Here is a 54,041-nt window from a genome sequence, read left to right as displayed (position 1 = left end):
GATACCAAGCTGACGCGCCATTTGGCTAAACCCTGCGGCGGGGTAGACGACGCCGGAGGTGCCGATGGAGACGAACAGGTCACTGTCTTCCAAAGCCGCCTGGATCGTGTCCATATGATAGGGAATTTCGCCGAACCAGACGATGTCTGGCCGGGTTGTGGGCGCGCCGCAGGCGGGGCAGGGGTCTTTCACCTCCATCACCATCGGCGCGGGCCAGCTGTGGCCGCATGAGGCACAAAGCGCGTCTTTCAGGGCGCCATGCATATGGATCACGTCGCGCGCACCTCCTCGTTCCAGAAGGTCGTCGACATTCTGCGTGATGAGGTAAACCGGCGCATTATGCTCGGCCTGAAGCCGAGCCAGCGCCTGATGGGCCGCATTGGGGTCCGCCTCGGCTGCCTGAGCGCGGCGCATGTTGTAGAAGGTCTGCACAAGTTCGGGATCGCGGGCAAAGGCCTCAGGGGTTGCGACATCCTCGACCCGGTGATCCTCCCAGAGCCCGTCCTCGGCGCGAAAGGTTTTGAGGCCGCTTTCTGCCGACAATCCGGCGCCCGAGAGAATGAAAATTCCGCCTGTCATCTAAGGTCTCCTTTTAACCACCCTGCCTTGTGCCCGACACGCGGGCAAGGGTAGCGTATCGTCAAACAGGAGCCCCCATGCATAAAATCCTTTTCGTCTGCCTCGGCAATATTTGTCGCTCTCCCTCCGCTGAGGCGGTGTTTGCCACCAAGGCAAAACACGCGCGTCTCTCTGTCATCGTGGACAGCGCGGGCACCGGGGATTGGCATGTCGGCGAGGCGCCTTATGGCCCGATGCAGGCGGCGGCGAAGCTTCGGGCGTATGACCTCTCCCCCTTGCGCGCGCGTCAGTTCACGGTGGAGGATTTCAGCGGATTCGATCTGATCGTAGCGATGGATGAGGCCAATCTGCGCGACATCGAGCGGCTAAGACCTACAGGCAATGACACGCCCGTCAAGCTGATGATGAGCTATGCGCCGCAGACGAGGGTGACGGCGGTGCCCGACCCCTATTATACCCGCGATTTCGATGAGGCGCTCGATCTGATCGAGGTGGCCTCCGATGGACTCTTGGCAGAATTACAAGCGTAGCCAACGAAAGGCGCGTTTCAGCTCTTCCGTGCCGTTCTCAGAATACCAGCGCCCGTGGCTGAGGATCACCTTGTCCGGGGCCCAGCCAATCACTTCGCGGATCACCGCGCGGGCTTTCTTTTTGGATTTGAACGAGGCGCGCATGTCGGCGGGCGCCTTGCCGTCCGGGTCGAGAATACCGGCCATCCGCATCAGAAAAGCTTTCACTTTTCCAACCTTTTCTGCCTCAAAATTCTCGATCAGATCGGTCAAAATGAGAGTTTTCGAACTTTCGTGGAAAAACACCACCTCGTGCAGAAAGCGATGCCCTTTGACCACGCGCTGGCGGATCGCGCTGGCATAGCCTTCGGGCGCCTCATCGGTCAAAACCTCATGCGGGGGGACAGGGATATTGAACTTCCTAGCGCGCTCTTTGACGCCCGGAGCCGCCAAAACTTGTGCCGCCGGAAAGCGTTTGTGCCAAGCGTTCAGCGATACGTAATGGATCGGATTGGGCGCGATCAGCCAGCCGATGGGGCCGAGGGCGGCCATCTCGTCCAAGAGGCCTTCGTCGAGCGCGATGGGCGAATGCACCCACAACTTGCCATCGACACGCACCACCGTCATCCGGGTCGGAAATTTGATCCCGTAAAACGGCACAGGCGGCCCATCGGCAAGCCAGATGTCTGTATCTACATCTGGGCCGACAGGTTTGAGCGTGTTGAGCGGCGGGTAGAGGTTTTCGGGCTTAGCCACAGTATTGCGCGGCGGTTTCCCCAAACGTTTTGTAGCGACGCCAGAAGGCCTCGTGGCTGGAGTTGTCCGACTGGCGAATGTCCTGCGCTTTTTGCGGGTTCTTGAAGAACTTCGCGGCCTGACGTTGGTCGCTGTTGGACAGGGTCAGATCGGCGGCTTGCTGAATGCAGCCACAGAGCGCGCGGTTGTTCGCGGCCCGGTCCGACGACATACAGGCGCGCTCGATGGCACCAGCGGAGGCGCTCATGGGAGAGAGCGACGCGGTGAAACCGGCGGCGATCAGGGTCAATACGGTCAATGATTTTTTCATGTCTCTGCCTCTCGTAGTGCCAAGACGAGGCCCCGTCTTTTCGATGTTTTCACATCCGCAGGGTCCACCGTTTTGGTGAAGATGCGGTTAAAATGCCTGAGTCTGCGGTTTGACGCAATTGCGGAGTTTGTCGCGGGTGGGAGATGGGCGGAGGGGTGCCGAGATGTTACCCGCCCAACAATCGCAAGATGATCCCGACCAGCGTGTGCAGCGTCAAGCTGATCGTGAGTGCTTTATAGCCTCCGCTGCCATCAAGCGCTTTCGCAATGTTCGATGACTTCGTCAGCAAGCTCATTTTGGCCACACGATTGCCGATCCTGTGTGTGGCGTCGGCTCCGGGCAGTTTGGGCGCAGTGTTTGGCACCGGCACCGCCGACGAATTCAACACTTGTCCGAAATCAAGCTCGAACTCTTCGGCGAGCTTGTCGTCAGAGATCGCTTTCAAAACGGGAAGCGCATCGGCAAGCGCTTCTTTCTGTTCCGGTGTCGCTTCATGGAGCGCAGTCTGTGCCCGTTTGTCGCGCGCCTCTTTGACCGCCGGATGGGTCGCGCGAATGTCCAGAGCCGCTTGGAAAAGCGTGTCTGCTAAGCCGTTGATTTCCGGGCTCTCGGGGTATTCATGGCATTCCACCTGCCGCTTTAGGCTCCCCGCCACCTGCATGAAATTCATTTCGACCGTCTGCGGATCGTCACGGCAGGTTTTGAATGTGTGACCGAGAATTTTGGCTTCGTAACAGGTCGCGTTCAACCCGTTGCCACTGATGGCGAGGGAATAGGCGAATTCGGAGCGCTCGAGTGAGACACGAAAGAGATCGGGTGTGTCGATCTCTATGGGAATGGTTTTGAAGGTCCTTTGGTTTTGGTCGAAGACCATCTCTTCTGCGAGAGCTGCGCGTTTGGCGAGGAGATTGGCTTGGATTTCTTTGATGGCTTCTGCGACCGCTTCGGGACCGTTTTCCCAATGTTCTTCATCAATTGCGGCTATTGCATTCCAGAGTTCCCAGTTAGGCTCAATCCCGTTTAAAATGCTCTCATACCAATCAGCCCAGAAATCAAATGCTGAATTTGTTTCCTCTGAAAGCTTTTTGAGGGCCAATACTAGTAGTTTGGTGCCGTTGTTATACTTGGCGTTTTTCCAGAGAGGTGTTGAATACAGTTTTCGAACTCGCAGATCGGCTTCTGCTTTTTTGAAGAGAGTAATGCCTTGCGCGATTTCTTGGATTTCATGCCAGAAAGTGTTTAGGGAGACAGATGGAATTTCATGATTTGAAAATCCACGTGTTGGGAAGCCTAAGGTCCAATGAATATCTTCGCTATTCTGCCATCCATTAATTTCAAGAGCGGCATATTCTGATTTTCGAGTGCGAATTTTGAATGAGCCTGGGCGGCCATGGGGAGAGTATGGGGCGTCTAAGTAGCGTTTTCCAAATTCTCTGTCATTTCCCAGAGAAATTGCTAGCCTAAAGATACTAAGTAAGGAAATGGCGCGATCTGCCCGGTTCAGATCTTTTAGGTATTCGGAATAGATTACTGGAGTCTGGCGCAACAGGTACCGAGACAATAAAGCTTGCCGAGCATAACTTGATAGCCAACCAAGTCTTTTTAAATGTTGATAGCTAGACCGCATTTTATAGCCGAAAATTGATACAGAAAATTTGTGCTATAGATGTGACAGAGTTTCAACCCTAGACATTCCCCCCCTTTCCCCGCATAGAACTCAGCCAAACCTTCACGCGCTAAAGGCCTGTCATGACCGAGCTGAAAAACATCCGGAACTTCTCCATCGTGGCCCATATCGACCACGGCAAATCGACGCTTGCCGACCGGTTGATCCAGCTCACAGGCACGGTGGCCGAGCGCGATATGCAGGCGCAGATGTTGGACTCGATGGACATCGAACGCGAGCGTGGGATCACGATCAAGGCGAACTCGGTGCGGATCGAATATCCGGCCAAGGACGGCGAGACCTATATCCTGAACCTGATCGACACCCCCGGCCACGTCGACTTTGCCTATGAGGTGAGCCGCTCGATGCAGGCCGTCGAGGGCTCTCTTTTGGTGGTGGACGCCACCCAAGGCGTCGAGGCGCAGACGCTCGCGAACGTCTACCAAGCCATTGATGCCGACCACGAGATTGTCCCGGTGCTGAACAAGATCGACCTTCCGGCCGCCGAGCCGGAGCGTGTGTGCGAGCAGATCGAGGATGTCATCGGCATCGACGCCTCGAATGCCATCGAAATTTCCGCCAAGACCGGCATCGGTATTCCCGATGTCTTGGAGGCCATTGTCACGCGCTTGCCTGCGCCGAAAGGCGATCGCGACGCGCCGCTCAAGGCCATGTTGGTTGACAGTTGGTACGACCCTTACCTTGGCGTTGTCGTCATGATCCGCGTCATCGACGGCGTGGTCAAAAAGGGCGACCAAATCCGCATGATGCAGACCAAGGCGACCTATAAGATCGACAAGCTCTCCGTGCTGAAGCCGAAGATGGTCGACATCGCCGAGCTTGGCCCGGGCGAGATCGGCATTTTCACCGCCTCGATCAAACAGGTGCGCGACACCAAGGTAGGCGACACGATCACCCATGAGAAAAAGCAATGCGAGAAGCCGCTGCCGGGCTTTAAACCCTCGATCCCCGTGGTGTTCTGTGGCCTCTTCCCGGTCGATGCCAACGACTTCGAAGACCTGCGCACCGCGATTGAGAAACTGCAACTGAACGACGCGTCGTTCAGTTCCGAAATGGAGACCTCTGCTGCTCTGGGCTTTGGCTTCCGCTGTGGCTTCCTGGGTCTGTTGCACCTTGAAGTGATCCGCGACCGTTTGGAGCGCGAATACGATCTCGACCTGATCACCACCGCCCCCTCTGTGGTCTATAAAATCTACATGAAGGACGGCACGGTCGAGGACCTGCACAACCCCGCCGACATGCCCGATATGACCTATGTCGATCACATCGAAGAGCCGCGCATCAAGGCGACGATCATGGTGCCAGACGAATATCTGGGCGATGTTCTCAAACTCTGTCAGGACCGCCGCGGCATCCAGATGGACCTGACCTACGCCGGCACCCGTGCGATGGTTGTCTATGACCTCCCGCTCAACGAAGTGGTGTTCGATTTCTACGATAGGCTCAAATCCATTACCAAAGGGTATGCGTCCTTTGACTATCAATTCACCGAGTATCGCGAGGACAACCTTGTGAAGATGCAGGTGTTGGTAAACGACGAACCTGTGGATGCGCTCTCGATGATGGTCCACCGCGACCGTGCCGAGTCCCGTGGCCGTGCGATGTGTGAAAAGCTCAAGGAGCTGATCCCCCGCCACATGTTCAAAATCCCGATCCAGGCCGCGATTGGCGGCAAGGTGATCGCGCGCGAAACCCTGTCCGCGCTGCGCAAGGACGTGACCGCCAAATGTTACGGCGGCGACGCGACCCGGAAGAAGAAACTTCTGGAAAAGCAGAAGGCGGGTAAGAAGAAGATGCGCCAGTTCGGGAAAGTGGAAATCCCGCAGGAAGCGTTTATTAACGCGCTGAAAATGGACAGTTAAAAAGAGCTGCCCTTTGGGGCGGCTTTTTTACAGTTTCAATTGTGTGAGGCCGCAAGGTGCGTTTCCACCAGATTGTGGTCATACCCAAATGCGTTTAGCGCGCGATTTAAATTGGCGATTGTGTGGGGCCATGCTTTCTCCCCATTGGTTTCAATCTCTTCTTCGGCCATAATTCTAAACAATGCCAGCCAGTTTTCGAGAAAGCCGCTGCAATGAACCTTCAACTTCCTCGCGTCTATTTCGCCGGAATGTGCCAAGTTTCCCAACAATTCGAGCATGGAAAGCACTGAACGTAGTGCATCTATGGCGTCCTGATCCCGTTTGTTCCATAAATCTGAATAGAAGACTTCTGATAGAGAGTATCTGACCTGCTCATAGGGGCGGCCGTTCTCTTTAATGATCTGATAACTGGTTAGAAAAGCGGTTGCTTGCCGTCTGGTTTTGATAAAGCTGGGGGAACTGATTTCCTTTATCAGAGAAACAGTTGAGCTGTTTCGTTCCTTTTGGTTCTGGATCCAAGTGAGAGCAGTAAACGCGCCTAATGCGCCGTAAGAGGCGCCCATAACACTTTGTATAAAGGCGCTGTTAGCACCAGAACTAAAGTCGTTGTAAATCCTGTGAGACAGATCACTGCAAGTATTTGGGTGAGTGAGACATCCAAAGATTGTGCCAACGACAATCAAGCAAGCGGCCATAAATATCGGAGTGAGAAGTGCGAGAACTACATTTATTCTCAGATTGAGACGGTTGTCTCTTTCAACTTTGTTGATCGTCATCTTTCGACCTCACGGATAGACAATCACGATGCGCTCACAGGTAGACTAGCAAAATTAGCGTCCATCAAGAAGACGAAGGATTTCAGTTTGCGACGCAAGCCAGCATTCAGAACGAGGCAGATGTGAAGTTATTCGGACCGATGGAAAAATGAGCGTGACAGGATTTGCGCTTGTTTCGCTTCTGTGGTCATAAAAAAACGCCCACCCAACCGGGCAGGCGCTTCCTTTCAATTCCCGAGCGGCAACCCCACTCACATCTCACTCTGAACTTCTCGGCTTTCCTGAGAAATCGCGGACCCGGCTTTGGAAATATCCTGACCGGCCCCCTCAACAGTCTCACACGCGGCGAGGGACAAAAGCACAGCGCCCAAAATCATCACACGTTTCATGGCAAACTCCTCTTTCATGTTTCGCCAATTCAACGCGTCAGCCCCTCATAGGGTTCCCGTCGTCATGTTCGACGTCATATTCTGTGCCAGACCGCAATTTGACGCCGATCAAAGCGACATCGCGGAATCACCTTAAAGTCACATGCGCGCGATCGAATATGATGGAGAGACCCATGAACCGACTTGCCGGCATTCTGTTTTCGTTGATTTCTACCACCTTGATGGGCACCGCCGTCGTCGTGGCGCTGACCATGGGCAAGGACACGCTTCAGCCCATTCTGATCGCGGCGGCCATCGGCTTTGTCGTGTCGATCCCGGTGACCTGGTTCGTGACCAAGAAAATCCTGGAAGAGTTTTCCTAAGTTTTCGCGTCGACCGCCGTCATCCAAGCGCGCATCGCGGCCTCGAATTCGCGGGGTTTCTCGGCATGAAGCCAATGGCCCGTGCCGGGGATGGAGGCGAATTTGGCCGCCGGGAAGAGCGCTTTGGTGCGCTCGCGGTGATCGCGCTCGACATAGGTGCTTTCGCCGCCTGAGAGGAAGAACGTGGGGCCGTCGTATTGCCCGGAGACCTCGGGGAAGGCGGTGATCTTCGGCATTTCGGCTTCCAGAACGTCGAGGTTCAAAAGCCAACGTTTCTCTTTCACCACAAGGCTTTGCAGCAAAAACGCCCGCACGCCCGTGTCCAAGACGTCGCGGGCGAGTTGTTTGTCGGCGTCCGAACGTTTCTCTACGATGGACAGGTCAATCCGGCGCATCGCCTCAATCAAAGGCGTGTTGTCGTGGCTGTAGGTGACGGGCGAAATATCGGCGACGACCAGAGATTTGATCAGCTCGGGGCGTTCGAGCGCCAGCACCATCACCGCCTTGCCGCCCATGGAATGCCCCATGACGTGGCAGGGTCCGTGTTCGGCCACCAGAGGCTCCAAGACCTCGGCCAGATCAGCCGCCATATCGGGGTAGCTTTGCGTCGGGAACCGCGGGCTTTCGCCGTGGTTGCGCTGGTCGACGGCGACGACGAGGCGTTCGTCGGACAGGCGTTTCGAGATCACGCCCCAGTTGCGGGCGGAGCCGAAGAGGCCGTGGACGATCAAAAGGGGCGAGGCGTCGGTCGGCTGACCGTTCAAATCTATGTGCAGCATGGTTGAGAGATAGCGCCTTGGCGCCCTGCGGCAAACCCCCTAAAAGAGGCGCATGGACCATTCCGTGACGCACAGATCAGACGAGCTTGCCGTGCTTTTGCGCGACCATCTGGGCGTGCGCATGGGCGAAGGGTTCGAGGCCAAGGTGAAACACGCCGGACGCCGTTTGCCGCGCTGGGCGCGTCGGAAATCGGCGGTGATCATCGAGGCGCTTGCACTTGAGGCGCATCCGAAATTGGCGCAGCAGGTCCCGCATAAAAAGGTCGATAAGGCCTTTAAAGAATTGCGTTATTTCCTCGAACGTCAGGATGTGAAGACCCGGCGAAAGAACCGTTTTCTGGACCTGATCGCGACGATCGGCTTTGTGATCTTTGCCACCATCGCGCTGGGGCTCGCCGTCATGGTCTGGCGCGGTCTGGTGTAAAAGCGCGTGGGCACAGCGCGTCACGCTGCACCAAGGTGACTGTGACAAAGCTGACGTAAAGCAGCAGATACCACGACCCCATTTTCGAAAAGCTGACCATCTCGCCGGAGACTTGTCCGTTGTAGAGCCAAATCCGTGTCGCCGTGCCGATATTCTCGGCGATCCAGAGGAAAAAGGCGGAGAGCACGGCGGCCAGGGGCAGCGGCATCCAGTGCCAGTGGCCGATGCGATACCAGACACGGGTGCGGGCAAAGAGGATCAGCGAGGCGATGAACAGCCCGATGCGGATGTCCGGTCCGAAGTGATGGGTGAAGAAATTGAGATAGATCGCGAGCGCAAACAGGAGCGAGGCCCAATAGGGCGGGTAGGGGGCGAACCGCATGTCGAAAAGGCGGATGGCGCGGGCCATGAAACTGCCGACGGAGGCATACATGAAGCCCGAAAACAGCGGCACGCCGCCGATTTTGATCACGCCAGCGCCGGGGTAATCCCAACTGCCCATGTGGAGTTTGAAAATCTCCATCACGGTGCCGGTGATATGGAACAAGAGGATGACCTTGGCCTCAGTGAAGGTTTCCAGCCGAAAGATCAGAAATAGGATTTGCAGACCGAGCGCGTAGAGCAGCAATGCGTCATAGCGCGCGATGGTCCAGTCGTCTTGCCAGACCGCATGGGTCGCCAGCATGGCGATCAACAAAAGCCCGCCAAAGAGCGAGGCCCAGCCCATTTTGACCGTGAACATGACAAACTCAGTGACGACATGCGGCAGGCGGGCGCGGAGCCAGTCGCCGAGGTGGCGTTCTAGGGAAGTTGGCTGAGACATCGGGCAACATCGCAATTGTGAAAGAAAAAGGGGCCCGAAGGCCCCTTAACCTGTCTCGAATGTTCGAAACTTACAAGTTCGGATAGAGGGGGAATTTCTCGCAAAGCGCCTCGACCTCGGCTTTCACCTTGGCTTCGACCTCTGCATTGCCCTCTTCGCCATTGGCGGCAAGCCCATCGACCACTTCGACGATCCAGTCGGCGATCTGACGGAATTCGGCCTCACCGAAGCCACGCGTGGTGCCCGCAGGGGTGCCGAGACGGACGCCGGAGGTGACCATCGGCGGCTGCGGGTCGAACGGAATGCCGTTTTTGTTGCAGGTGATATGCGCACGTTCGAGCGCCTTTTCCGTGTCCTTGCCGGTCACATCTTTGGGACGCAGGTCGACGAGCAGCACGTGGGTGTCAGTGCCACCGGTGACGATGTCCAGACCGCCCTTCATCAGCTGATCGGCCAGCGCCTGAGCGTTGACGATCACTTGCTTGGCGTATTCTTTGAACTCGGGACGCAGAGCCTCGCCAAAGGCCACGGCTTTCGCGGCGATGACATGCATCAGCGGGCCGCCCTGAATGCCGGGGAAGATGGCGGAGTTCACCTTTTTGGCGATCTCGACATCATTGGTGAGGATCATGCCGCCACGCGGACCGCGCAGCGTCTTGTGCGTCGTGGTGGTTGCCACGTCGGCATAGGGGAAGGGCGAGGGGTGCGCCCCACCGGCGACGAGACCGGCGAAGTGGGCCATGTCGACCATCAGGATCGCGCCAACTTCATCGGCGATCTCACGGAATTTCGCAAAGTCGATCTGGCGCGGAATGGCGGAGCCACCGGCGATGATCAGCTTGGGTTTGTTCTCGCGGGCCAGCTCGGCGACGGCATCGTAGTCGATGCGCTGATCTTGTTGACGCACACCGTATTGCACGGCCTTGAACCATTTGCCGGACTGGTTCACGGTCGCACCGTGGGTCAGGTGCCCACCGGACGCGAGGTTCATGCCGAGGATCGTGTCGCCCGGTTGCAGAAGTGCGTTGAACACGCCCTGGTTCGCCTGAGAGCCGGAGTTCGGTTGAACGTTCACGTACTGACAGCCGAACAGCTCTTTCGCACGATCACGGGCGAGGTTCTCGGTCACGTCAACAAACTGACAGCCGCCATAATAGCGACGGCCCGGATAGCCCTCGGCGTATTTGTTGGTGAGGACGGTGCCTTGAGCCTCCATCACGGCGGCGGAGACGATGTTCTCAGAGGCGATCAATTCGATCTCGTGGCGCTGACGGCCAAGCTCTTTGGTGATGCTGTCGAACAGCTCGGGGTCGCGGGAGGCGAGCGCCTCGGTGAAGAAACCGGAATCGCGGACATTGGCCGTCATGATATGCTCCTTGGCAGGCTGGGAGTGTCGCGGCTGTCTTAGCCATTCTGTCACATTTGGAAAACCCTTTGTCGGCGCATAATGATCATGAATCCGATCCCGCGTAGGCCTTTTGTGGAGACGAAAGTTTCCGATCCGCGCCCGCGCGTCCGTTTGGGGGCACAATTTCGACGACAGGAGGATTGCGCAACCCCGCAGGAATTCAGGTGAAATCCCCAATCAGCTTTGATACTGAGAACCAAACACCGGGTCTGAAAGGGACACATCATGGTCAAAATCGCTTTTGCCGCCAGCGATGCCCAGATCGCGCAGCGCGCGTTTGAGCGGCTGTCTGCGCAATATAAGGCGGTGCCGATGGAAGAAGCGGAGGTGATCGTGGCCTTGGGCGGCGATGGCTTCATGCTTCAGACCCTGCACGGGACCATGCATCTCGACACGCCGGTTTACGGCATGAATTGCGGCACCATCGGCTTTTTGATGAACGAGTTTCGTGAGGACGATCTGATCGAACGTCTGCGCGAGGCCGAGGAAGAGGTGATCAACCCGCTCTCCATGGTGGCCTGTGGCGAGGACGGGCGCGAACATAAGGCGCTGGCGATCAACGAGGTGTCTTTGCTGCGCGCGGGTCCGCAAGCGGCCAAGCTGCGCGTCTCGATCGACGGCAAAATCCGCATGGAAGAGCTGATTTGCGACGGGGTTCTGGTGGCGACGCCCGCCGGGTCCACGGCCTATAACTACTCCGCGCGCGGGCCGATCCTGCCCATCGGCTCCGATGTTCTGGCGCTCACCGCGATGGCCGCGTTCCGGCCCCGGCGTTGGCGCGGGGCCTTGTTGCCCAGTGCCGCCAAGGTGCGGTTCGATGTGCTTGAACCGGAAAAACGCCCGGTCATGGCCGATGCCGACAGCCGCCACACGGATAAGGTGCTCTGGGTCGAGATCGCCTCGGAACCCAAGGTCAAACACCGTATTCTCTTCGATCCGGGGCATGGGCTCGAAGAGCGGCTGTTGCGCGAACAATTCGTCTGATATCAGGCGCTTGCCTTAGCTTTTGCGGGCGCCGCGCACGGGTTTGCCCCAGGTTTCAAGCTTGCGATAGAGCGTTGAGGGCGAGACATCGAGCACCCGTGCCGCCGCCGGGATCGACCCGTCCGTCGCCTGGATTGCGGCCTCAATCGCCTGTTTTTCGATCTCCGCCAAAGTCCGCCCCTGAAAGGGATCGGCGCGTCCGGGAAACCGCGGCGGCGCGCTCTCGGCGCCCTGTGCCGGAGAGGTGCCGATGCCGCGCAGATAGGGCGGCAGGTCGGAGATTTCCACGACAGGCCCATCGTTCAACAGCGCGACATTCCAGATCACATTCATCAACTCGCGAATATTGCCGGGCCAGTTGTGATCAAGAAAGATCGCCTTGACCCCGGTCGAGAGCGTCCGGAAATTCCGCCCCTCCTGCGCACAGAGGCGATCCAGCTCGGTCTCTGCAATCTCTACCACTTCCAACCCGCGTTCGCGCAGCGGCGGGAGATGGATCGGCACAACGTTCAACCGATAGAACAAATCCGCACGAAAACGGCCATGGGCCACCTCTTCGGTCGGGTCGGGCGTGGAGGAACAAATCAGGCGGAAGGAGACGGGCAGGGGCGTGTCGCCACCGAGGGGGGGGATCTCGCCCGTTTGGAGAATGTTCAAAAGCCGCGCCTGCATCGCCGGGGACAGGGCACAGACCTCATCGAGCAAAAGGGTGCCGCCATTGGCGCGCTCGACAGCGCCGGGCTTGGCGGGACTGTCCGCTGTTGCGACATGTCCGAGAAGCTCTTCTTCGATCCGGTCCGGGTCGGCGGTGGAACAGTCGAGTTTGACAAAAGCGCCGGTGTTGAACCCGGATTGCGCATGGATGGTGGCGGCGGCCTTGACCTTGCCGGTGCCGCTTTCGCCGGTGATGAACACCGAGGCGGCCGATCCCGCCACGGCGCGGATGGTCGCATAAACGTCTTTCATCGGCTTCGAGGAGTTGATCGCGCCTTCCAAACCATCGCCGTGCCCGATCGCTTCGCCGGGCAAAGTCCCGATGCTGCGTCCGGCAAGCGCATTGTTGATCGCGGAGATCAATTGATCAGGGGTCAGCGGTTTGACCAGAAAATCGGCGGCGCCGTTGCGCATCGCGGCCACCGCGCGGTCGACTGTCGCAAAGGCGGTCACGGCAATGGCCTTGAGCTCCGGGCAGCGGGAGGTCAAGGCCTCGATCAATTCCGCTCCGTCGCCATCCGGCAGCACGAGATCGACCAAGGCAATCCGTGGCGCATGATTTTGCGCCAGTTCAAGCGCTTCTTGTTTGCTGCGGGCGGTGAGGACGACATGTCCCTCGGCTTCTAAAGTGGCAGAAAAGAGGGTTAAATGGGTAGCGACGTCATCGACGATTAAAATGGGTGGGTGGCACATCTGTGTCCATCTCGCGCGTTAAGATCGAATGAATTGCAGTTTGAATATTTGAGGCATATTGCCGGAGTTGCCTGAGAATTTCAATGATGTCAGATGGCGACAGCTGATCTGAACGCTCAGACAGGACACGCGAGTCCCGCTGGGCCGTCTTCATATTGACTGTGGCAAAGAGCGCCGACAGAGAATGGCAGGCCCGCGACACCTGGGCGTGCCGTTCTGGGCCATCCTGGCCTTGCATCGCGCCGGTTGCCTCATCGAGATAACGATCCAGATCTTCAGACATCTGGGCCAGTACCTCGCGCGCTGTCGGGCAGGGCAGGTGGGCGATCAGCCTGTTCAGACAGTCTGCCAGGACATCTTGGGGCAAGGCGAAACGCGCAGGCGGGGCGTAGAACCTGGGCTGTGCGGGCGAGAGCGGGTGATCCAGCTCAAGCGCGGTGGCGATGGCCTCGAGAATATCGCGCTGGGCGCTGACGGGTTTTCTGAGCACCGTCTTGACGCCATGCGACAGGATGGTCTGACGGTTCACCATGAACACATGCGAAGTGATGGCCACGGTGGGTGGAACGCTTTGGTCCTGTGCACGGAGCCGTGACAACACCTGAAGCCCCGACAGCAGGGGCAATTCGATGTCGAGAAACACGATGTCGATGTGGGTCTTTTGGTCGGTGAGGCGTTCGAGCGCTTCGATGCCGTCATGCGCCTCGATCACCGTCAGGCCAAGCGCCTCAAGATCGTGACGCAGCCCAAGCCGCAAAGCGGCGCTGTCTTCGACCAAAAGCGCCACGAGCCCCTCGGGCAGGTGCTGCGACTGTGCGATGGTGTCGGTGTTGGCCGTGTTGGGACGTGGAAAGGGCAGCGTCAAACAGGCTTCCGCGCCGCCGTCTGGCGGGTTCTGAAGTTTCAGTTTGCCATTCAAGCGACGGGTCGCGTCAAAGGCCACATGCAGGCCGAACCCCGATCCCGGCTCCCCCGCGCCGATGGGCGTGGGCGCCTGCGCCACGGACCCCAAAACAGAGGGCGGGTAGCCCGGCCCGGCGTCGCGAATGCGGAACACAAGTTCTTCATGCGCGCCCTGACCAGAGCGCGCAATGTCGATGGAGATCGGCCCGGGACCGGCATGATGGAGCGCGTTGGACACGAGATTCGAGAGCACCTGTTCCAGCGCCAGCATATCGAGATCCGCAATGTCAGGCAGGTGATCCGTACCACTGAGCAAAAGTTCGGAGCCGAGTTTTTCGGTGATCCTCTGCCAGCGTTGCACAAGCCCTGTCAGGACCAGTCGCGGCGCGCTGCTGAGAACGGGCGGGGGGCGTTTCTGATGGTCGTGAAAGATCGCCTCGGAGACCTCATCGAGCAAGCGACCCAGATGCGCGCCGGTATGGCTCAACCGCGACAGCTCATTCTGGAGGCGCTGAGGAAGATGCACGTCCTGCGCCAACATCTTCAGTGCGCTTTGCAATTCCCCATACGTCGAACGAATATCATGTGACAACAGGGAGATACGCCCTGCATCCTCGATCTGAAGCGTGTGGCTTTGTTCGTTCCCCTGAGTCAAATTATCCCCTTACGTCCCACCAGACGCTCAACCTATGCAACTTTTGCCGATCACATTGTCGGGCAAGAAAAAACGCGGCCAAATCGGGCCGCGTCGATCCCCGGCGAATTGGTTTACAAAGTCTTAACCAACCTTGCGCCGGGGAACAGAGATTTTTGGTTAAAATTTACTCTTTTGCGTAACCAAGCCCCTGAAGTGCCACTTTGATCTCGTCCAGAATGGCCGGATCGTCGATGGTCGCGGGCATTTTGAACGGCTGGCTGTCAGCGATTTTCACCATCGTGCCGCGCAGGATTTTACCCGACCGGGTTTTCGGCAAACGGTCCACGACACAGGCCATCTTGAACGCCGCGACAGGGCCGATGTCCTTGCGGACCGAGGCGACCACCTCTTTGACGATCGTCGCATGATCGCGGTCGCACCCGGCGTTGAGGCACAAGAAGCCCAGCGGCGATTGCCCCTTGAGTTGATCCGCCACCCCGATCACGGCGCATTCGGCCACGTCCGGGTGGTTCGCCAGAACCTCTTCCATCGCGCCCGTCGACAGGCGGTGCCCCGCGACGTTGATCACGTCATCGGTGCGGGCCATGATGTAGACATAGCCGTCCTCATCCTTGATCCCCGCGTCGCCTGTTTCGTAGTAACCCGGGAAGGTGGTGAGGTAGCTCTTTTTGTAGCGATCTTCCGCATTCCAAAGCGTCTGCAACGTGCCCGGCGGCAGCGGCAGTTTGATTGCGATGGCGCCCAGTTCTCCGTCGGCGACCGGATGACCGGCCTCGTCGAGAATGTCGATGTCATAGCCCGGCATCGCCACCGAAGGGCTGCCGATCTTGACCGGCAATTCCTCGATGCCCAGCGGGTTCGCGGCGATGGCCCAGCCGGTTTCCGTCTGCCACCAGTGGTCAATGACGGGCACGCCGAATTTCTCCTGCGCCCATTTGATCGTGTCGGGGTCCGCGCGTTCACCAGCGAGGAAAATCGCCTGAAGCTCATGTGCCTTATAGCGTTTGATCCATTCGCCATTCGGGTCCTCGCGCTTGATCGCGCGCAGCGCCGTCGGCGCCGTAAAGAAGGACTTCACCCGCTGGTTCTGGATGATCCGCCAGAACACACCGGCGTGCGGCGTGCCGACCGGCTTGCCCTCGAACACGATGGTCTGCGCGCCTTTGATCAGCGGGCCGTAGCAGATGTAGCTGTGGCCCACGACCCAGCCCACATCGGAGGCCGCCCAGAACCGGTCGCCTGCCTCGATGTTGTAGATGTTCTTCATCGTCCAGTTGAGCGCCACAAGGTGCCCGCCGGTGGAGCGCACCACGCCTTTCGGCGCGCCAGTGGTGCCGGAAGTGTAGAGAATATAGGCTGGATGATTGCCCTCGACCGGCACGCATTCTGCCGGTTTGACGCCGTATTGGAAACCGTGCCAAGAGAAGTCACGCCCCTCGATCAGCTTGGCAACCTCTTGTTCGCGTTGGAAAATCACGCAGAATTCGGGCTTGTGCCCGGCCTGCTCAATGGCTTCGTCCAAAAGCGGTTTGTAATGCACCACGCGGTTGGGCTCGAGTCCGCAGGACGACGCGATGATCGCTTTCGGCGTACAATCGTCGATCCGAACCGCCAGTTCATGCGCCGCAAAGCCGCCGAAGACCACCGAATGCACTGCGCCGATCCGGGCACAGGCCAGCATCGCCTCAAGCGCCTCGGGCACCATCGGCATATAGATGATGACGCGGTCGCCTTTCTCGACGCCGCGCATTTTGAGCGCGCCCGCCAGGGACGACACGCGGGCCTGCAATTCCTTGTAGGTGATGCCCTTGGTCGCATGGGTGATCGGGCTCTCGTGCATGATCGCGATCTCGTCGCCGCGACCGGCTTCGACATGGCGGTCCACCGCGTTGTAACAGGTGTTGGTCAACCCGTCCGAGAACCACTCATAAATCGGGGCTTTGTCGTCAAACAGCGCCTTCGTGGGCTTTTTGAACCAATGAACTTCTTCTGCGGCCTCCATCCAGAATGCTTCCGGATCGGATTTCCAGGCCTCGTAAACGTCTTTATATGCCACTCTTCGCGTCCTCCTCGCTGACTTGGCGTGATTGGCTCAGTCAGTGATTCCCTGCGGGGCTACGTAGGAATATCACGCGCAACAATCACGGGGGCCGCTGGTGATTGGCCCCGCTCCGGCAATGTTGTTACCAGAGCGCGCTAGAAAAGTTTATATAAAATTCGCAAACATCCCGACAAATGTAGTTTGCAAACTCTTCTCCAAGGTGTTGATGTTGCAAATAGAAACGCCCCCGCGACGAGGCGGAGGCGTTGCAAATCTGTTCTGTCGTCTGGACTTAGCCGTAATGCGCGACCGGGGTCCCTGCGATGGCGGACATGTTCAAAAGCCCGCGCGAGGTGATCGAGGGCGTGACGATATGCGCCTTGTTCGCCATCCCCATCAGGATCGGACCGACTTCCAGCCCGCCGCCTTTGGTCTTTAGGATGTTGCGCACGCCGGAGGACGCATCGGCAATCGCAAAGACCAGCGCATTGGCCGGGCCTTCAAGCCGCGAATGCGGGAAGTTGCGTTCGCGCAAATCCGGGGTCAGGGCGCTGTCGATGTGCATCTCGCCCTCGTATTTGAAATCCCGGGGTTCGGCGTCGAGAATCTCCATCGCTTCGCGCATGTGGCGCCCCGTCATGCAATTGAGGTTGCCGAACTCCGAATGCGAACACAGCGCAATGTTCGGCTCGATCCCGAAGCGGCGCACATGGCGCGCCGTGGCGATCACGGTTTCGGCGATCTGCTGCGGCGTCGGCTCGGTATGCACATGTGTGTCGGCGATGAACAACGGGCCGTCTTCTTGAATCATCAAGGAAAGCGCGCCGACCGGCTGGCGCTCCTTGGTGCCGAGAATTTGTGTCACATAGTTGAGGTGCCACAGATATTGACCGAAGGTGCCGCAGATCATGCTGTCGGCGTGGTCCTGTTGCACCATAATGGCGCCAATCGCCGTGGTGTTGGTGCGCAGGATCGCTTTTGCCAGATCCGGCGTTACACCTTTGCGGGCCATCAGGTCATGATAGGCCTGCCAATATTGTTTGTAGCGGCTGTCGTTTTCCGGGTTCACCACCTCGAAATCAATGCCGGGGCGGATTTTCACGCCAGCGCGCTCGGCCCGCATGGCGATCACCTCCGGACGACCGATCAGGATAGGTTTGTCGGTGGTTTCCTCGATCATGCCTTGGGCGGCGCGCAGCACGCGTTCGTCTTCGCCTTCGGCAAAGGCGATGCGGCGTTCGGCATGGCTTGCGGCGGCAAAGACCGGGCGCATGATCAGCGCGGATTTGAACACCGAACCGTCGAGCGCGTCCTTATAGGCCTTCATGTCGCGGACAGGTTTCGTCGCCACGCCGCTCTCCATCGCGGCTTTGGCAACGGCCGAGGCCACGACCCCCATGAGGCGCGGGTCGAACGGTTTCGGGATCAGATAATCCGGGCCGAATTCCATCCGCTCGTCCTGATAGGCAGCAGCGGCTTCGGCGCTGGTGGTGGCCCGCGCAAGGGCCGCGATCCCCTCGATACAACCGAGCTGCATCTCATCGTTGATCTCGGTGGCCCCCACATCCAGCGCACCGCGGAAGATGAAAGGGAAACATAGCACGTTGTTGACTTGGTTGGGGTAATCCGACCGGCCCGTGGCGATGATCGCGTCAGGTGCGACCCTTTTGACCTCGTCCGGCATGATCTCCGGCGTCGGGTTGGCGAGCGCGAAAATGATCGGCTGTTTGGTCATCTTCTTGACCATCTCGGGCTTCAGGACCCCCGGACCGGAGAGGCCGAGGAACATATCCGCGCCCTCAATCGCCTCGTCGAGCGTCCGTAGGTCGGTCTTTTGCGCAAAGGCCGCCTTTTGCGCCGTCATCTCTTCTTCGCGGCCCTCATAGACCAGCCCGGCGATGTCGCAGAGCCAGACGTTTTCGCGTTTGAGGCCCAATTTCAACAGCATGTTGAGACAGGCAATCCCTGCCGCCCCGCCGCCGGTGGACACCACTTTAATGTCTTCGATCTTCTTGCCCGACACGCGCAAAGCGTTGGTTGCGGCGGCGCCGACAACGATGGCGGTGCCATGTTGGTCGTCGTGGAAGACGGGGATGTTCATCTTCTCGCGGCAGAGTTGTTCAACAATAAAACAATCCGGCGCCTTGATGTCTTCGAGGTTGATTGCGCCAAAGGTCGGCTCCAGCGCACAGACGATCTCGGCCAGTTTTTCCGGGTCGCTTTCGTTCACTTCGATGTCGAAACAGTCGATGTTGGCGAATTTCTTGAAGAGCACCGCCTTGCCCTCCATCACCGGTTTCGAGGCGGCGGCACCAATGTTGCCAAGGCCCAAAACGGCCGTGCCATTGGTCACGACGGCGACGAGGTTGCCGCGCGCGGTGTAGCGGCTCGAGGTGGTCGGGTCGGCCTTGATCTCCAGACAGGCTTCGGCGACGCCGGGGCTATAGGCCCGCGCGAGGTCGCGGCCGTTGGCCATCGGTTTGGTGGCGCGAATTTCCAATTTCCCGGGTTTCGGGAACTCGTGATAGTCGAGCGCGGCTTGTCTCAGGCTGTCGTTGCGCGTGTCCGTCGCCATTGGTGATCTCCCAATCTTGTCTGCGGCCTTGTCTGTGGTCATGCTAGGCGGTCATGTGCGTGGGGATATTGTTTAATGCTAAACAACTTTGCCCTAATGTGCCTCAAGGCCTCTCCCTCGGCAAGCCTCTACGCCTCTCAAAGGGGCCGATGCAAGGGGAGACGTGTAAAATGGGGGGCTTGTGTCGAGGCGCCATTCGAGGCGCGTAAAAGACAAGCAAACCTGTGCGGAGAACCGCACAATCGGCAGGCCCCTGCGCCAGGCCCGCGTGCCGTGGCGTGTATCGCACTTGCATCTGGGCGGGCGAGGCTTCACTCTGGACCGAATAGTCAAAAATGAGGTCCTCCCGATGTCTTTGCCAACCTCTGTGCGCCCCTCTCTCTTGGATGAAGCCGCGAAAATTCAGGACAAAGCCTATGCGCCCTATTCCAACTTTCGCGTGGGGGCTGCGATCCGCACGACTTCGGGCGCGATCTACACCGGCGTGAACGTGGAAAACGCCGCCTATCCCGAAGGCACCTGTGCCGAAGCCGGGGCCATCGCGGCCATGGTTTTGGGGGGGGAGACAGAAATCGCCGAGGTTGCCGTGATCGGAGACAGCGACGAGCCGGTGCCGCCCTGTGGCGGCTGTCGTCAGAAAATCCGCGAATTTGCGGGGCCGGAGGTGCAGGTCTCGATGATGTCGCGCACAGGTAAGGTGCTGACTATGACAGTGGGCGAACTTCTGCCGGGCGCCTTCACGCCGGATCATATGGACTGAGCCTCATGACCTTCGATGCACGCCAGATCATTGAGAAATTGCGGGACAAACGTGAGCTGTCGTCCACTGAGCTGACCGGCTTTGCGCAGGGTCTCGCCAGTGGTGCCGTGACCGATGCGCAAGCGGGTGCTTTTGCCATGGCCGCTTTGCTGAACGGTATGTCCGACCCGGACCGCGTGGCGTTGACGCTGGCGATGCGCGACAGTGGCGAGGTGATGCGCTGGGACTTGCCGTCCCCCGCGATTGACAAACATTCGACGGGTGGTGTCGGCGATTGTGTCTCGCTTTTGCTGGCGCCCGCTTTGGCGGCCTTGGGCGCCTGTGTGCCGATGGTCTCGGGGCGCGGGCTTGGGCATACCGGCGGCACATTGGACAAGCTCGAATCCATTCCCGGCCTCAAAACCGAAGTCACGGACGCGCGGTTCCACGAGATCGTCGAACGCGTCGGCTGTGCCATCGTCTCGGCCTCTGGCTCCATCGCGCCTGCGGACAAACGGCTCTACGCGATCCGCGATGTCACCGGCACGGTCGAAAGCATCGACCTGATCACCGCCTCGATCCTGTCCAAAAAGCTCGCGGCGGGTCTTGAGGCGCTGGTGCTCGACGTCAAATGCGGCTCAGGGGCTTTCATGACCACGCCCGAGGACGCGCGCGCCTTGGCGCAAAGCCTCGTGACCACGGCGAATGGCGCAGGCTGTAAGACCTCCGCGCTGATCACCGACATGAACCAACCGCTCTGTCCGACGCTGGGCAATGCCTTGGAAGTCATGACGGTGATGGAGGCGCTGACCACGGGCGAGGTGGATAATATCCTTTGCGATGTGACCTGTGCTTTGGGGGGCGAATTGATGGTTCTGGCCGGATTGGCCGAGGATGCGGACCAAGCCGCCTGGGCCGTGCGCGACACGCTCACCGATGGCTCCGCCGCGGAACGCTTTGGTCAGATGATCGCAGAACTTGGCGGGCCTGCCGATTTCGTCGATCACTGGCGCGACCGTTTGCCCTCGGCGCCCGTCGTGCGCGATGTCCTGTCGCAAGAGCCGGGCTATGTGTCCGAGATGGACGGCCATGCGCTTGGCATGGCGGTGGTGCATCTGGGCGGCGGGCGCATGAAAGGCGGCGACAAAGTCGACCCGGCGGTGGGGCTTTCCAATTGCTGCATGATCGGGGAATATCTCGATGCGGACAACCTGATCGCCACCATCCATGCCAAATCCGTGGAAGAGGCCGACAGGGCAGAGGCCGCGATCCGTGCGGCGATCCGGCTGGCCTCTGAGGCCCCCGACGAGCCGCCTTTGGTCTATGAAAAGGTATCGGTATGAGCAGGGCATTTTTGATCGTGATGGACTCGGTGGGCCTCGGCGGCGCACCGGATGCGGACCAGTTTTTCAACGGTGAGCGGCCCGACACGGGGGCCAATACCATCGCCCATATCGCGCAGGCCTGTGCCGAGGGGCGCGCCGAAAAGGGGCGGTCCGGGCCGTTGCATGTGCCAAACCTCGATGCGCTGGGGTTGGGCGCGGCGATGGCGCACGCGACCACGGACCCTGCGCCGGGGTTGGAGGCGATGCCGGAAGGGCTTTATGGCGTTGCTGCCGAGATCAGCCCCGGCAAGGACACGCCTTCGGGACATTGGGAATTGGCCGGTGTGCCGGTGCCGTGGGATTGGCATTATTTCCCGGACGAGCAGCCGTCTTTCCCGCAGGATTTGATGGAGAAGGCGGCGGAATTGTGCGGGGCAGGGGGCACTTTGGCGAATTGCCACGCCTCCGGCACGGAAGTCATCAAGGAGTTCGGCGCGCAGCATATCGCGACCGGTTGGCCGATTTGCTACACCTCTGCGGATTCTGTGTTTCAGATTGCCGCCCATGAGGATCATTTCGGCCTCGATCGGCTGTTGAAGCTTTGCGAAGACCTCGCGCCGACGCTCCATGCGATGAAGATCGGGCGCGTCATTGCCCGGCCTTTCATCGGCACGCTGGAAGACGGGTTCACCCGCACCGGCAACCGCCACGACTACGCCATAGCGCCGCCCAGTCCGACGATTTGCGACTGGGCGAAATCCGCCGGACGTGCGACCTATGCCGTTGGGAAAATTGGCGATATTTTCTCGATGCAGGGGTTGGATGAGGTCCGCAAGGGCAACGATCATACGCTCTTCGATCACCTCTGTGACGTGATGGACGAGGCGCCTGACGGGTCCTTCACCTTTGCCAATTTTGTCGAATTCGACAGTCTCTATGGGCATAGGCGCGACGTTTCCGGCTATGCCCGCCATCTCGAATGGTTCGACGCCCAGATGCCGCGCTTGTTTGAGCGCGCGCGGGAGGGTGATCTTTTGATTTTCACCGCCGACCATGGCAACGATCCGACTTGGTCGGGCACGGACCACACCCGCGAACAAGTGCCGGTGCTGGGCTATGGTGTCGGTCTTAAACCCATTGGTCCTGTGGCCTTTTCCTATGTGGCGGCCTCGATTGCCAAACACCTCGGGATCGAGGCGCAAGGCCCCGGAAGGAGTTTCCTTTGAGCTTCACGGATATGCCGAAAATCGAGCTGCACATGCACCTCGAGGGCGCTGCCCCGCCCGCGTTCATTCGCGGATTGGCGGCGGAAAAAAAGGTCGATATCTCGGGCGTTTTCGACGAGAGAGGCGCCTATAAATACAAAGACTTCTGGGATTTTCTCAAAGTCTATGAGGCTGCCACCTCGGTTCTGAAAACACCACAGGATTACTACCGCCTGACCCGTGCCGTGTTGGAAGAAAGCGTGGCCTCGAATGTGATCTATACCGAAAGCTTTCTGGCGCCTGATTTCTGTGGCGGCGGCGATGTCTCGGCATGGAAAGACTACCTCGCCGCGATCAAGCAAGCCGCTGACGAGATGGAGCGTGAGGCCGGTATCGTAATGCGCGCGATCCCGACCTGTGTGCGCCATTTCGGACCGGATCAGGCGAAAAAGACCGCATTGTGTGCGCAGGAAACCGTGGGCGATTTCGTCACCGGCTTTGGTATGGGCGGCGACGAGGCTATGGGCAAGCAGGGTGATTTCAAATACGCCTTCGACATGGCGCGCGAGGCGGGGCTGCGGCTCACCTCTCATGCGGGCGAATGGGGCGGGCCCGAGAGTGTCCGAGACGCCATTCGCGACCTCAAGGTCGAGCGCATCGGCCATGGTGTGCGCGCCATCGAAGATCTCGCTTTGGTCGATGAGATTGCCGAAGCCGGGATCGTTTTGGAGGTCTGTCCGGGCTCGAACATTGCGTTGGGCGTCTATCCGAAGTGGTCCGACCATCCGATCGCCAAGCTGCGCGAGCGCGGTGTGAAGGTGACCGTGTCGACCGACGATCCGCCGTTCTTCCATTCCACCATGCGCTACGAATTCGACCGCCTCGCCGAGACCTTCGGCTGGGAAGAGGATGATTTCAAAGACTTGAACAAGGTCGCGATTGAGGCGGCCTTTTGTGATGAGGCGACCCGTGGGGCGGTCGCCAAGAAACTGGAGCCTACCGATGCTTGATCATTTGACCGTCGTGAAACACCCGCTGGTGCAGCACAAACTGACCATCATGCGCGACAAGGAGACCTCGACCGCCGGATTCCGGCAGCTGTTGCGGGAGATTTCCCTTTTGCTCGCCTATGAGGTCACGCGCGAGCTGGACATGACCGAAAAAACCATCGAGACGCCGATGCAAACTATGCAGGCGCCGACTTTGGACGGCAAGAAACTGGCGCTGATCTCGATCCTGCGCGCGGGCAACGGCTTGATGGATGGCATTCTGGAGCTGATCCCCTCGGCGCGTGTTGGGTTCGTGGGCCTGTACCGCGATGAAGAGACGCTTGAGCCAGTCGAATATTATTTCAAAGTGCCCGAAGACTTGGGCGACCGTTTGGTGATCGCTGTCGATCCGATGCTCGCCACCGGTAATTCCTCGGTCGCGGCCATTGATAAGCTGAAAGAGGCGGGCGCGAAAAACATTCGGTTCCTTTGTCTTTTGGCGGCGCCCGAAGGCGTCAAACGTATGAAAGAGGCGCATCCCGACGTGCCGATTGTCACAGCGGCAGTGGATGAGAAGCTCAACGATCATGGATATATTGTCCCCGGGCTAGGGGATGCGGGCGATCGCATGTTTGGTACAAAATAAGCGATTTCCCCTCTTAACAGCGAATCAGTTCTGCGCTAGTCTGTACACAATATCTTGTGCGGGGCAGCATAATGCAGGGTTTGAGAACGATTTCCGTCGCAGTCATGGTCGCGACTTTGGGCGTGTCCGCCGTCGGCCTTTCCGGGGCCGGGGCGCGCGCCCTTTCTAATGCCGATCATCCGGCGGAATTTCCGCCTGCATCCTACAAAGGGTCACAATATGTCGACAGCCGGGGCTGCGCCTATGTGCGCACCGGCGCCGGTGCCGCGGTGCAATGGGTTCCGCGCGTGTCGCGGGATCGTCAGGTGCTCTGCGGTTTCAAACCGACCTTTGCCCAGATCGAAGACAGCTTGCCGGTCATTCCCGATCCCGTGAGCCCGACGCCGACCACGACTGTGGCTGCGGCTGTAACCCCTGCTCCGAAACAACCTTCTACGGTCCAAGTGTCGGTGCCCACCTCCGCCCCCCAAGCAGCACCGGTTGCCGCAAAGGCCGCGCCAGTTCCGCAACCCAGCCTGCCGCCGCTCGAACAGCTCGCGGGCAAGACCGTGGGAGAACGCGGCTGTGTGGCCTCCGTCACAGACGGTCAGCTGCGGTGTGAGACCGGGACGGTCGAATATATTCTCAAACGTCTTCCTGCGGGCGTCACCGTGCGCACCGCCGATGGCGGTCGGATGAGGTTGACAGAGCCGACGCTGGTGCGTGTGCCGGTCAAACGCGCCGCACCTGTTCAGGCCCCCATTCAGGCTCCGACCGAAGCCCCCGCGCCGATCATGGTCGCGGCCGCGGCCCCCGCCACCGTCGCACCAACAGCCACGGCGGCCTTGACGCAATGTGGCGGTCTCTCCGGCAATGCAGCACAATATATGAACACGGGCGGGCGTTATGCCGTGCGGTGCGGTCCGCAGGCCGTGCACCCCTCCGCCTATATCCAGCGCAACGCGCAGGCGCGTTTGTCGACCCAAAGCGCCAATCAGATCGCCGTGGCCCGTGCCGCCGGGATCGATCCCTACGCGCTGCCGCGTCCGGTGGCGGGCAGCTTGCCGGACGGCTACAGCCGCGCTTGGACCGACGGGCGCCTCAACCCGCACCGTGGTCCGCAAACCGCCCGCGGTGACTTGCAAATGGCACAGGTCTGGACCCAGACCACGCCTGCCTATGATCTCTATGCGCCGCGCAAGAAGACCTTCTGGGAATGGCTCTTCGGCTCGCCTTTCAAGACCCGGAACACCGTCACGGCTCAGGCCCCGCAATACGCAGGTCAGACTGTTGGCCAAGGTCAGGCGCCGGTTCAAATCTCGACCAAATCGGTGGTGCCCGCGCGCACGCCGGGTGCGGCCAAACCCGCTTTGGCTCAGGTCCAACCCCAACAGGCGCAGGCTCTGCGCTATGTCCAGGTGGGCACCTTTGGTGTCCCCGAAAATGCCGAGCGCTCGATTGCGCGCCTTTCGGCCATGGGCTATCCGGTTTCGTCGCAGGTTCTGCGTCGGGGTGGTAAGCCTTTGAAGATTGTTCTGGCCGGCCCCTTTGCCCGGCCCGAGCAAACCCTGTCCGCTTTGTCTGCCGTTCGTGGGGCAGGCTACGGGGACGCATTCGCGCGCAAGTAGCGTTGAGTTAGACGAGGCAGAACAATAAAAAGAAACCCCCGCATCTGGCGGGGGTATTCTTTTGTCTTCTGGCGTCGTGTGAAGAATTAGCCGCCACACACACCCTGCAACGCGACCCAATCGCCATCTGAGAGCACAGGCCGCGTGGTCTCGATCTGCACCCCGTCGGCCTCGATCAAGGGCAAAACACTTTCGCCGGTGATGTCGCGGGCATAGGCGTAGGGGGCGCTGTGGACTTCTGCTCCGGCAAAGGCCGAGATCAGGTGATCGTTTTCCACCGGCGCCACGGGGGCCGTCAAAAGGCTCTCGGCATGAGCGTCGAGGATGTCGGGCGGAATGTGCCCGGTGGTCAACAGCCGGAGCGAGGTGGTGAGCCCTGCGTCCTGCAACAGGCGTTCCAGCGGATCTTGATCCTCTGCGCGCACCAGCTCGGCCAAAACATAACCGGCCAAGACATCGGGGTCTTCGTGATCTTCGAGCAGCGCACGGTTCAACAGGATGATCTTGCCGGGCAGGTGCTGTGACAGGGCGACGCCGCTGGTGAGCACAACGATCTGACCGGAACCTCCGGGAATGAGGCGGTTTTTCAATGTGTTGAGCGCGCGGGCGCCATGCACCGTGTCGCAGGGCGCCCCGGACAGGCGTTTGATCCGGTCCAAAAGCTCCTCGCCGATCTCGGCACGGGTCACCGGCGGCACGATGGTGACCGCCTGACGAATGAGCGCGCCGGGCAGCCAGAACACGCCCAGACCGAGTACCGCAGCCGCCCCCAGTCCGATCATCACGCCACGGAGCCGCCCCGGATGCGGACGGGCACGGTCGATGGCGCGACGAATGCGGTCAATCGCCTCGATCATCAGCTCGTCGTCGATCTCCAACTCTTCACTGCTGTCAGACGCGGGACGGTAGCGGGCCGGGGTCTCGCCCTCGGCGGTGATGCGTTCGATGGCGGGCAGTGACCAATGGGTCAGGGGCCGACCATCGGTGCGATCATCACTCAGCGTCAGCGTCGCCTCGCCCACTGAGACGATCACGGAACGGCGCTGGCTGTCCCCTTCGGGAAGCCAGAGACCGGGGGCTTCGAGCCGTTCGAATTCCGTAAGCGCGATCATGCGCGGGCTGCTCTTTTCATCGTTGTTTCGGGCAATCTATCGTGGAACGCCGGGCGCCACAATCGTTCTGGGAACCGAAGAGAAAAGGCTTTAGTATTTTGTCATGATCATCTCGCCGGGCCGCCGCTATATCTTTGTTCACATTCCCAAAACCGGGGGCACGGCGCTGGCGCAGGCGCTGGAGACGCGCGCCATGGCCGATGACATTCTCATTGGCGATACGCCCAAGGCGATCAAGCGGCGGGGGCGGGTCAAGGGGCTGACGGCGGCGGGGCGGTTGTGGAAACATTCCCGGCTGGCGGACATTGAGGGGCTGGTGCCGCGCGAGGCCTTCGCGGATCACTTCATCTTCACCCTCGTGCGCAATCCCTGGGACCGGTTCGTGTCCTATTATCACTGGCTCAGAGGCCAGAGTTTCGATCATTCTGCGGTGACTTTGGCCAAATCCACTGAGTTTTCCGACTTCCTGAACGCGCCCGAGACGGTCAAAAGCCTGTCTGTGCCATCGCGCAGCTATCTGTGCGACGGGGCGGGGCAGGAGCGTGCCAATCTTTATGTGCGGCTTGAGGCATTGGATGAGGATCTGGCGCCGCTTTGGGATCATCTTGGGTTTGACCTGTCGCCGATTGCGCCGGTGAATGAATCCCAGCGCGCCCGCGATTTTCGGACCTATTATTCGGAAGCCGATGCGGAGTTGGTGGCCCGGATCGCATCGAAAGACATTGCCCAATTTGGCTATGGTTTCGACTGAGCGCGCGTCGAGACTGAGGCTGAAATGCGGCGGGCCAAGGGAGATTTCCTGAGGTTTTGCGGCTGTGAGGGGGGATCCGGCGTCGAATCGTGGGGACATCCGGTAAGCCATTCCTTTCTGAGTGGGACGCTAACCCCAAGAATTCTTGGTTAAACCTGAGTGAACTCCAAATTTTCTTAACGGACTGTTACCAAATTCGAGAACAATTGAATGAAATCCCCGACATTTGCGCCGATGTCGGGATTATGCCCCATTTGCGTCCCATTCGCGTCGAACTGTGACCCCACCGGCCACCTTTTCATAATCTCACAGATCGCAGAGCTCGGGCTGCCACCCGAAAAGAGCCTGATGGGGATGAGACGATGATGAAACTGGGTCAGATGTTGCGCAAAGAGCCGGTCCATGATGCGGGCGGTCGCTCTGGTGTGTGGGATGGGGCGTTTCATGGTGGGTACGCGGCGCAGACCTCGGGCCTCATTGCCGGGATGCAGGTGGCAACCAGCACCGGCTGGCGCGATGTGGCTGCTCTGCAAGAGGGCGATAAGGTGCTGACCTTTGATGAAGGCCTTCAGGCCGTGCGCCGGATCATCAAACGTTGGACCTACACGGATCAGGGCAGGACCCCCGCGCATCTCTGGCCGCTCTTTGTGCCCGCTGGCGCCTTGGGCAACCGCTCGGAGATGACACTTTTACCGGAGCAGGCGGTGATGGTGGAAAGCGATGCGGGCGAGGCGATGTTTGGCGATCCTTTCACCTTGATGCCAGCTCTCGCTTTGGAGGGCTACAAGGGCATCGAGCGTGAGCATGTGCGCAAGCCCATCGAGGTCGTGATCCTGCATTTCGACACGGAACAAGTGGTGTTCGGCAATATCGGTGCGCTGTTTCACTGTCCGTCCGAGGAGGCCGTGACCATCGCCGGATTGATGGAGGAGCGCGACCAGCCGGGCTATGAGGTCCTGTCGCTGACCCAGGCACGGATGTTCGTGGATGCGCTGATCGATGAGGACGCGCAGGATTGCGTTTGGATGCAAGAAGAGCAGCGGCACAGAGGTCAGACCACATCGCGGCGCTACGCGTCCTGAGACGAAATCGAGACGTCTTCTGGATGAGATCGGGAGAAGACCTGTGCATTTGCGCGGGTCTTTTCGGTTTTGAGAGCTGTTTCTTGGGCTTTCGCAGCTGAAATTGCCTAAGAAAGTATCATCTCTTTGTGGGGTATGCTGCGATGCGGCATTTGTTGGGCGCTGTCGGTGTGGCAGGCGATTATGATGAGATTATGCCTCGTGTGGGAGGGCTTATCAGGGCGCGAGGGGTCACCAAAACGGAGCCCGAACCATGTGTATCTCAGCTGAAGCGCTCGCGCTTTTCCTCAATCTCATCGCCGCGCCGGTCACCTCGGAGCCGGGGCGGATCATCGTTCATGCCACGGAAAACGACGCCCATTGGGTGCAGGTCGAAGACCGCTGGTGCACCATGGCGCCGCAAATCCAAGGCCGCGACATGTTTGCCGAATTGGCCAAGGATGACGCATAAGCCCTCCCCGGAAAGGGAAGGGCTGAGTGTCATGTGAGGCGCGCTCAGGCGGCTTTGCTGTCGACGCCCGCACCAAAGCGGCCGTAGAAGGTCTCGCCAGAGGCTGCCATCTCGCGCAGGAGGGTCGGCGTCTCAAAGCGCGGCCCATGCGTGGCGGTGAGATTGTCGCAAATCTCGACCGCTTTTGCGGCACCGATGATGTCGAGCCAGCTAAACGGCCCGCCGGACCAAGGTGCAAAGCCCCAGCCGAGGATCGCGCCGACATCGCCTTCGCGGATGTCTTCCAACACGCCCTCTTCAAGCGCGCGGACGGCCTCCAACACCTGCGCCATCATCAGGCGATGTTGCACCTCGTCGAGATCGGGTTGCGCATCGGCCTCTGGGAACTCTTCGTTGAAGCCTTCCCAGAGGTAGCCGCGTTTGCCCTTTTCGTCGTAGTCGTAAAAGCCCGCGTTGGATTTTTTGCCCAGACGCCCCTGATCGAACATCCAGAACACCACCTCGTCCACGGCCTCGTCCGGGTAGGCGTCGCCCATGGCGGCCTTCGTCGCCTTGGCGATTTTCACACCGAGATCAATCGAGGTCTCGTCGATGAGCTGAAGCGGCCCGAGCGGGAAGCCCAGAAGCTTTGCGGCATTCTCGATGAGCGGCAGGTCCACGCCCTCAGCCGCCATGCGCACGCCCTCGTTGATGTAGGGGATGATGCAGCGGTTGGCGTAGAAGAAGCGTGCGTCATTGACCACGATCGGCGTCTTGCGGATCTGGCGCACGTAGTCGAGCGCTTTCGCCACGGCCACGCCGCCGGTCTCTTTGCCTTTGATGATCTCCACGAGGAGCATCTTGTCCACGGGGCTAAAGAAGTGGATGCCGATGAACTGCTCCGGGCGCGCAGACGCCTTGGCCAGCTCAGTGATGGGCAGCGTCGAGGTGTTCGACGCAAAGATGCAATCCTCGCCGACGATGGCCTCGACCTTTTTTGTCATCTCTGCTTTGACGCCGATGTCCTCGAACACGGCTTCGACGATGAGATCACAGCCTTTCAAAGCGTCCAGATCGGTGGTCGCGGTGATACGCGAGAGCACCTGGTCTTTCTTTTCCGGCGTGACCTTTTTGCGGCTGATCCCCTTGTCGAGGATGGCCTCAGAGTAAGCCTTGCCCTTGTCCGCGGCCTCTTGTTTCTGGTCGATCAACACGACCTCGATGCCCGCATTGGCAGACACATAGGCAATGCCCGCGCCCATCATGCCCGCGCCCAAGACGCCGACTTTTTTGACGGTCTGGTCGGCCACTTCGGGACGGTTCGCGCCTTTTTCAAGCGCCTCCTTGTTGATGAACAAGGACCGGATCATCGACGACGACGAGGGGTTCATCAGCACATGGGTGAACCAGCGCGCTTCGATTTTGAGCGCGGTGTCAAACGGCACCATCGCGCCTTCATAGACCGCGGACAGAAGCGCCTTCGCCGCCGGGTAGACGCCTTGGGTGTTGCCGTTGACCATGGCGGAGGCGCCGACGAAGGTCATGAAGCCCGCCGGGTGGTAAGGTGCGCCGCCGGGCATTTTCCAACCCTTCGCGTCCCAAGGTTTCACGATGTCCGCGTCTTTCGCGGAGAGCACCCACTCTTTGGCCTTCGCCAAAAGTTCACCGGGTTCTACCACCTCTTGAATGATCCCCGCACCCTTGGCTTTCTTCGGGTCCAGCATCTTGCCCTCAAGCAGGATCGGCGCCGCCGCCATCGCGCCGACCATGCGCGAGACACGCGTGGTGCCGCCCATGCCGGGGAAAATGCCGACCTTGATCTCCGGCAGGCCGATCTTGGCCTTCGGATTGTCGGCAGCAAAGATGCGGTGGCACGACAGAGGCAGTTCGAGCCCGATGCCAAGCGCCGTGCCGGGCAGGGCCGCTGCGACCGGCTTGCCGCCTTTGTTGGTCTTCGGGTCCATGCCCGCACGTTCCAGCTTGCGCAGGATCGCGTGCATGTTCATCAGCCCGTCGAAGAGACCTTTGGCCGGGTCATCCCCCGCCGCGTCCTTCATCTTGGCGATGATGTTCAAATCCATCCCGCCGGCAAAGGTGTCCTTGCCAGAGGTGATCACGATCCCTTTGACGGCCTCGTCGCCCAACGCCTTGTCGATACAGGCGTCCAGTTCGGAAATCCCCTCCATCGAAAGCACGTTCATGCTTTTGTTCGGGATGTCCCAGGTGATGACGGCCACGCCGTCGCTGTCTACGTCGTAATGAAAATCAGTCATTGTCTTCCCTCTCTCGCAGGGCTGGTGCCGGTCCAGGGATGATGCCCGCGCGCGTTCATGATGGAGGACATTTTATAGCCCCCCTCGGTGGCGTGGATCAGCGCGGTGGAGGTATAAGGCTCCGTCGCGCGATGTCCGTGGTCCAGCAGTTCAGTCTCATAGGTTCCGATGAAGGTCCCGTCGCGACAATCCTCCAAAGAGATCGGTCGGCGATAAACTTCGTCCAGCCTCATGACCGTGCAGGCCTGAAGGTAGAGATCGAAATTCTCGCGAAGTTCCTCGAGGGTTGTCATGAAAACGGGGCCTTGTTGTGTCACCATGGAAAAGGGCAGGAGGATGCGCGAGGCCCAGAGCGTAAAATCCCCTGTGATGAAACAGGTGGAAATATCGTCCAGAAACTCGCGAAACTCTGCCGCGTTCACATTCAGATCCTTTCGATGATCGTCGCCGCTCCCATACCAGATGCGATACAAAGCGTGGCGAGACCCGTGCCTTTGCCGGTGCGTTCCAATTCATCGAGCAGGGTGCCGATGATGATCGCCCCGGTTGCGCCAAGAGGGTGGCCCATAGCGATGGAACCACCGTTAACGTTAACTTTCGATGAATCAACATCGAATGCCTGCATGAAACGCATGACGACGGAGGCAAAGGCCTCGTTGACTTCGAAGAGATCGATGTCCGAAATCGACATGCCGCTGTCGCGCAGGATTTTCTCAGTCACGGGCACAGGACCCGTCAGCATGATGGTCGGATCGGTGCCGATTTTCGCGGTCGCCCGGATGCGGGCGCGCGGTTTGAGGCCGTATTTCTCGCCGAATTCCTTGTTGCCGATCAGAACGGCGGCGGACCCATCGACGATGCCTGACGAGTTGCCCGCGTGGTGGATGTGGTTGATCTTCTCAAGATGCGGATATTTCATCAGCGCGATCTTGTCGAAGCCCGGCATGACCTCGCCCATCTCTTTGAACGAGGCCTTGAGATTGCCAAGCGCGTCGACCGTGGTGCCCGGACGCATGTATTCGTCATGGTCGAGAATGCTCAACCCGTTCATGTCCTTGACCGGCACGATGGATTTCGCGAAGCGGTTGTCCTTCCACGCCGCTTCTGCGCGGTTTTGGGACTCGACCGCCAGCGCGTCGGCTTCCTCGCGGGTGAACCCGTATTCGGTGGCGATGATGTCCGCCGAGATGCCCTGTGGCACGAAGTAGGTCTTCATCGCAATGTAGGGATCGACCGCAATCGCCGCCCCGTCGGAGCCCATGGCAACCCGGCCCATCATCTCGACGCCACCGGCGATATAGGCCATGCCAGCCCCGCCTTTGACTTGGTTGGCGGCGAGGTTCACGGCTTCCATGCCCGAGGCGCAAAAGCGGTTGATCGCGAGGCCGGGGATGGATTGGTCCAACTCAGACGCAAGAACGGCCGTGCGCGCAAGGCAGCCGCCCTGTTCGCCGACCTGGGTCACATTGCCCCAGATCACGTCCTCGACGGCATGGCCCTCAAGTCCGTTGCGCTCCTTGACGGCGTTCAGCATCTGCGCGGAGAGCGCGGCCGAGGTCACCTCGTGCAGGCTCCCGTCTTTGCGCCCTTTCCCGCGCGGGCTGCGCAGGGCGTCGTAAATATAGGCTTCGGTCATAGTCTCCTCCAAAGTCTTGGCAGTGGCGTTTCAGGCCCGGTCTCAGGATCTGTCCATCGGATTTCCGGGCATCATGTCGTAAGGGTGTGTCCAGCCGGGCAGGGCGCTGATGCGGTCCAGCCAGGCGTCGATATTTGGCCAATCGGCGCGGTCAAACCCGAATGGCTCCGGGTAAAAGAGATAGGAACAACAGGACAGATCGGCGGCGCTGATCTCGTCTGTTCCGGCCAGCCATGTGCGATCCGAAAGCGCGTCGTTCAGAACCGTGAAGGCGGCTTTGAGGCGGCCCTGCATAAAGGCGATCACCTCGGCGGGGCGTTTGTTCTCGGGCAGAAAGTTCATCAGGAACCGCGCCGTTCCGACCTGCGAGGACATCTTGTGATTGTCCCACAAAACCCAGCGCAAGACCTCGCGGCGTTCCGCCTCGTTCTGGCCCTCAAATTTGCCGGTCTGTTTGGCGATATAATCGAGGATCACGCCGGATTGAGTCAGCACCAGATCGCCGTCCACATAGACCGGACATTCGCCCATCGGATTGAGCGCGCGGAACGCGTCTGAGCGGGCTTCGCCGCCAAAGAAATCGACATAGACCGGCGACCAGTCCAGCCCCGCGAGGGTCAATCCAAGAGCCACCTTGTAGGAATGGCCGCTTTCGCCAAAGCAATAGAGTTCAATGGTCATCGCGCGTCTCCTTTTGAGACACAGGTAGTGCGACCGGCATTGGTTTTGAGTATTTTCGCCAAGAAAAAATCAGACCTCTTACCCAAAGTTAACCTTAACGGATCATGTTCGGACTTGCGGAACAGGCTGGAGAGCCGATGGCCGTCCAAGGAAAAGACTTGTGAAAAGTCGCGCGAAGGTCTCAAGGCGGGGCGCAGGCCTGCGGCCGATCGGCTTTCGCGCGCATTTTGGGCTTTTTCTTGGGATAAATACTCATGGCGCATCACGGCTCCCACATGGGCCGGTGGATTATGATGCGCCACAAAACTCATCTCTTTCTCGTCTCCAAATCCGAATTGAACAGACGCAGCCGGTGCGTCAGTTTTTCCTCATCCGTGACGGAGGTGAAATTCTCGAACAGGAAAGACAGCGCCTCTCCCTCGTCCAAGCCCGCCTCCCTCGCGAACTGTCTGAGACGACGATACCCGTCTTCGGTCATGGAAACAGGAAAACGCCGCGTCATTCTGAATCGCTTTGCCATGGTTACGCTCCGTCATTTCGCCATTTCGTGGCGCTGCAAAAGAAAAGGCCCCCGCCGGGGCAGGGGCCTCATGTTTCGGGTTGGGCGCAGTTTAGAACGCCTCGGCGGGGAGAGTCATCACCGGATCGGCGCCGGATTCGATGCGTTTCAAAAGCGTGCCGGTCATCGGCAGTTGGCGGGCCATGTAATAGCGCGCGGTGGTGAGCTTGTTCTGGTGGAACTCCGCGTCATCCGTGCCGTTTTCCAAAGCCGCCAGCGAGACTTTCGCCATCCGTGCCCACATCAGCCCGAGGCAGACATAGCCGAACAGATGCATGAAGTCATAAGAGCCGGAGAGCGCCGCGTTCGGGTTTTTCATGCCGTTCTGCATAAAGAACATGCCCGCGCCCTGAAGGTCTTTCGAGGCGGCTTTCAGCGGGTCGACGAATTCGGCCATATCGCCGTCGCCGTTCTCTTTGCAGAACCCTTTGACCATCTCGAAGAAGGCCATGACATGTTTGCCGCCGTCAGTGGCCAGTTTGCGGCCGACGAGATCGAGCGCCTGAACGCCGTTGGCGCCTTCGTAGATCATGGCGATCCGGGCGTCGCGGGTGAATTGCGACATGCCCCATTCTTCGATGTAACCGTGGCCGCCGTAGACCTGCTGCGCGTTCACGGTCGCCTCATAGCCCTTGTCGGTGAGGAAGCCTTTGAGCACCGGGGTCATCAGAGAGATGAGGCCATCGGCGTCCTTGTCCTCGGAGCGGTGCGCTTGGTCGATGAGCTGCGCGCCCCAAAGCATGAAGGCCCGCGCACCCTCGATAAAGCTCTTTTGATCCATCAGGTTGCGGCGAATGTCCGGGTGGACGATCAGCGGATCGGCGGGGCCGTCCGGGTTTTCGACGCCGGTGACAGCGCGGCCTTGCAGGCGGTCCTTGGCATAGATCACGGCGTTTTGGTAGGCGGCTTCTGCCTGCGCCAAACCCTGCATGCCGACGCCCAGACGCGCTTCGTTCATCATGGTGAACATGGCGCGCATGCCCTTGTGCTCGGTGCCCAAGAGATAGCCGGTCGCCTCGTCGTAGTTCATCACACAGGTCGAGTTGCCGTGGATGCCCATCTTTTCCTCGATGGATCCAACTGACACACCATTGCGCGCGCCCGGATTGCCATCCTCATCGACGATGAATTTCGGTACGATGAACAAAGACACACCTTTGATCCCCTCAGGGCCGCCGACGATCTTGGCCAGCACGAGGTGGATGACGTTTTCGGACATGTCGTGATCGCCCGCAGAGATGAAAATCTTCTGGCCGGTGATCTTATAGCTGCCGTCCGCTTGCGGTTCGGCTTTCGTGCGCATCAGGCCCAGATCGGTGCCGCAATGCGGTTCCGTCAGGTTCATCGTGCCGGTCCAGTCGCAGGACGTCATTTTCGGCAGGTAGGTGGCCTTTTGCTGATCCGTACCATGGACAAGGATCGCGGAGGCCGCACCATGGGTCAGGCCCTGATACATGGTAAACGCCTGGTTCGCGGCGGAGAACATCTCGCCCACGGCGGTGTTGATCACATAGGGCATGCCCTGACCACCGAATTCCTCCGGCATGTCGAGGCCGGGCCAGCCGCCCTCTTTCACTTGCTCAAAGGCTTCTTTGAAACCCGTCGGCGTGGTGACAACACCGTTCTCCAGCGTACAGCCTTCCTGATCGCCCACGACGTTCAAAGGTGCGATGACTTCGGAGGCCAATTGGCCAGCAGCGTCGAAAATGGCTTCGGTGAACTCGGGCTCAAGGTCCGCATATCCCGGAATGTCGGAGCCCGAAATGTTCAGCACATCGTGCAAAACATATTGAATGTCTTTGGTCGGAGCCGTGTAGCTCGGCATGGCGTGTCTCCCTTTGCACAGCGCGCGGGAGACATCTGTCACCCCTCGCGTTTCAATCCTTCGATTTGCCCTTCGACAAATCCGATTTCATCCTCCAGATCGGTCATGACCGCGATCAGCGCCTGTTTCTGCGCCTCCATTTCCGCGCGCTTCACGTGATAGGCCGCAAGGGTCTCACGCAATTGCTTTTCACCGCGATCTTCCTCCTTGTAGAGATCGAGCAGCTGCCGGATCTCTTCAAGGGCAAAGCCAAATTTTTTGCCGCGCAGGATCAGCGTCAAACGCGCCCGGTCCCGTTTGGTAAAGAGCCGCTTCTGACCCTCGCGGATCGGAAACAAAAGCTCCTTGGCTTCGTAAAAGCGCAATGTGCGGGGCGTCACGTCGAACGCATCACACATTTCACGGATCGTCATAACCTCATTCGTCACGTCGGCGTGCTCCGGTCTCGTCACTTGGGTCGCTGGCTCTCACCGAGGATGATCTCGCTGGAGTTTGCTCCCTGCTATGAGGCCCGCAGCTTGCGCCGTCGCCTCACTCTAATCTTATCACAGAGACCTCTTTAATCGAAACGTGGCGTCACTTTTTGTGCCACGATTGGGATCGGAGGTCCGTTGAACTCTGTCAAAATATTCTTTCGTGACGGGCAATGCAAACGGTTTGGTTTAGATAATGGGACGCGAATGTTTCGCCTTGCGCAGTTTGACTTAAAGCGCTTTGGATATTGGTCTTATTTGAAGGATAAACCAACATGTGCGCTGTCGGTGGTCACGTGCTGACGTAGCGGCACGGAAAGCCGATCCGAAATAGGAACGTAACGTCGCAAGTTGGCGCAGGGGGGAGGCCGCGTCAGGCGGAGACGCTTTTGACCGTCTCCGCGCGCAGCTCCGTAAGCTCCGCAATCGCTTGATCAAGCTCGCGTTTCTGCTCTTCGAGGGCCATCAACTGACGGTCGGCCAGCTCGAGAAAAGCCTGCGCCTGCGCCGCTGTGCCCTTTTCCTCGTAGATCAAAAGCCACTGGCGGATTTCTTCCAGAGAGAACCCATATTTGCGTCCGCGCAAAATAAGCGTCATCCGTGCCACTTCGCGCGGCGTGTAAAACCGTGACCGGCCTTCCTTTTCGGGGGCCAACAACTCGATATATTCGTAATAGCGCAGCGTGCGTGGGGTCACATCGAACTCGGCGCACATCTCTTTGAACGTGAGACGTTGATCGGACATGGCTTCTCTCTCCTCACGTCGCATCTAAACTGACTGGTTCAGTTTCGCAACTCAATTTCGCCGTCATGCGCGACCATAGCCATCCGCGCGGGGGCGGATCAAGCCATGTTCGGCGCGCGGGTTTGCCGCACAGGTTTCGTAGCGTCAGTTTGGCGCAGCTGTCCCCATTGCCCTCGATTTTCTCCTTGCAGCCAGAGCGGCAGGTCACATTATAAACGCGCCCATGCCGCGCTCATAAAGAAGAAGATCATGCCTACCGACCGCACAGAAATCGCCCGCCAATTCATTGCGAGCCTGCCGCATTGCGAGGCGTTGGGCATGGTTCTGACGACCATCGGCGAGGGCGAGGCCGAGATTTACATGCCCTATTCGGAAAAGCTGATCGGGGACCCGGAAAGCGGCGTGATCCATGGCGGCGCCGTTTCGGCCCTGATGGACACCTGCGCGGGGGCTTCGGTGATGAGCCATCCGAACGCAGGGCTTGCGACCGCCACGCTCGATCTCAGAATCGACTATATGCGTGCGGCGAAACCCGGTGCGACGATCACCGCCCATGCGATTTGCTATCACATGACGCGTGCCGTGGGATTCGTGCGGGTCTCCGCCACAGATGGCACCTCCGACGTGCCGGTCGCCGCCGCCACCGGCGCCTTTACCGTTGAAAGGGGCAACTCATGAGCCGCGCCAAGCCCGAACCGATTCAGATCGTGAAGGAACGCCGCGATGCCGCACTGTCTGCTTTGGTGGCGCGCGTGCCTTATATCTCTTTCATGGGCTTCGAATTCGAACGCCGCGGCGATGAATTGACCGCGGTGATGCCCTATCGGCCTGACCTGATCGGCAATCCGGCGTTGCCAGCGCTTCATGGCGGGGCCTTGGCGGCCTTCCTTGAAGTCACCGCTTTGATCACGCTGAGCTGGTCGATGGTCTGGCCGAAGATCGAAGCGGGCGAGACCGTGGATGTCCTGCCTAAATTCCCGAAAACCATTGATTTGACAGTGGATTACCTGCGCTCCGGTCTGCCGCGCGATGCCTATGCGCGCGCTGAAATTACCCGCGCGGGGCGGCGCTATGCCTCGGTGCAGGTTGAGGCTTGGCAGGACAATCGCGCGCGTCCGACCGTGCATGCGACGGGGCATTTCCTGATGCCGGTTCTAATGCCGGACAATCGCACGTCCAATGACTGAAGCGCTCCCGCTGACCCATCGGCGGGTCCTGAAAATCGCGCTGCCCATTGTTTTGTCCAACGCCACCGTGCCCATCTTGGGCGCGGTCGATACAGGCGTTGTCGGGCAAATGGGGGAGGCCGCGCCTATCGGCGCCGTCGGGCTCGGCGCGATTATTCTGGCCTCTCTTTACTGGGTCTTCGGCTTTCTGCGCATGGGCACGACCGGCATGGTCAGCCAGGCGCGGGGGGCTGGCGACACGGGCGAAGTGGCCGCGCTTTTGACCCGCGCTTTGATGATCGGCGTCATCGGTGGCGGGCTCTTGATCCTGTTCCAAGCGCCGCTCCTCTGGGCGGCCTTTCGTCTGGCGCCCGCGTCCACCGAGGTCGAAAGCCTCGCGCGCAGTTACATCGGCATCCGCATCTGGTCCGCGCCCTTCAACATCGCGGTCTTTGGCCTCACCGGCTGGCTCATCGCACAAGAGCGCACGACCGGGGTCCTTCTGCTTCAGCTCTGGATGAACGGTCTCAACATCGGGCTCGATCTCTGGTTCGTTCTTGGGCTGGGTTGGGGCGTCGAAGGTGTGGCAATCGCGACGGTTCTGGCCGAAGTCTCCGGCGCCGCCTTTGGACTTTGGCTCTGTCGCGATGCCTTCAAAACCGCGCTCTGGCGCGATTGGGCACAGGTTTTCGATGGCGCGCGGCTCATGCATATGCTGCGGGTCAACACGGATATTCTGATCCGCTCCGTTTTGCTGTTGGGCATCATGGTCAGCTTTACCTTTTTCGGCGCGGGCTTTGGCGATCTGACGCTGGCGTCGAACCAGATCCTGATGCAATTCATCGAGATCACCGCCTATGCGCTCGACGGTTTTGCCTTTGCCGCCGAGGCCATCGTCGGCAATGCTTTGGGCGCACGCTCGCGCATGGCGCTGCGGCGCGGTGCGGTTTTGGCGTCTTTTTGGGGGCTGATTGTGTCCGCTTTGCTGGCGTTGGGATTTGCCGTCTTCGGGGGCGCGATCATCGACGTGATGACCACCGCACCGGATGTGCGCACGGAGGCGCGCGCCTATTTGCCGTGGATGGTGGCGGGGCCTTTGTTGGGGCTGGCGGCCTGGATGCTCGACGGGATTTTCATCGGCGCGACGCGGACACACGACATGCGCAACATGATGGTGCTGTCGCTTTTGGTCTATCTTGTGGCGGTCGCCGTGCTGATCCCGGTCTGGGGTAACCACGGGCTTTGGGCGGCGCTGATGATCAGCTATATCGCCCGTGGCGCGACGTTGTTTGCGAAATATCCGGGGCTGGAGCGGAGTGCTGAGGCCTGATTTGAGTATTTGGGCAGCAAAGGAAACGGCGACTTAGAGCCAGTCGCCGCGTCCTGTGCCAACCGCCTCTGAGACGTGGTCGAAACCGTCTTTCGCCAGCAAGTCGTCCAAGCCACGCGCGATGCGGGGGGCGAGCGAGAGGCCCTGGTAGACCATTGCGGAGTAGATCTGAACGAGAGAGGCGCCCGCGCGGATTTTCGCATAGGCATCGAGCGCCGAAGAGATGCCGCCAACGCCGATGAGCGGCACGTCGTCGCCCAATTCGCGCGAGAGCATTGCGAGCACGCGCGTGGACTTTTCGAACAATGGACGCCCGGAAAGCCCGCCTGCTTCGCCTTTATGTGCAGATTTCAAACCATCGCGCGACAGCGTGGTGTTGGTGGCGATGACGCCGTCGATGCCGGATGTGCGGGCGACTTCGGCGATTTCCTGAAGCTCTGTCAGCTCAAGGTCAGGGGCGATTTTCAGCAAAACCGGCACCGCGCGTTTCAGGCCCTTGCGGGCGTCAAGGACACCGGCCAAGAGCGCTTCGAGCGCTTCGGCGCCTTGCAGGTCGCGCAGTTTCTCGGTGTTGGGACTTGAGACGTTGACCGTCGCGAAATCGATGAAATTGCCGCAATGGGCCAGAACTTTGGCGAAATCTGCGGCGCGATCTTCGCTATCTTTGTTGGCGCCGAGGTTGAGGCCGACGGGGATGTCCGTGCTGTGATGCGAATGACGGCTGCGGGCGAGGCGGTTGGCGATCTCTTCCATGCCATCATTGTTGAAGCCGAAACGGTTGATCACCGCGTGGTCTTCACTCAGGCGAAACAGGCGCGGTTTCGGGTTGCCGGGCTGCGGACGCGGGGTGGCGGCGCCCAGTTCGATAAAGCCAAAGCCCGCGCGCGACAGTTGCGGGATCGCCTCTGCGTTCTTGTCGAAGCCTGCGGCGAGGCCGACGGGGTTGGGCATTTCGATCCCGGCGAAGGTGGTCTTGAGCCGAGCCGACGTCACAGGGCCGGGCAGGGGCGCAAGCCCCGCACGCAGCGCGGAGAGCGACAGTTTGTGAGACTTCTCCGGGTCGAAGCTGCGCAGGACCATCATGCCAAATTGTTCGAAAATAGACATTTGCGGCTCCTAGGGGCTCAGGACAGATCGGGGAAGATATGGCCCTCCGGGCCAAGCGGAAGGGATTTGACCCAGAGGATGTCCTCCATGATCAGCGCCCGGTAGAGATGCGGAAAAAGCGCCCCGCCACGCGAAGGCTCCCATTTGAGATGGGGCGCCAGCGCGTCGCTCTCAAGCGCGAGAAGATGCAGGTTCTCTTCACCGGCGAACCATTTCGCGGCGGTCTCGGCAACCTGATCTTTGGTGGAGAAATGGACATAGCCATCGGCGAGATCCACGGGGGCGCCGAGGGTCTCGCCAGCGGTTTGCATTGCCGCCCATTCGGGGGCGCGGAAGATTTTGTAAATCAGCATGGTTCCCAGATGCCAGCGTGGCGCGGCGCGGTCAATGACACTTTCACGCAGAGGCGAAAATGCCGCGTGGATCAGAGCCAGCGGTGGCAGTGTTTGTGGATCGCCGGAATGATGACAAAGACCATGGAGCCGACGATCATCGGCACCATGACGAGGTTGCGTTGCCAGATGTGCCATTCGGAGGTGAAGGGGGCGAGCGCGTAGATCATGGCGGTGACCAGAGGGTAGACCCCCATAAAGACGAAGAAGCTGAAACGAAGGCGGTTGGGTCTTCTGGGGGGCGTTTGGGGCAGGGTGGCGGAGGATGTAGACATGTGATAGCTCCAAAGAGAACGGTGCGTTTCGTTCGCCCTATATGAACGATGCGTTTCGATATGTAAAGGATCAGCTTGTGACAAATCCTGTGGCAAATCGCACAGCCCCCTCTGCGGAGGCGATGGGTGGAGAGGGGAAAAAGTCTCGGCCTCAACGTCGATCCATCGGCGCGCGCCGTAATCCGGCAACGGAAGAGGCGATTCTGGACGCGGCCGAGGCGCTTTTGGTCGAGAAGGGTGTGAAAGGGCTAACCATGGAGGCGGTGGCCAAACGCGCCCGCGCGGGCAAGGCGACGCTTTATAAATGGTGGCCGTCGCGGGGCGCCTTGTTGGTGGCGGTCTATGAGCGCGCCAAAGGCACATATCATCACGAGGACAAAGGCACATTGATCGCTTCGATCGCCGCGTTCTTCCGTTTCGTTTTTACCCATTGGCAGACCCCGAAAGGCCAGACCTTTGCGCTGATCATCGCGGAGGCGCAGTGCAATGCCGATGTCGCCGAAGCTCTGGAGCACTATCGCCTTGAGAGGCTGGAGGCCTTAAGCGCGCTGGTCGACAGCGCGGTCGCGCGCGGCGAGGTCAAGCCCGGTGTGACGGCAAAGGCCCTGGCGGAGACGATCATGGCGGCGGCCTGGATGCGGCTTTTGACTGGGCGGCTCGACACGGACCCCGCAACATTGGCGCAGGAGGTGCTGGGCGGATGGCTGGACGGGCAGGGCGTCGAAAAAGGATGATCTGCCTGTCATTGCATCGTTACATTTCCGTTACGTTGCGAATGTAGCCCAAACCCGGAACAGGGCTTTGACTCTTTGATAAACTTTGGTCAGGCTCAGGGTCATCTAGTTTAACAGGGGGCAAGATATGCTCAAAAAAGTTCTCACCACCACCGCTGCAATGGCTCTGATGGCCGGAGCTGCGCATGCCGAATATACGCTGCACATTCTTCATACCAACGATTTGCACAGCCGAATCGAACCGATTACGAAATACGACAACACCTGCCCCGAAGAAGACAACGCGGCGGGCGAATGCTTTGGCGGCTATGCCCGTCTGGCCACGAAAGTCGCCGAGATGCGCGCGGAACTCGACGGTGAGAACGTGCTCCTGCTGGACGCGGGCGACCAGTACCAAGGCTCGCTGATGTACACGACCTACAAGGGCGATGTCGAAGCCGAGATGATGGAAAAGATCGGCTATGACGTGATGGCGCTGGGCAACCACGAATTCGACGATGGCCCGGACGGCACGCTCAAGCTGATCGAACACGTGTCCTTCCCGGTGATCTCCGGCAACCTCGACGTGTCGCAATCCAATATTCTGGCCGATAAGGTGCAAAACCATGTCGTGCTTGAGGTGGGCGGCGAAAAGATCGGCATCATCTCCGCGCTCGCAGTCGACACGCCAGAGACCTCCAGCCCCGGCCCGAATGTGATCTTCCAAGACGAAGCCGACAGCCTTGCCGCCGATGTGGCCGCACTTGAGGCCGAAGGCGTGACCAAGATCATCGCGCTGACCCACGTGGGCGTGAACAAGGATCTGTCGCTGGCGGAAGAGGTCGCGGGCATCGACGTCGTGGTCGGCGGTCACTCCCACACGCTGTTCTCCAACGAGATCGAGGGCGCCATGGCTTATCCCACGATGGTGGGCGAGGTCCCGGTGGTCTCTGCCTATGCCTATTCGAAATACCTCGGTCACCTCGTGCTGACCTTTGACGACGAGGGCACGCTGATCTCCGCGACGGGCGAGCCGATTCTGCTCGACGCCTCCGTGACCGAAGACGAAAGCATCAAATCCCGCGTCGCCGAACTGGCCGGGCCGATCAACGAGTTGAAAGCCAAGGTCGTGGCCGAAGCCTCCGCCGACATCGACGGCTCGCGCGAAACCTGCCGCGCTGTGGAATGCCCGATGGGCAACCTCGTGGCCGACGCCATGCTGGAGCGTGTGAAAGACCAAGGTGTCGAGATCGCGATCCAGAACGGCGGTGGTCTGCGGGCTTCCATTCAGGGCGGTCAGGTGACCATGGGCGATGTGCTCACGGTTCTGCCGTTCCAGAACACGCTTTCCACCTTCGAAGTGACCGGCGAAACCATTGTCGCGGCGCTTGAAAACGGCGTCTCCGAGATGGCCGATGGCGCGGGGCGTTTCCCGCAGGTGGCGGGCATGTCCTACACCGTCGATCCCTCCGCCGAGGTGGGCGCCCGCATTTCCGACGTGATGGTCGGCGGCGCGCCGATCGAGATGGATAAGGTCTATGGCGTGGCGTCCAACAACTACGTCCGCAATGGTGGTGACGGCTACAAAATGTTCACGAGCGCTGAGAATGCCTATGACTTCGGCCCCGATGTTGCCGATGTTCTGGCCGATTACCTGATCGAAAATGCGCCCTACACGCCCTATACGGACGGTCGCATCACCGTGAAGTAAATCGCGGTTCGACCTAGACAAACAAAGAAGCCCTCGCGATCATGCGGGGGCTTTTTTGTTGGAGGACGGATCATGCAAGGGCGCTGCACATGTGGTGAGGTGGAATTCGAGATCGCGGTGCCGCCGATGATCGTGCATTGTTGTCATTGCAGCTGGTGTCAGCGGGAAACCGGATCGGCTTTCGCTTTGAACGCCTATGTTGAGACCTCTGAGATCAAAGGGATAAAAGGCGTTCCGGACATGGTGATGACGCCGTCGAATTCGGGTCATGGCCAGAGCATCGCGCGCTGTCCGACCTGCAAAGTCGCGCTCTGGTCGCATTACGCTGGCTCAGGCGAGGTGTTTGCCTTTGTCCGTTGCGGCACGCTTGAGGACCGCGCCGAGATCGTGCCGGATGTGCACATCTTCACCTCCACGAAACTGCCCTGGGTCGTGTTGCCCGAAGGCGCGCAGGTGTTCGAAGCGTTCTACAGCCCGAAAGAGGTCTGGTCTGAGGCCAGCCTTGCGCGGTTCAATGCCGCGAAAGGGGCGTAGATGGATCACCCGCTCATCGACTTGATCAATCAGAAAATCGCCGAGGCCGAGCGCGACGGCGCCTTTGACAATCTGCCGGGGGCGGGCAAGCCTTTGCCTGAGGAAGGCGACCCGGAAAACGCGCTTCTCAATCGGGTGATCAAGGAAAACGGCGGCGTGCCGGAGTTTGTCACCCTGTCGCGGGAGTTGGAGAAATTGCGCGAAGAGCTTCGCGAGACCGGGGACCGGACGCGGCGCACCGAGATCATGAAAGAGATGTCGATGATGGATGCCAAGATCGATCTGGCCCGCAAGGCGCATCGCTGAGGGGGAACTCAGTATCTGACACGCTCTGAAAGCAGTACGTCTGTTTCTGTCCCATACCTTTTTACCCCACATTAAGGTTAATCTGGTTAACCTTAATGAGAAATGAACAGGTGCGAGAGTAAGGGGGGTCTATGGCATGAGGGCGTGGTCTTGGCCCCTCAGGCGTGTGATCAAGGCTGAGATATTTGACCCCAGGCTCACGATCCGCTCTGGCCCCCGCCATCTGAGCGCGTAAAATACGCCCATGTGCGGACGTTTTGCCCTGACCTTGCCCAATGATGCCATGGCGCAGCTTTTCAAAGCGGCGCCTGCCAATGACCTGCCGCCGATCCCGAATTACAACATCTGCCCCACCACGCAGATCCACGTCATCTATCGCGACGCCGATCAGGGAAACAGCCAGCGCCGCCTCGTGCCGATGCGTTGGGGCTTTGTGCCGCATTGGTATAAAACGCCTTCCGACGGCCCGCTTTTGATCAACGCGCGTGCCGAAACCCTCGCCGAGAAACCCGCCTTTCGCGAGGCCTGCCGCACGCGCCGGTGTCTCATTCCGGCGGATGGGTTTTATGAATGGTTTCGCCCCGAGAGCGGTGAGAAACTGCCGTGGTACATTCAGCCTGCGGGGGAGGGCCCGATGGTTTTTGCGGGCGTCTGGCAGGAGTGGGAGCAGAACGGCACGCGCCTTGCGTCCTGTGCCATGGTGACGACCCAATCCACGGGCCGTATGGCCGAAATTCACCACCGCATCCCGGTCATTTTGCAGCCTCAGAACTGGGGCAAATGGCTGGGCGAAGAGGGGCATGGCGCGGCGCGTTTGATGCAGCCCGCAGCAGATGACAGACTTACATTTCACCGTGTCGATAAGGCCGTGAATTCCAACCGGGCCACGGGGCCTGAGCTGATCGAGGAGATCGACGCATGAAGACATCGCTTTTGGAAGGGCCGTCCGCGGCGTTGGCACATCTGGGCATTGAAATGACCGGTTGGGACAGGGATGTGGCGCGTTTTGAAGCGGTGATTTGCCCGGATCACCTGAACCGCTCCGGCCTGCCGCATGGTGGGGTTTATGCCACGATGCTCGACACGGCGATGGGCTATTCCGGCGCCTATACGGGTGACCCGGAAGATCGGCGTATGACGCTCACTTTGTCGCTGAGCATCAACTACCTGTCGCGCCCGAAAAGCTCGCGGCTGATCGCGGTGGGCCAGCGCATGGGCGGCGGGGCCAAGACGTTTTTTACCGAAGGGCACCTGACCGATGAGACCGGCGAATTGATCGCCACGGCGCAGGGGACATTTCGGGTGCGCTCTGGCGGTTGAATTTGTATTCATAATATTGAATTTGTTTTAGTGGCCTGCTAAACCTGTCGCAAATCTGACATTCCATTCACGGAGAATCCCCCATGTCCATCGACCGCGCTATGTTCCGCTTTGCGGGCATCATGGTTCTGCTTAGCGTCGCGCTGACTCAATTCGTTCACCCCGGCTTTGTCTGGCTGACCGTGTTCATCGGCGCCAACTTGCTGCAATCCTCCTTTACCGGCTGGTGTCCGGCGGCGAAGGTCTTTGCTAAGCTGGGCATCCCTGCGGGCTGCGCCTTTGAGAAGTGATCTCAGGGGATAAGACGTTCGAGCGGGGTCCTTCGGGGCCCCGTTTTTTTGAGTATTTGTGCCAAAGAAAAGCGTAAGTGACGGGCACAGATTTGAGAGGGAGGGGGATTTTGGAGCGGGCGGCGGGAATCGAACCCGCGTCATTAGCTTGGAAGGCTAAGGTCTTACCACTACACAACGCCCGCCGCGTAGAGCCCTGTGTTTAGGCTATGGATTTTGGAGCGTCAAGTGGTCAAGGCGGTGTCAAATGGCTGACTGGGGCGGGCGGGCGCGATCACGATTTCTGTGCGGGGCTTGACTTCGGTCAAATTCCCGATTGAAAAGCTCGGGTAAAGCCGTCCCGACAGACCTCGTGCTTTGGAAAGCTGCCCATGCCCCTCGCGAAACCCATGATGAAATCTCTCGCCTTGCCGCTCTTTTGTGCTCTGCTGGCCACTCCGGCGAAGGCCGAAGACCTTGCGACGCTCGAAGGGCTGGGCGAGGCGCTGTTTTTCGATGAAAACCTGTCGCAGAACCGGACGCAATCCTGTTCGACCTGTCACAACCCAGACTACGGATTTGCCGATCCGCGCGGCATGGCGTCGCCGGGCGATGACGATGTTTCCATAGGGGACCGCAATGCGCCGACCGCGAGTTACGCGCATTTCGCGCCCATGTTCGAAAAGCTCGACGAGGGCGTCTATCGCGGTGGGCAATTCCATGACGGGCGCGCTGCGACTTTGGCCGACCAAGCTGGTGGGCCGCCCTTGAACCCGATCGAAATGGGCATGCCGGATGCGGCCTCCGTGGTGGCGCGGCTGGAGGAAAACCCGGCCTATGTCGTGGCGTTCAAGGATCTGTTCGGAGACGAGATATTTGTCGGCCAAGATGAGGCCTATGCGGCGATGACCAAAGCGATTGCCGCCTTTGAAGGCACCGATCTGTTCTCGCCGTTTGACAGCAAATACGACCGTTACCTGCGGGGCGAGGCGGAGCTGACGCGGGAGGAAATGCTGGGCGAGACGCTGTTTTTCTCGCAGCAATTCACCAACTGCAACCTCTGCCACGAGCTCAAGCCGCGTGCGGGGATGGAGGGTGAGACCTTCACCAATTACGAATATCACAACATCGGCGTGCCGGAGAATGGCGCGCTGCGCGACATGAACGGCGTCGGGCGCGGGCATCCCGATCTGGGGCTGGCGCAGAACGCGCTGGTGGAGAACACTGCGGGTTTGGAAGGCAAGATCAAGGTGCCGACGCTTCGGAACGTCGCCGTCACCGGGCCCTACATGCACAATGGCGTGTTTCAGGACCTGCGCACGGTCGTGCTGTTTTACAACACCTACAACACCAAATCCGAGGCGCGGATGATCAACCCGGAAACTGGCGAACGCTTTGGTGCGCCGGAGGTGGCGGAAAACCTCTCGATGGAAGAGCTGACCACGGGACCGGCGCTTGAGGATCGTGAGATTGACGCGCTTGTGGCCTTCATGAAGACCCTGACGGATGCGCGTTACGAGCATCTGCTCGACGAATGATCACAGCGCGAGCGCTTTCGGCACATCCTTGAGCCTTGCACCATTGCCGAGATCGAGGGCGCCTTGCCAGATGCCTTTGGCGCGCATCAAAGGCAGGGCGCGGGGTGTCGTCAGAGTGCCGCCGGCCAAGGCGAGCGCCGCATCCCATTGCGCCTCGGACAGATCGCGCCAACAGACGTTGAGATGCACTTCGGAATGCTGAAACAGGTGCCGAAGCGCACGGGCCGGAAGGGTCGCTGCGAGATCGAGGGAGGGCAGTTCCTCGGGTAGTTCCAGCGCTTCACCTTTGTCTAAAGCCTCCAGAGCCAGCGCCTGATAGCGGGCCTCATAGCTGACGCGGACAATGATATGCGCGCGGGTCAGGCCGGAAATTGCGGAGGGCGCATAGAGGTCGTCATCCGACAATTCCATGAGCTTGCGCGCGAAATAGGCCGTGCCGCGACGGGCGAGCAACAAATCCTCCGTAGGCGCGTTGGGGGCGTCGAACCGCGCCCCCTTGCCCAAGCGTTCCTTTAGCGCTTCGCGGGCGGCGATGTCTGTCTCGGTGAGCGACATTACTGCCCCTCGACCATCTGACGCATGAAGCCCAGGCGTTCCATGATCGGCGCATCCGAGAAGCGGAAGAGGTCGAACTGCGTCTCGGCCTGCAAGGACCACGGCACCCAAGAGGGCACGACGAACATGTCGCCTTTCTCGAGCTTGTGCGTCACGCCGTTCATCACGACAGCCCCTTTGCCCTCAAAGACCTGGAACACGGTCGAGCCGACCTCATTGCGCGTCGCGGTTTCCGTGCCCGCACGCAACCGGTGGAATTCGCAGCGGATCGTCGGCATCACGTCACCGCCGGTGGTCGGGTTGACGTAGCGGATCGCGGCGTGGCCCTGCTCGACGGTGGCGGGCTGGCCCTCGTCTTCTAGCAAAAGCTGTTCGGTCAATGCCCGGTCGGTGAACTCCCAACGATAGGCGCCAATCGGGGACGAGACGGTGTTTTGCAGCTGCGACAACGGGCGCAGGCCCGGATGACACCAAAGCCGTTCGCCCCGCGAATAATCCGGGGTGGCGTTGTCGGTCACACGATCAGACCCGAATTCGAAAAAGCCCACATCCATCTGTTGGCTGAACGGAATGTCGAGACCGTCGATCCAGGCCATCGGCTCGGTCGCAACATTGTGGTGACCGTGGAAACACCAGCCCGGCGTCAAAAGCAAATCGCCCCGCGACATGCGCACCGGATCGCCATTGACCACGGTCCAGACGCCTTCGCCCTCGACCACAAACCGAAAAGCGTTTTGCGAGTGGCGGTGTTCCGGTGCGTTTTCGCCCGGGCAGAGATACTGGATCGCGGCCCACATGGTCGGGCTGACATAGGCGTTGCCACCGAGGCCCGGATTGGCAAGGCCAATGGCACGGCGTTCGCCGCCCCGGCCCACCGGCACGAGTTCTCCGGATTTTTCTGCCAGCGGCAAAAGATCGGCCCACCGCCAGACATGCGGCACGGCTTTGGACTTGGGCGTCATCGGCATCAGATCGCCAAGCTGGGTCCAGAGCGGGATCAGGCTTTCATCCTCAAAGTTTTTGTAAAGCGCGCGCAGTTCCGGAGTGTCCTCCGGCTGCATCCCGTGTTCGATGGTGTCGTGGTTGCGATCTTCGGTCAGCATGGTGCAATTCCTCCGGGTTGGTCACGCGTCAGGCGGCGTGCGTATGGGCGAGGCCTCAGGCGGCGTCGGGTTGGTTGGGCGGGGCGGCTTTTGTGAAGGCCGGCAGCTTATCGAGTTCGGCGTAAATACGGGCAATCGTTGGCCAGTTTTCCAGCGGCACGCCAAAGCGTTTATTGTTCCAGACCTGCGCATAGAGGCAACAATCGGCCATGGTCGGCGTGTCACCGTGGCAATAGGTGCCGGTCTGCGGAGACGTGGAAAGCTCGGCTTCCAGCGCATCAAAGGTGAGCGTGACCCAATGGGTGAACCACGCTTTTTGGGCCTCCTCATCAGCCCCGAACTGATCGCGGATGCGGAACAGCACACGCAGATTGTTGAGCGGGTGGATTTCGCAGGCGATCATGTAAGACAGCGCACGCACGCGGGCGCGACCGGCCGTGTCCGCGGGCAAAAGGGGGTGCTCGGGGTGTGTCTCCTCCAGCCACTCCATGATGGCGAGAGATTGCGTCAGAAAGCTGCCGTCTTCGGTCTCGAGCGTCGGTACGAGACCTTGCGGGTTCTTCGCCAGATATTCGGGCGTCCGGGTTTCCCCGTCGCGCAGCACATAGGCGATATAGTCATACTCCAGCCCCTTGAGGTTCAACGCGGCACGAAGCCGCGTTGAGGTCGAGGAGCGGAAGAAGTTGTGCAACTTCAACGACATATCTTACGCCTCGCGTTTTCCGATGGGGGTCTCGATCTTACCCAGCCCCTCGATCTCGACGACGCAGACATCGCCCTCAACCATGGCGCCGACGCCTGCGGGGGTGCCGGTCATGATCAGATCGCCGGGCTCAAGCGCGATGGAATGCGACAGGATCGAAATGATCTCCGGCACGGACCAGATGAGTTCCGCGAGATCGGCGTCCTGCTTGACTTCGCCGTTCACGGTGAGCTTGATCGCGCCCTTGTCGGGGTGGCCGACTTTTTCGACCGGGAACACAGGACCGATCACGGCAGAGCGGTCGAACGCCTTGCCCCAGTCCCACGGACGGCCCTGTTCACGGGCCTTGAGTTGCAGGTCGCGGCGCGTCAGGTCGTTGCCGACGGCATAGCCCCAAACGTGGCTCAGGCTGTCCTCTTCGGCGATGTTCTTGCCGCCTGTGCCGATCACAGCGATCAGCTCGGCTTCGTAGTGGAAATTCTCGGTCTGCGGCGGGTAGGCGACCACCTCGCCACTGTCGACCACGGCGTCGGCCGGTTTGGTGAAGAAGAACGGCGGATCGCGGTCCGGGTCCTTGCCCATCTCGCGGGCGTGGGCGGCGTAGTTGCGACCGACGCAGAAGATGCGGCGGACCGGCAGGCGATCATCGGTGCCATCGACGGCCACGGAGGCCTGCGGGGCGGGGGGGAAGACATAGGACATGTGGGTTCCTTTTTGCGTTTCTTCGAAGGGAGTGGTTATTCAGCGGCGGTTTTCAGCGCGGCATTAACGGTGGTGTCGTCGAGGCCGGTGGAGCCATAGAGCCAGGACAGCTGGTCGTACCATTCATCCGGCGACATGCCCGACATCACGTGGTTGCGCACGGCGGCTTTCGCGTCGTCCGGGTGGTAGATGTATTCGCCGATGAGGCGGGAGTTCATCTGAACGCGGGCGGTGCGGACCTTGCGCATTTCCTGATAGATTTGCAGCGCGCGTTCGACGTTCTCGCCGTAGTGCTCGATGCAATGGGACATGGCGACGGCGTCTTCCATGGCCATACAGGCGCCTTGGGCGAAATACTGGAGCATTGGGTGGGCGGCATCGCCCAAGAGAGCCACACGGTTGTCGACCCAGTTGGAAATCGGCTCGCGGTCGCAGAGCACCCAGAGCTTCCAGTCGGAGCCATGTTCGATGACCTGACGGGCCTTCGGGTGGATGTGCTCAAACCCTGCGGCGACCTCTTCTTTGGAGACCGGACGGCCTGCGATCGCTTCTTGGACGTCGCGGTGATAGGTCACCACGAGGTTGAACACTTTCCAGCCCTTGAGCGGGTAATGCACGATGTGGCATTTCGGACCGGCCCAGAGCGTGGCGGCGTTCCAGCGCAGGTCTTCGGGCATTTGTTCGGTCGGAATGACGGAGCGATAGGTGGTATGGCCGGAGATGCGCGGCTCGCCGTCGCCGATCATCTGACCGCGGATCGCAGAGCGCAGACCTTCGGCGCCGATCAGGAAAGAGCCTTTGATCGGATCGCGGTCTTTGACTTTGAGCGTCACGGAGGTGCCGTCTTGCTCATAGCCTTCCACGACGTGGTTGGTGCGGATGTCCACCAGCGGGCTGTCTTCGCAATACTTGAGCAAAACACCATGCAGGTCGGCGCGATGCACCACGGCATAGGGGTTTTTGAAGCGCTCACGGAACGGCTCGTCCAAGGGAATGGACGTGATGTCCTCGGCGGTTTGCGCATCCATCAAACGCAGCTTGTCGATATAGACCGCCTTCTCGCGGGCCTCGTCGCCGACGCCCAGATAGTCGAAACAGTGAAAGGCGTTCGGACCGATCTGGATGCCCGCGCCGATCTCGCCCAAGGCGGGGGCTTGCTCGACAACGATGGAACGGTGCCCTTTGCGGGCCAGACCACAGGCAGCAGCAAGGCCACCGATGCCGCCACCGGCAATGAGAATGGGAAGATCAGACATGGGTGTGTCTCCTTATTGTCAGCCGCCGATGAGGCGTGGAATGGTGAGGGTGAGGGCGGGGATCATCAGGATGAGGCCCACACGGATGACCTCGGAGCCCAAGAAAGGCATGACACCGCGGAAGACGGTGGACATGGGCGTGTCCTTGGCGAGCGAGGAGATGATGAAGACGTTAAGACCGACAGGGGGCGTGATCAGTCCAAGCTCGACCACGATGAGCGCGAGGATGCCGAACCAGATTTTGAGGCTCTCGGTGTCCATGCCGTAGGCGGCGGTCTCTGCGGTGACATATTCGCCGCCGTTGAGCGCAATGAGCGTCGGCCAAAAGAAGGGCACCACGACGAGGATCATCGCGAGGCTTTCCATGAAACAGCCCAAGACGACAAAGGCGATGAGCATGATCACAAGCACCAGCATCGGGTCCATGCCGGAGGTGGCCGCCCACTCAGAGAGCGCCTGCGGCAGGCCGGAGCGGGTGAAGAAGCCCTTGAGCACTTCGGCCCCGAACAGGATCAGGTAAATCATGCCCGACGTGATCGCGGTGGCTTGCAATGCGCGGCGCAGGCCTTTGAGGTTCAGCCCTTCGCCGGTCAGCGCACGCAGCGCAAAGCCATAAGCGCCGATCAGGAACACGCCGATGGAGGCGGCGGGCGTGGGCGTGAAGAGGCCAAAGCCCAGCCCCAAAATGATCGCACCAAAGATGAGGATCACCGGGAAGAGGCGTTTCAAAGCAAGGTTGCGTTCCTCGCGCGGCATCGGGCGCGGCTCGGGCGCCAGCGACGGGTTCACGCGGACCAAAATGGCGATCACGAGGATAAAGGACAGCACGGCCAAAAGACCGGGGACCACGGCGGCTTGGAACATCTTGAGGATCGAGCCTTCGACGATGATCGCGTAGATCACCAGCGCCACCGAGGGCGGGATCAGGATGCCGAGCGTGCCGCCCGCGGCCAAAGCGCCCGCCGACAGACGGTCTTTGTAGCCAAGTTCCTTGAGTTCCGGCAGGGCCACTTTGCCCATGGTCGCAGCGGTCGCCAGCGAAGACCCGCAGACCGCGCCAAAGCCGCCGCAGGCCGCGATCGCCGCCATGGCCACGCCGCCTCTGAGACGGGAGAGAAGAGCTTCGAGACCTTTGAACAGATCCGAAGACAGCCGCGCCTCGGCGGCGATGTAGCCCATCAGTACGAACAGAGGCACGACGGAAAGATCGTAGCTCGCGACGTTTTCCCAGAGGAGCGATTTGAACTGACGGATATAGGGCACGAAACGCACATAGGGCAGGGCCAGCGAGAGCGCATAGGTGCCGCCGATGCCGACGAGGATCATCGCGATGCCGACCGGCATGCGCAGGATCAAAAGGACGAAAAGAACGACGAGGCCCAGAACCCCGATGGTGATGGGATCAAGCATAGCGCGCGTCTCCGAAAATCTGGCTCACGGAGACCACGGCCCAGAGGGCCATGGAGGCGATGCCGGGAATGTAGAAGGGCCAGATCGGCCAGCCGAGCACACCGGCTTCGGCGGCGTCAGAACGGGATTCGAGCATGCCATGGACCATCCAATAGGCCAGAAACAGCGCGACTGCGGCCGTCAAAGTGAGCCACATGTGGTCCAAAACGCGTTTCACCGGCATCGGCGCATTGGCGACGAAAAGATCGACGGCGACATGGCCGCGTGAGGCCTGCGTGTAGGGGAAAAACATCAGTGCGGCGCCGGAAATGGCGAGCTGGACGAAATCTTCGTAGCCCGGA

The 54,041-nt window shown here is 59.9% G+C and carries 58 protein-coding genes and 1 tRNA gene (2 of these 59 running past the window's edge); 25 read left to right on the top strand and 34 right to left on the bottom strand.

Going from position 1 to position 54,041, the window contains the following annotated elements; all coding sequences use genetic code 11:
- Window positions 1-579: the 5' portion of an NAD-dependent deacylase gene (locus tag ACN0X0_RS03985; RefSeq protein ID WP_417278103.1), read on the bottom strand. Its footprint begins 111 nt before the window's first position; 579 of the gene's 690 nt are visible here — the first part of the coding sequence; the start codon lies at window positions 577-579; the stop codon falls past the left edge of the window.
- A 77-nt stretch (window positions 580-656) separates the two neighbouring features.
- Between ACN0X0_RS03985 and ACN0X0_RS03980 the strand changes: the two genes are divergently transcribed.
- The gene (locus ACN0X0_RS03980) at window positions 657-1,109 is read left to right on the top strand and encodes a low molecular weight protein-tyrosine-phosphatase (protein ID WP_417278102.1); all 453 of its coding nucleotides are present in this window, start codon (window positions 657-659) and stop codon (window positions 1,107-1,109) included.
- On the opposite strand, the gene ACN0X0_RS03975 is transcribed toward ACN0X0_RS03980, so the two are convergent.
- The 3 genes from ACN0X0_RS03975 to ACN0X0_RS03965 all read right to left on the bottom strand — a co-directional run bounded on the left by ACN0X0_RS03975 (window position 1,098) and on the right by ACN0X0_RS03965 (window position 3,781).
- Entirely contained in the window at window positions 1,098-1,844 is a 747-nt protein-coding gene (locus ACN0X0_RS03975; RefSeq protein ID WP_417278101.1) for a DUF4336 domain-containing protein, read from the bottom strand. The two genes, ACN0X0_RS03980 and ACN0X0_RS03975, sit on opposite strands and share 12 nt — an antisense overlap.
- The gene (locus ACN0X0_RS03970; protein ID WP_417278100.1) at window positions 1,837-2,154 is read right to left on the bottom strand and encodes a hypothetical protein; all 318 of its coding nucleotides are present in this window, start codon (window positions 2,152-2,154) and stop codon (window positions 1,837-1,839) included. The genes ACN0X0_RS03975 and ACN0X0_RS03970 overlap by 8 nt, the downstream gene beginning before the upstream one ends.
- 166 nt (window positions 2,155-2,320) lie before the next feature.
- On the bottom strand, window positions 2,321-3,781 hold the full coding sequence (locus tag ACN0X0_RS03965; protein ID WP_417278099.1) for a hypothetical protein: 1,461 nt from the start codon (window positions 3,779-3,781) through the stop codon (window positions 2,321-2,323).
- A gap of 122 nt (window positions 3,782-3,903) precedes the next feature.
- Between ACN0X0_RS03965 and lepA the strand changes: the two genes are divergently transcribed.
- Entirely contained in the window at window positions 3,904-5,703 is a 1,800-nt protein-coding gene (lepA, locus tag ACN0X0_RS03960) for a translation elongation factor 4 (protein WP_417278098.1), read from the top strand.
- 35 nt (window positions 5,704-5,738) lie between these two features.
- On the opposite strand, the gene ACN0X0_RS03955 is transcribed toward lepA, so the two are convergent.
- Both ACN0X0_RS03955 and ACN0X0_RS03950 read right to left on the bottom strand, forming a co-directional pair.
- Complete coding sequence (locus ACN0X0_RS03955) at window positions 5,739-6,479, bottom strand: hypothetical protein (RefSeq protein ID WP_417278097.1); 741 nt, start codon at window positions 6,477-6,479, stop codon at window positions 5,739-5,741.
- Between the two features lie 251 nt (window positions 6,480-6,730).
- Entirely contained in the window at window positions 6,731-6,868 is a 138-nt protein-coding gene (locus ACN0X0_RS03950) for an entericidin A/B family lipoprotein (protein ID WP_417263801.1), read from the bottom strand.
- Window positions 6,869-7,041: 173 nt separating this feature from the next.
- Here ACN0X0_RS03950 and ACN0X0_RS03945 point away from each other — a divergent pair, with 173 nt between their 5' ends.
- Window positions 7,042-7,230 (top strand): CTP synthetase, encoded by a 189-nt coding sequence (locus tag ACN0X0_RS03945; RefSeq protein WP_321364340.1) that lies wholly within the window; start codon window positions 7,042-7,044, stop codon window positions 7,228-7,230.
- Here the strand turns inward: ACN0X0_RS03945 and ACN0X0_RS03940 are convergent.
- A complete protein-coding gene (locus tag ACN0X0_RS03940; RefSeq protein ID WP_417278096.1) occupies window positions 7,227-8,009 on the bottom strand; it encodes an alpha/beta fold hydrolase in 783 nt (260 codons plus the stop codon). The genes ACN0X0_RS03945 and ACN0X0_RS03940 overlap by 4 nt on opposite strands.
- 64 nt (window positions 8,010-8,073) lie before the next feature.
- On the opposite strand from ACN0X0_RS03940, the gene ACN0X0_RS03935 reads away from it, so the two are divergent.
- Window positions 8,074-8,433 (top strand): hypothetical protein, encoded by a 360-nt coding sequence (locus tag ACN0X0_RS03935; RefSeq protein WP_417278095.1) that lies wholly within the window; start codon window positions 8,074-8,076, stop codon window positions 8,431-8,433.
- On the opposite strand, the gene ACN0X0_RS03930 is transcribed toward ACN0X0_RS03935, so the two are convergent.
- Both ACN0X0_RS03930 and glyA read right to left on the bottom strand, forming a co-directional pair.
- Window positions 8,408-9,256 carry a DUF817 domain-containing protein gene (locus ACN0X0_RS03930; RefSeq protein ID WP_417278094.1) on the bottom strand — a complete coding sequence of 283 codons (849 nt, stop codon included), beginning with the start codon at window positions 9,254-9,256 and terminating at the stop codon, window positions 8,408-8,410. The two genes, ACN0X0_RS03935 and ACN0X0_RS03930, sit on opposite strands and share 26 nt — an antisense overlap.
- 70 nt (window positions 9,257-9,326) lie before the next feature.
- Window positions 9,327-10,622, bottom strand: coding sequence for a serine hydroxymethyltransferase (gene glyA, locus ACN0X0_RS03925; protein ID WP_417263805.1), 1,296 nt, complete (start codon window positions 10,620-10,622; stop codon window positions 9,327-9,329).
- A gap of 267 nt (window positions 10,623-10,889) precedes the next feature.
- On the opposite strand from glyA, the gene ACN0X0_RS03920 reads away from it, so the two are divergent.
- A complete protein-coding gene (locus tag ACN0X0_RS03920) occupies window positions 10,890-11,648 on the top strand; it encodes an NAD kinase (protein WP_417278093.1) in 759 nt (252 codons plus the stop codon).
- Between the two features lie 15 nt (window positions 11,649-11,663).
- Here ACN0X0_RS03920 and ACN0X0_RS03915 read toward each other — a convergent pair whose 3' ends face one another.
- The 4 genes from ACN0X0_RS03915 to ACN0X0_RS03900 all read right to left on the bottom strand — a co-directional run bounded on the left by ACN0X0_RS03915 (window position 11,664) and on the right by ACN0X0_RS03900 (window position 19,232).
- Complete coding sequence (locus ACN0X0_RS03915; RefSeq protein ID WP_417278092.1) at window positions 11,664-13,055, bottom strand: sigma-54-dependent transcriptional regulator; 1,392 nt, start codon at window positions 13,053-13,055, stop codon at window positions 11,664-11,666.
- Complete coding sequence (locus tag ACN0X0_RS03910; RefSeq protein WP_417278091.1) at window positions 13,024-14,613, bottom strand: response regulator; 1,590 nt, start codon at window positions 14,611-14,613, stop codon at window positions 13,024-13,026. Before ACN0X0_RS03910 ends, ACN0X0_RS03915 begins: the two co-directional genes overlap by 32 nt.
- A gap of 166 nt (window positions 14,614-14,779) precedes the next feature.
- Window positions 14,780-16,672 (bottom strand): propionyl-CoA synthetase, encoded by a 1,893-nt coding sequence (locus tag ACN0X0_RS03905; RefSeq protein ID WP_417278090.1) that lies wholly within the window; start codon window positions 16,670-16,672, stop codon window positions 14,780-14,782.
- A gap of 277 nt (window positions 16,673-16,949) precedes the next feature.
- A complete protein-coding gene (locus ACN0X0_RS03900) occupies window positions 16,950-19,232 on the bottom strand; it encodes an NADP-dependent malic enzyme (RefSeq protein WP_417278089.1) in 2,283 nt (760 codons plus the stop codon).
- A 349-nt stretch (window positions 19,233-19,581) separates the two neighbouring features.
- Here ACN0X0_RS03900 and ACN0X0_RS03895 point away from each other — a divergent pair, with 349 nt between their 5' ends.
- The 6 genes from ACN0X0_RS03895 to ACN0X0_RS03870 all read left to right on the top strand — a co-directional run bounded on the left by ACN0X0_RS03895 (window position 19,582) and on the right by ACN0X0_RS03870 (window position 25,743).
- Entirely contained in the window at window positions 19,582-19,992 is a 411-nt protein-coding gene (locus tag ACN0X0_RS03895; protein WP_417278088.1) for a cytidine deaminase, read from the top strand.
- 5 nt (window positions 19,993-19,997) lie between these two features.
- Window positions 19,998-21,314, top strand: coding sequence for a thymidine phosphorylase (locus tag ACN0X0_RS03890; RefSeq protein ID WP_417278087.1), 1,317 nt, complete (start codon window positions 19,998-20,000; stop codon window positions 21,312-21,314).
- On the top strand, window positions 21,311-22,522 hold the full coding sequence (locus tag ACN0X0_RS03885) for a phosphopentomutase (RefSeq protein WP_417278086.1): 1,212 nt from the start codon (window positions 21,311-21,313) through the stop codon (window positions 22,520-22,522). Before ACN0X0_RS03890 ends, ACN0X0_RS03885 begins: the two co-directional genes overlap by 4 nt.
- An 11-nt stretch (window positions 22,523-22,533) precedes the next feature.
- On the top strand, window positions 22,534-23,511 hold the full coding sequence (locus ACN0X0_RS03880) for an adenosine deaminase (RefSeq protein WP_417278226.1): 978 nt from the start codon (window positions 22,534-22,536) through the stop codon (window positions 23,509-23,511).
- The gene (upp, locus tag ACN0X0_RS03875; protein WP_417263813.1) at window positions 23,504-24,136 is read left to right on the top strand and encodes a uracil phosphoribosyltransferase; all 633 of its coding nucleotides are present in this window, start codon (window positions 23,504-23,506) and stop codon (window positions 24,134-24,136) included. The genes ACN0X0_RS03880 and upp overlap by 8 nt, the downstream gene beginning before the upstream one ends.
- A gap of 71 nt (window positions 24,137-24,207) precedes the next feature.
- The gene (locus tag ACN0X0_RS03870; protein WP_417278085.1) at window positions 24,208-25,743 is read left to right on the top strand and encodes an SPOR domain-containing protein; all 1,536 of its coding nucleotides are present in this window, start codon (window positions 24,208-24,210) and stop codon (window positions 25,741-25,743) included.
- A gap of 86 nt (window positions 25,744-25,829) precedes the next feature.
- On the opposite strand, the gene ACN0X0_RS03865 is transcribed toward ACN0X0_RS03870, so the two are convergent.
- Entirely contained in the window at window positions 25,830-26,855 is a 1,026-nt protein-coding gene (locus ACN0X0_RS03865) for a hypothetical protein (protein ID WP_417278084.1), read from the bottom strand.
- 103 nt (window positions 26,856-26,958) lie between these two features.
- Here ACN0X0_RS03865 and ACN0X0_RS03860 point away from each other — a divergent pair, with 103 nt between their 5' ends.
- The 3 genes from ACN0X0_RS03860 to ACN0X0_RS03850 all read left to right on the top strand — a co-directional run bounded on the left by ACN0X0_RS03860 (window position 26,959) and on the right by ACN0X0_RS03850 (window position 29,139).
- Window positions 26,959-27,606, top strand: coding sequence for a sulfotransferase family 2 domain-containing protein (locus tag ACN0X0_RS03860; protein ID WP_417278083.1), 648 nt, complete (start codon window positions 26,959-26,961; stop codon window positions 27,604-27,606).
- A 362-nt stretch (window positions 27,607-27,968) separates the two neighbouring features.
- A complete protein-coding gene (locus ACN0X0_RS03855) occupies window positions 27,969-28,688 on the top strand; it encodes a Hint domain-containing protein (protein WP_417278082.1) in 720 nt (239 codons plus the stop codon).
- 253 nt (window positions 28,689-28,941) lie between these two features.
- Window positions 28,942-29,139 carry a hypothetical protein gene (locus tag ACN0X0_RS03850; RefSeq protein ID WP_417278081.1) on the top strand — a complete coding sequence of 66 codons (198 nt, stop codon included), beginning with the start codon at window positions 28,942-28,944 and terminating at the stop codon, window positions 29,137-29,139.
- A gap of 44 nt (window positions 29,140-29,183) precedes the next feature.
- Here the strand turns inward: ACN0X0_RS03850 and ACN0X0_RS03845 are convergent, their stop codons facing one another.
- The 9 genes from ACN0X0_RS03845 to ACN0X0_RS03805 form a co-directional block, all read right to left on the bottom strand.
- A complete protein-coding gene (locus tag ACN0X0_RS03845; RefSeq protein WP_417278080.1) occupies window positions 29,184-31,391 on the bottom strand; it encodes a 3-hydroxyacyl-CoA dehydrogenase NAD-binding domain-containing protein in 2,208 nt (735 codons plus the stop codon).
- The gene (locus ACN0X0_RS03840; RefSeq protein ID WP_417278079.1) at window positions 31,388-31,813 is read right to left on the bottom strand and encodes a hypothetical protein; all 426 of its coding nucleotides are present in this window, start codon (window positions 31,811-31,813) and stop codon (window positions 31,388-31,390) included. The genes ACN0X0_RS03845 and ACN0X0_RS03840 overlap by 4 nt, the downstream gene beginning before the upstream one ends.
- A 2-nt stretch (window positions 31,814-31,815) precedes the next feature.
- Window positions 31,816-33,027, bottom strand: a complete 1,212-nt coding sequence (locus ACN0X0_RS03835; RefSeq protein ID WP_417278078.1) for an acetyl-CoA C-acetyltransferase — start codon at window positions 33,025-33,027, stop codon at window positions 31,816-31,818.
- 42 nt (window positions 33,028-33,069) lie between these two features.
- The gene (locus ACN0X0_RS03830) at window positions 33,070-33,708 is read right to left on the bottom strand and encodes a glutathione S-transferase family protein (RefSeq protein WP_417278077.1); all 639 of its coding nucleotides are present in this window, start codon (window positions 33,706-33,708) and stop codon (window positions 33,070-33,072) included.
- Entirely contained in the window at window positions 33,705-34,019 is a 315-nt protein-coding gene (locus tag ACN0X0_RS03825; protein ID WP_417278076.1) for a hypothetical protein, read from the bottom strand. The genes ACN0X0_RS03830 and ACN0X0_RS03825 overlap by 4 nt, the downstream gene beginning before the upstream one ends.
- Window positions 34,016-34,228 (bottom strand): hypothetical protein, encoded by a 213-nt coding sequence (locus tag ACN0X0_RS03820; RefSeq protein ID WP_226549235.1) that lies wholly within the window; start codon window positions 34,226-34,228, stop codon window positions 34,016-34,018. Before ACN0X0_RS03820 ends, ACN0X0_RS03825 begins: the two co-directional genes overlap by 4 nt.
- Before the next feature lie 91 nt (window positions 34,229-34,319).
- On the bottom strand, window positions 34,320-36,092 hold the full coding sequence (locus tag ACN0X0_RS03815) for an acyl-CoA dehydrogenase C-terminal domain-containing protein (RefSeq protein ID WP_417263825.1): 1,773 nt from the start codon (window positions 36,090-36,092) through the stop codon (window positions 34,320-34,322).
- A 38-nt stretch (window positions 36,093-36,130) separates the two neighbouring features.
- A complete protein-coding gene (locus ACN0X0_RS03810) occupies window positions 36,131-36,520 on the bottom strand; it encodes a MerR family transcriptional regulator (protein WP_226549241.1) in 390 nt (129 codons plus the stop codon).
- Window positions 36,521-36,938: 418 nt separating this feature from the next.
- Entirely contained in the window at window positions 36,939-37,310 is a 372-nt protein-coding gene (locus tag ACN0X0_RS03805) for a MerR family transcriptional regulator (protein ID WP_226549245.1), read from the bottom strand.
- Window positions 37,311-37,559: 249 nt separating this feature from the next.
- Here ACN0X0_RS03805 and ACN0X0_RS03800 point away from each other — a divergent pair, with 249 nt between their 5' ends.
- The 3 genes from ACN0X0_RS03800 to ACN0X0_RS03790 are packed head-to-tail and all read left to right on the top strand — an operon-like array spanning window position 37,560 to window position 39,806.
- Window positions 37,560-37,988: a PaaI family thioesterase gene (locus ACN0X0_RS03800; protein ID WP_417278075.1), complete on the top strand. Its 429-nt coding sequence runs from the start codon at window positions 37,560-37,562 to the stop codon at window positions 37,986-37,988.
- The gene (locus tag ACN0X0_RS03795) at window positions 37,985-38,497 is read left to right on the top strand and encodes a PaaI family thioesterase (RefSeq protein WP_417263828.1); all 513 of its coding nucleotides are present in this window, start codon (window positions 37,985-37,987) and stop codon (window positions 38,495-38,497) included. Before ACN0X0_RS03800 ends, ACN0X0_RS03795 begins: the two co-directional genes overlap by 4 nt.
- Window positions 38,490-39,806, top strand: a complete 1,317-nt coding sequence (locus ACN0X0_RS03790) for an MATE family efflux transporter (protein WP_417278074.1) — start codon at window positions 38,490-38,492, stop codon at window positions 39,804-39,806. Before ACN0X0_RS03795 ends, ACN0X0_RS03790 begins: the two co-directional genes overlap by 8 nt.
- A 33-nt stretch (window positions 39,807-39,839) precedes the next feature.
- Here the strand turns inward: ACN0X0_RS03790 and ACN0X0_RS03785 are convergent, their stop codons facing one another.
- The 3 genes from ACN0X0_RS03785 to ACN0X0_RS03775 form a co-directional block, all read right to left on the bottom strand.
- The gene (locus ACN0X0_RS03785) at window positions 39,840-40,913 is read right to left on the bottom strand and encodes a quinone-dependent dihydroorotate dehydrogenase (RefSeq protein WP_417278073.1); all 1,074 of its coding nucleotides are present in this window, start codon (window positions 40,911-40,913) and stop codon (window positions 39,840-39,842) included.
- A 17-nt stretch (window positions 40,914-40,930) separates the two neighbouring features.
- A complete protein-coding gene (locus tag ACN0X0_RS03780) occupies window positions 40,931-41,266 on the bottom strand; it encodes a DUF952 domain-containing protein (protein ID WP_417278072.1) in 336 nt (111 codons plus the stop codon).
- 71 nt (window positions 41,267-41,337) lie between these two features.
- On the bottom strand, window positions 41,338-41,580 hold the full coding sequence (locus ACN0X0_RS03775) for a hypothetical protein (protein WP_417278071.1): 243 nt from the start codon (window positions 41,578-41,580) through the stop codon (window positions 41,338-41,340).
- Between the two features lie 77 nt (window positions 41,581-41,657).
- On the opposite strand from ACN0X0_RS03775, the gene ACN0X0_RS03770 reads away from it, so the two are divergent.
- The 7 genes from ACN0X0_RS03770 (at window position 41,658) to ACN0X0_RS03740 (ending at window position 46,454) form a co-directional block, all read left to right on the top strand.
- Entirely contained in the window at window positions 41,658-42,314 is a 657-nt protein-coding gene (locus ACN0X0_RS03770; RefSeq protein ID WP_417278070.1) for a TetR/AcrR family transcriptional regulator, read from the top strand.
- A gap of 127 nt (window positions 42,315-42,441) precedes the next feature.
- On the top strand, window positions 42,442-44,004 hold the full coding sequence (locus tag ACN0X0_RS03765; protein WP_417278069.1) for a bifunctional metallophosphatase/5'-nucleotidase: 1,563 nt from the start codon (window positions 42,442-42,444) through the stop codon (window positions 44,002-44,004).
- Between the two features lie 72 nt (window positions 44,005-44,076).
- Window positions 44,077-44,538, top strand: coding sequence for a GFA family protein (locus tag ACN0X0_RS03760; protein ID WP_417278068.1), 462 nt, complete (start codon window positions 44,077-44,079; stop codon window positions 44,536-44,538).
- Window positions 44,539-44,844, top strand: a complete 306-nt coding sequence (locus ACN0X0_RS03755; protein WP_417278067.1) for a DUF1992 domain-containing protein — start codon at window positions 44,539-44,541, stop codon at window positions 44,842-44,844.
- Window positions 44,845-45,088: 244 nt separating this feature from the next.
- Complete coding sequence (locus ACN0X0_RS03750; RefSeq protein WP_417278066.1) at window positions 45,089-45,766, top strand: SOS response-associated peptidase; 678 nt, start codon at window positions 45,089-45,091, stop codon at window positions 45,764-45,766.
- Entirely contained in the window at window positions 45,763-46,164 is a 402-nt protein-coding gene (locus tag ACN0X0_RS03745; RefSeq protein ID WP_417278065.1) for a PaaI family thioesterase, read from the top strand. The genes ACN0X0_RS03750 and ACN0X0_RS03745 overlap by 4 nt, the downstream gene beginning before the upstream one ends.
- Window positions 46,165-46,247: 83 nt before the next feature.
- A complete protein-coding gene (locus tag ACN0X0_RS03740; RefSeq protein WP_417278064.1) occupies window positions 46,248-46,454 on the top strand; it encodes a DUF2892 domain-containing protein in 207 nt (68 codons plus the stop codon).
- 111 nt (window positions 46,455-46,565) lie between these two features.
- On the opposite strand, the gene ACN0X0_RS03735 is transcribed toward ACN0X0_RS03740, so the two are convergent.
- Window positions 46,566-46,639: transfer RNA gene (locus ACN0X0_RS03735), tRNA-Gly, on the bottom strand.
- A gap of 186 nt (window positions 46,640-46,825) precedes the next feature.
- Between ACN0X0_RS03735 and ACN0X0_RS03730 the strand changes: the two genes are divergently transcribed.
- On the top strand, window positions 46,826-47,971 hold the full coding sequence (locus ACN0X0_RS03730; RefSeq protein WP_417278063.1) for a cytochrome-c peroxidase: 1,146 nt from the start codon (window positions 46,826-46,828) through the stop codon (window positions 47,969-47,971).
- Here the strand turns inward: ACN0X0_RS03730 and ACN0X0_RS03725 are convergent, their stop codons facing one another.
- The 7 genes in view from ACN0X0_RS03725 to ACN0X0_RS03695 are tightly spaced (at most 55 nt apart) and all read right to left on the bottom strand, a layout consistent with a single transcriptional unit that may run on beyond the window.
- Entirely contained in the window at window positions 47,972-48,526 is a 555-nt protein-coding gene (locus ACN0X0_RS03725) for a maleylpyruvate isomerase N-terminal domain-containing protein (RefSeq protein ID WP_417278062.1), read from the bottom strand.
- Complete coding sequence (locus ACN0X0_RS03720; protein WP_417278061.1) at window positions 48,526-49,629, bottom strand: cupin domain-containing protein; 1,104 nt, start codon at window positions 49,627-49,629, stop codon at window positions 48,526-48,528. Before ACN0X0_RS03720 ends, ACN0X0_RS03725 begins: the two co-directional genes overlap by 1 nt.
- A 55-nt stretch (window positions 49,630-49,684) precedes the next feature.
- Window positions 49,685-50,332 (bottom strand): maleylacetoacetate isomerase, encoded by a 648-nt coding sequence (gene maiA / locus ACN0X0_RS03715; RefSeq protein ID WP_417278060.1) that lies wholly within the window; start codon window positions 50,330-50,332, stop codon window positions 49,685-49,687.
- 3 nt (window positions 50,333-50,335) lie between these two features.
- Complete coding sequence (locus ACN0X0_RS03710; protein ID WP_417278059.1) at window positions 50,336-51,034, bottom strand: fumarylacetoacetate hydrolase family protein; 699 nt, start codon at window positions 51,032-51,034, stop codon at window positions 50,336-50,338.
- Between the two features lie 35 nt (window positions 51,035-51,069).
- On the bottom strand, window positions 51,070-52,290 hold the full coding sequence (locus ACN0X0_RS03705; protein ID WP_417278058.1) for a 3-hydroxybenzoate 6-monooxygenase: 1,221 nt from the start codon (window positions 52,288-52,290) through the stop codon (window positions 51,070-51,072).
- A gap of 18 nt (window positions 52,291-52,308) precedes the next feature.
- Window positions 52,309-53,700, bottom strand: coding sequence for a TRAP transporter large permease (locus ACN0X0_RS03700; protein ID WP_417278057.1), 1,392 nt, complete (start codon window positions 53,698-53,700; stop codon window positions 52,309-52,311).
- Window positions 53,693-54,041, bottom strand: the 3' portion of a protein-coding gene (locus ACN0X0_RS03695; RefSeq protein ID WP_417278056.1) for a TRAP transporter small permease. 149 nt of this gene lie beyond the right edge of the window; the window shows 349 of its 498 coding nt (coding positions 150-498); its start codon lies beyond the right edge, outside the window — the gene reads right to left on this strand; the stop codon is at window positions 53,693-53,695. The genes ACN0X0_RS03700 and ACN0X0_RS03695 overlap by 8 nt, the downstream gene beginning before the upstream one ends.

Source organism: Celeribacter sp., assembly GCF_048270365.1.
Lineage (GTDB): Bacteria > Pseudomonadota > Alphaproteobacteria > Rhodobacterales > Rhodobacteraceae > Celeribacter.
This window is presented reverse-complemented; position numbering and strand designations above follow the sequence as displayed.

Excerpts from the sequence above, each read along its gene's own strand:
- ACN0X0_RS03980 (WP_417278102.1), top strand. The coding sequence starts at position 657 with ATGCATAAAATCCTTTTCGTCTGCCTCGGCAATATTTGTCGCTCTCCC.
- ACN0X0_RS03970 (WP_417278100.1), bottom strand. The coding sequence starts at position 2,154 with ATGAAAAAATCATTGACCGTATTGACCCTGATCGCCGCCGGTTTCACC.
- ACN0X0_RS03965 (WP_417278099.1), bottom strand. The coding sequence starts at position 3,781 with ATGCGGTCTAGCTATCAACATTTAAAAAGACTTGGTTGGCTATCAAGT.
- lepA (WP_417278098.1), top strand. The coding sequence starts at position 3,904 with ATGACCGAGCTGAAAAACATCCGGAACTTCTCCATCGTGGCCCATATC.
- ACN0X0_RS03955 (WP_417278097.1), bottom strand. The coding sequence starts at position 6,479 with ATGACGATCAACAAAGTTGAAAGAGACAACCGTCTCAATCTGAGAATA.
- ACN0X0_RS03950 (WP_417263801.1), bottom strand. The coding sequence starts at position 6,868 with ATGAAACGTGTGATGATTTTGGGCGCTGTGCTTTTGTCCCTCGCCGCG.
- ACN0X0_RS03945 (WP_321364340.1), top strand. The coding sequence starts at position 7,042 with ATGAACCGACTTGCCGGCATTCTGTTTTCGTTGATTTCTACCACCTTG.
- ACN0X0_RS03940 (WP_417278096.1), bottom strand. The coding sequence starts at position 8,009 with ATGCTGCACATAGATTTGAACGGTCAGCCGACCGACGCCTCGCCCCTT.
- ACN0X0_RS03930 (WP_417278094.1), bottom strand. The coding sequence starts at position 9,256 with ATGTCTCAGCCAACTTCCCTAGAACGCCACCTCGGCGACTGGCTCCGC.
- glyA (WP_417263805.1), bottom strand. The coding sequence starts at position 10,622 with ATGACGGCCAATGTCCGCGATTCCGGTTTCTTCACCGAGGCGCTCGCC.
- ACN0X0_RS03920 (WP_417278093.1), top strand. The coding sequence starts at position 10,890 with ATGGTCAAAATCGCTTTTGCCGCCAGCGATGCCCAGATCGCGCAGCGC.
- ACN0X0_RS03915 (WP_417278092.1), bottom strand. The coding sequence starts at position 13,055 with ATGTGCCACCCACCCATTTTAATCGTCGATGACGTCGCTACCCATTTA.
- ACN0X0_RS03900 (WP_417278089.1), bottom strand. The coding sequence starts at position 19,232 with ATGGCGACGGACACGCGCAACGACAGCCTGAGACAAGCCGCGCTCGAC.
- ACN0X0_RS03895 (WP_417278088.1), top strand. The coding sequence starts at position 19,582 with ATGTCTTTGCCAACCTCTGTGCGCCCCTCTCTCTTGGATGAAGCCGCG.
- ACN0X0_RS03890 (WP_417278087.1), top strand. The coding sequence starts at position 19,998 with ATGACCTTCGATGCACGCCAGATCATTGAGAAATTGCGGGACAAACGT.
- ACN0X0_RS03885 (WP_417278086.1), top strand. The coding sequence starts at position 21,311 with ATGAGCAGGGCATTTTTGATCGTGATGGACTCGGTGGGCCTCGGCGGC.
- ACN0X0_RS03880 (WP_417278226.1), top strand. The coding sequence starts at position 22,534 with ATGCCGAAAATCGAGCTGCACATGCACCTCGAGGGCGCTGCCCCGCCC.
- upp (WP_417263813.1), top strand. The coding sequence starts at position 23,504 with ATGCTTGATCATTTGACCGTCGTGAAACACCCGCTGGTGCAGCACAAA.
- ACN0X0_RS03870 (WP_417278085.1), top strand. The coding sequence starts at position 24,208 with ATGCAGGGTTTGAGAACGATTTCCGTCGCAGTCATGGTCGCGACTTTG.
- ACN0X0_RS03865 (WP_417278084.1), bottom strand. The coding sequence starts at position 26,855 with ATGATCGCGCTTACGGAATTCGAACGGCTCGAAGCCCCCGGTCTCTGG.
- ACN0X0_RS03860 (WP_417278083.1), top strand. The coding sequence starts at position 26,959 with ATGATCATCTCGCCGGGCCGCCGCTATATCTTTGTTCACATTCCCAAA.
- ACN0X0_RS03855 (WP_417278082.1), top strand. The coding sequence starts at position 27,969 with ATGATGAAACTGGGTCAGATGTTGCGCAAAGAGCCGGTCCATGATGCG.
- ACN0X0_RS03850 (WP_417278081.1), top strand. The coding sequence starts at position 28,942 with ATGTGTATCTCAGCTGAAGCGCTCGCGCTTTTCCTCAATCTCATCGCC.
- ACN0X0_RS03845 (WP_417278080.1), bottom strand. The coding sequence starts at position 31,391 with ATGACTGATTTTCATTACGACGTAGACAGCGACGGCGTGGCCGTCATC.
- ACN0X0_RS03835 (WP_417278078.1), bottom strand. The coding sequence starts at position 33,027 with ATGACCGAAGCCTATATTTACGACGCCCTGCGCAGCCCGCGCGGGAAA.
- ACN0X0_RS03830 (WP_417278077.1), bottom strand. The coding sequence starts at position 33,708 with ATGACCATTGAACTCTATTGCTTTGGCGAAAGCGGCCATTCCTACAAG.
- ACN0X0_RS03825 (WP_417278076.1), bottom strand. The coding sequence starts at position 34,019 with ATGAGTTTTGTGGCGCATCATAATCCACCGGCCCATGTGGGAGCCGTG.
- ACN0X0_RS03820 (WP_226549235.1), bottom strand. The coding sequence starts at position 34,228 with ATGGCAAAGCGATTCAGAATGACGCGGCGTTTTCCTGTTTCCATGACC.
- ACN0X0_RS03815 (WP_417263825.1), bottom strand. The coding sequence starts at position 36,092 with ATGCCGAGCTACACGGCTCCGACCAAAGACATTCAATATGTTTTGCAC.
- ACN0X0_RS03805 (WP_226549245.1), bottom strand. The coding sequence starts at position 37,310 with ATGTCCGATCAACGTCTCACGTTCAAAGAGATGTGCGCCGAGTTCGAT.
- ACN0X0_RS03800 (WP_417278075.1), top strand. The coding sequence starts at position 37,560 with ATGCCTACCGACCGCACAGAAATCGCCCGCCAATTCATTGCGAGCCTG.
- ACN0X0_RS03795 (WP_417263828.1), top strand. The coding sequence starts at position 37,985 with ATGAGCCGCGCCAAGCCCGAACCGATTCAGATCGTGAAGGAACGCCGC.
- ACN0X0_RS03790 (WP_417278074.1), top strand. The coding sequence starts at position 38,490 with ATGACTGAAGCGCTCCCGCTGACCCATCGGCGGGTCCTGAAAATCGCG.
- ACN0X0_RS03785 (WP_417278073.1), bottom strand. The coding sequence starts at position 40,913 with ATGTCTATTTTCGAACAATTTGGCATGATGGTCCTGCGCAGCTTCGAC.
- ACN0X0_RS03780 (WP_417278072.1), bottom strand. The coding sequence starts at position 41,266 with ATGCTGATTTACAAAATCTTCCGCGCCCCCGAATGGGCGGCAATGCAA.
- ACN0X0_RS03775 (WP_417278071.1), bottom strand. The coding sequence starts at position 41,580 with ATGTCTACATCCTCCGCCACCCTGCCCCAAACGCCCCCCAGAAGACCC.
- ACN0X0_RS03765 (WP_417278069.1), top strand. The coding sequence starts at position 42,442 with ATGCTCAAAAAAGTTCTCACCACCACCGCTGCAATGGCTCTGATGGCC.
- ACN0X0_RS03760 (WP_417278068.1), top strand. The coding sequence starts at position 44,077 with ATGCAAGGGCGCTGCACATGTGGTGAGGTGGAATTCGAGATCGCGGTG.
- ACN0X0_RS03755 (WP_417278067.1), top strand. The coding sequence starts at position 44,539 with ATGGATCACCCGCTCATCGACTTGATCAATCAGAAAATCGCCGAGGCC.
- ACN0X0_RS03750 (WP_417278066.1), top strand. The coding sequence starts at position 45,089 with ATGTGCGGACGTTTTGCCCTGACCTTGCCCAATGATGCCATGGCGCAG.
- ACN0X0_RS03745 (WP_417278065.1), top strand. The coding sequence starts at position 45,763 with ATGAAGACATCGCTTTTGGAAGGGCCGTCCGCGGCGTTGGCACATCTG.
- ACN0X0_RS03740 (WP_417278064.1), top strand. The coding sequence starts at position 46,248 with ATGTCCATCGACCGCGCTATGTTCCGCTTTGCGGGCATCATGGTTCTG.
- ACN0X0_RS03730 (WP_417278063.1), top strand. The coding sequence starts at position 46,826 with ATGCCCCTCGCGAAACCCATGATGAAATCTCTCGCCTTGCCGCTCTTT.
- ACN0X0_RS03725 (WP_417278062.1), bottom strand. The coding sequence starts at position 48,526 with ATGTCGCTCACCGAGACAGACATCGCCGCCCGCGAAGCGCTAAAGGAA.
- ACN0X0_RS03720 (WP_417278061.1), bottom strand. The coding sequence starts at position 49,629 with ATGCTGACCGAAGATCGCAACCACGACACCATCGAACACGGGATGCAG.
- maiA (WP_417278060.1), bottom strand. The coding sequence starts at position 50,332 with ATGTCGTTGAAGTTGCACAACTTCTTCCGCTCCTCGACCTCAACGCGG.
- ACN0X0_RS03710 (WP_417278059.1), bottom strand. The coding sequence starts at position 51,034 with ATGTCCTATGTCTTCCCCCCCGCCCCGCAGGCCTCCGTGGCCGTCGAT.
- ACN0X0_RS03705 (WP_417278058.1), bottom strand. The coding sequence starts at position 52,290 with ATGTCTGATCTTCCCATTCTCATTGCCGGTGGCGGCATCGGTGGCCTT.
- ACN0X0_RS03700 (WP_417278057.1), bottom strand. The coding sequence starts at position 53,700 with ATGCTTGATCCCATCACCATCGGGGTTCTGGGCCTCGTCGTTCTTTTC.